Origin of the sequence: Janthinobacterium sp. GW456P (assembly GCF_002127655.1) — a bacterium.
GTDB lineage: Bacteria > Pseudomonadota > Gammaproteobacteria > Burkholderiales > Burkholderiaceae_D > Janthinobacterium.
In genome coordinates this window covers 128,784-186,454 of sequence record NZ_NEHB01000001.1, presented here as the reverse complement: position 1 = coordinate 186,454, position 57,671 = coordinate 128,784, and the positions used below count along the sequence as shown (strand labels likewise).

At 62.7% G+C, this 57,671-nt stretch carries 50 protein-coding genes (1 of these 50 only partly in view); 18 read left to right on the top strand and 32 right to left on the bottom strand.

Annotated features, from left to right (window positions below):
* Both CBW66_RS00740 and CBW66_RS00735 read left to right on the top strand, forming a co-directional pair.
* Positions 1-728: the 3' portion of a cupin domain-containing protein gene (locus CBW66_RS00740; RefSeq protein WP_086136196.1), read on the top strand. The gene continues 394 nt to the left of window position 1, outside the view; 728 of the gene's 1,122 nt are visible here — the last part of the coding sequence; its start codon lies beyond the left edge, outside the window; its stop codon occupies positions 726-728.
* 353 nt (positions 729-1,081) lie between these two features.
* Positions 1,082-1,336 (top strand): hypothetical protein, encoded by a 255-nt coding sequence (locus CBW66_RS00735; protein ID WP_034783358.1) that lies wholly within the window; start codon positions 1,082-1,084, stop codon positions 1,334-1,336.
* A 170-nt stretch (positions 1,337-1,506) separates the two neighbouring features.
* Here the strand turns inward: CBW66_RS00735 and bamC are convergent, their stop codons facing one another.
* The 8 genes from bamC to CBW66_RS00695 all read right to left on the bottom strand — a co-directional run bounded on the left by bamC (position 1,507) and on the right by CBW66_RS00695 (position 8,691).
* Positions 1,507-2,700 (bottom strand): outer membrane protein assembly factor BamC, encoded by a 1,194-nt coding sequence (gene bamC / locus CBW66_RS00730; protein WP_086136195.1) that lies wholly within the window; start codon positions 2,698-2,700, stop codon positions 1,507-1,509.
* Between the two features lie 81 nt (positions 2,701-2,781).
* Positions 2,782-3,660, bottom strand: a complete 879-nt coding sequence (dapA, locus tag CBW66_RS00725) for a 4-hydroxy-tetrahydrodipicolinate synthase (RefSeq protein WP_086136194.1) — start codon at positions 3,658-3,660, stop codon at positions 2,782-2,784.
* Positions 3,661-3,744: 84 nt separating this feature from the next.
* The gene (locus tag CBW66_RS00720) at positions 3,745-4,317 is read right to left on the bottom strand and encodes a bifunctional 2-polyprenyl-6-hydroxyphenol methylase/3-demethylubiquinol 3-O-methyltransferase UbiG (protein WP_086136193.1); all 573 of its coding nucleotides are present in this window, start codon (positions 4,315-4,317) and stop codon (positions 3,745-3,747) included.
* 36 nt (positions 4,318-4,353) lie between these two features.
* Positions 4,354-5,034, bottom strand: coding sequence for a site-2 protease family protein (locus CBW66_RS00715; protein WP_205701145.1), 681 nt, complete (start codon positions 5,032-5,034; stop codon positions 4,354-4,356).
* A gap of 94 nt (positions 5,035-5,128) precedes the next feature.
* Positions 5,129-5,752, bottom strand: a complete 624-nt coding sequence (locus tag CBW66_RS00710; RefSeq protein WP_086136192.1) for an L-threonylcarbamoyladenylate synthase — start codon at positions 5,750-5,752, stop codon at positions 5,129-5,131.
* A gap of 38 nt (positions 5,753-5,790) precedes the next feature.
* On the bottom strand, positions 5,791-6,675 hold the full coding sequence (gene htpX, locus CBW66_RS00705; RefSeq protein ID WP_086136191.1) for a protease HtpX: 885 nt from the start codon (positions 6,673-6,675) through the stop codon (positions 5,791-5,793).
* A gap of 219 nt (positions 6,676-6,894) precedes the next feature.
* On the bottom strand, positions 6,895-7,728 hold the full coding sequence (locus tag CBW66_RS00700) for a 3',5'-nucleoside bisphosphate phosphatase (protein ID WP_086136190.1): 834 nt from the start codon (positions 7,726-7,728) through the stop codon (positions 6,895-6,897).
* 81 nt (positions 7,729-7,809) lie between these two features.
* Positions 7,810-8,691, bottom strand: a complete 882-nt coding sequence (locus CBW66_RS00695) for an alpha/beta fold hydrolase (RefSeq protein WP_086136189.1) — start codon at positions 8,689-8,691, stop codon at positions 7,810-7,812.
* Between the two features lie 207 nt (positions 8,692-8,898).
* Between CBW66_RS00695 and CBW66_RS00690 the strand changes: the two genes are divergently transcribed.
* From CBW66_RS00690 to CBW66_RS00670, 5 genes are all read left to right on the top strand, one after another.
* On the top strand, positions 8,899-9,423 hold the full coding sequence (locus CBW66_RS00690; RefSeq protein ID WP_086136188.1) for a gamma carbonic anhydrase family protein: 525 nt from the start codon (positions 8,899-8,901) through the stop codon (positions 9,421-9,423).
* Positions 9,424-9,427: 4 nt separating this feature from the next.
* A complete protein-coding gene (gene hslO, locus CBW66_RS00685; protein WP_086136187.1) occupies positions 9,428-10,405 on the top strand; it encodes an Hsp33 family molecular chaperone HslO in 978 nt (325 codons plus the stop codon).
* Between the two features lie 153 nt (positions 10,406-10,558).
* Positions 10,559-12,973 (top strand): TonB-dependent receptor, encoded by a 2,415-nt coding sequence (locus CBW66_RS00680; protein WP_230491986.1) that lies wholly within the window; start codon positions 10,559-10,561, stop codon positions 12,971-12,973.
* Positions 12,973-14,115: a glycerophosphodiester phosphodiesterase gene (locus CBW66_RS00675; protein WP_086136186.1), complete on the top strand. Its 1,143-nt coding sequence runs from the start codon at positions 12,973-12,975 to the stop codon at positions 14,113-14,115. The genes CBW66_RS00680 and CBW66_RS00675 overlap by 1 nt, the downstream gene beginning before the upstream one ends.
* Positions 14,116-14,267: 152 nt before the next feature.
* Positions 14,268-14,549, top strand: a complete 282-nt coding sequence (locus tag CBW66_RS00670) for a hypothetical protein (protein WP_086136185.1) — start codon at positions 14,268-14,270, stop codon at positions 14,547-14,549.
* A gap of 611 nt (positions 14,550-15,160) precedes the next feature.
* Here the strand turns inward: CBW66_RS00670 and ftsB are convergent.
* The 3 genes from ftsB to CBW66_RS00655 form a co-directional block, all read right to left on the bottom strand.
* Complete coding sequence (gene ftsB, locus CBW66_RS00665; protein WP_035821182.1) at positions 15,161-15,484, bottom strand: cell division protein FtsB; 324 nt, start codon at positions 15,482-15,484, stop codon at positions 15,161-15,163.
* Positions 15,485-15,545: 61 nt separating this feature from the next.
* A complete protein-coding gene (gene eno / locus CBW66_RS00660) occupies positions 15,546-16,829 on the bottom strand; it encodes a phosphopyruvate hydratase (protein WP_086136184.1) in 1,284 nt (427 codons plus the stop codon).
* A 140-nt stretch (positions 16,830-16,969) separates the two neighbouring features.
* Complete coding sequence (locus CBW66_RS00655; RefSeq protein ID WP_070221438.1) at positions 16,970-18,622, bottom strand: CTP synthase; 1,653 nt, start codon at positions 18,620-18,622, stop codon at positions 16,970-16,972.
* Between the two features lie 247 nt (positions 18,623-18,869).
* Here CBW66_RS00655 and CBW66_RS00650 point away from each other — a divergent pair, with 247 nt between their 5' ends.
* A complete protein-coding gene (locus CBW66_RS00650) occupies positions 18,870-19,271 on the top strand; it encodes a PRC-barrel domain-containing protein (RefSeq protein WP_086136183.1) in 402 nt (133 codons plus the stop codon).
* Between the two features lie 138 nt (positions 19,272-19,409).
* On the opposite strand, the gene CBW66_RS00645 is transcribed toward CBW66_RS00650, so the two are convergent.
* The 5 genes from CBW66_RS00645 to CBW66_RS00625 all read right to left on the bottom strand — a co-directional run bounded on the left by CBW66_RS00645 (position 19,410) and on the right by CBW66_RS00625 (position 24,711).
* Positions 19,410-21,668 (bottom strand): TonB-dependent receptor, encoded by a 2,259-nt coding sequence (locus CBW66_RS00645; protein WP_086136182.1) that lies wholly within the window; start codon positions 21,666-21,668, stop codon positions 19,410-19,412.
* A 31-nt stretch (positions 21,669-21,699) separates the two neighbouring features.
* Positions 21,700-22,479: an energy transducer TonB gene (locus tag CBW66_RS00640; RefSeq protein WP_086136181.1), complete on the bottom strand. Its 780-nt coding sequence runs from the start codon at positions 22,477-22,479 to the stop codon at positions 21,700-21,702.
* The gene (gene exbD / locus CBW66_RS00635; RefSeq protein ID WP_086136180.1) at positions 22,476-22,901 is read right to left on the bottom strand and encodes a TonB system transport protein ExbD; all 426 of its coding nucleotides are present in this window, start codon (positions 22,899-22,901) and stop codon (positions 22,476-22,478) included. The genes CBW66_RS00640 and exbD overlap by 4 nt, the downstream gene beginning before the upstream one ends.
* A 3-nt stretch (positions 22,902-22,904) precedes the next feature.
* On the bottom strand, positions 22,905-23,660 hold the full coding sequence (gene exbB / locus CBW66_RS00630) for a tonB-system energizer ExbB (protein ID WP_086136179.1): 756 nt from the start codon (positions 23,658-23,660) through the stop codon (positions 22,905-22,907).
* Between the two features lie 142 nt (positions 23,661-23,802).
* Positions 23,803-24,711 (bottom strand): ChaN family lipoprotein, encoded by a 909-nt coding sequence (locus CBW66_RS00625; RefSeq protein WP_086136178.1) that lies wholly within the window; start codon positions 24,709-24,711, stop codon positions 23,803-23,805.
* A gap of 273 nt (positions 24,712-24,984) precedes the next feature.
* On the opposite strand from CBW66_RS00625, the gene CBW66_RS00620 reads away from it, so the two are divergent.
* Positions 24,985-26,301, top strand: a complete 1,317-nt coding sequence (locus CBW66_RS00620) for an FAD-binding oxidoreductase (protein ID WP_086136424.1) — start codon at positions 24,985-24,987, stop codon at positions 26,299-26,301.
* An 85-nt stretch (positions 26,302-26,386) separates the two neighbouring features.
* Here CBW66_RS00620 and CBW66_RS00615 read toward each other — a convergent pair whose 3' ends face one another.
* Both CBW66_RS00615 and CBW66_RS00610 read right to left on the bottom strand, forming a co-directional pair.
* Positions 26,387-26,860, bottom strand: a complete 474-nt coding sequence (locus CBW66_RS00615) for a GNAT family N-acetyltransferase (protein ID WP_230491987.1) — start codon at positions 26,858-26,860, stop codon at positions 26,387-26,389.
* A 39-nt stretch (positions 26,861-26,899) separates the two neighbouring features.
* Positions 26,900-30,040, bottom strand: a complete 3,141-nt coding sequence (locus CBW66_RS00610) for an error-prone DNA polymerase (protein ID WP_086136177.1) — start codon at positions 30,038-30,040, stop codon at positions 26,900-26,902.
* Between the two features lie 97 nt (positions 30,041-30,137).
* Here CBW66_RS00610 and CBW66_RS00605 point away from each other — a divergent pair, with 97 nt between their 5' ends.
* On the top strand, positions 30,138-30,923 hold the full coding sequence (locus CBW66_RS00605; protein ID WP_170932905.1) for a PhzF family phenazine biosynthesis protein: 786 nt from the start codon (positions 30,138-30,140) through the stop codon (positions 30,921-30,923).
* Between the two features lie 177 nt (positions 30,924-31,100).
* The gene (locus tag CBW66_RS00600; protein WP_086136175.1) at positions 31,101-33,503 is read left to right on the top strand and encodes a TonB-dependent siderophore receptor; all 2,403 of its coding nucleotides are present in this window, start codon (positions 31,101-31,103) and stop codon (positions 33,501-33,503) included.
* Between the two features lie 61 nt (positions 33,504-33,564).
* Here the strand turns inward: CBW66_RS00600 and CBW66_RS00595 are convergent, their stop codons facing one another.
* On the bottom strand, positions 33,565-33,960 hold the full coding sequence (locus tag CBW66_RS00595) for a VOC family protein (protein WP_086136174.1): 396 nt from the start codon (positions 33,958-33,960) through the stop codon (positions 33,565-33,567).
* Between the two features lie 398 nt (positions 33,961-34,358).
* Positions 34,359-34,892: a histidine phosphatase family protein gene (locus CBW66_RS00585; protein WP_205701146.1), complete on the bottom strand. Its 534-nt coding sequence runs from the start codon at positions 34,890-34,892 to the stop codon at positions 34,359-34,361.
* Positions 34,893-35,087: 195 nt separating this feature from the next.
* On the opposite strand from CBW66_RS00585, the gene CBW66_RS00580 reads away from it, so the two are divergent.
* Positions 35,088-37,286 carry an OsmC domain/YcaO domain-containing protein gene (locus tag CBW66_RS00580; protein WP_086136422.1) on the top strand — a complete coding sequence of 733 codons (2,199 nt, stop codon included), beginning with the start codon at positions 35,088-35,090 and terminating at the stop codon, positions 37,284-37,286.
* A 15-nt stretch (positions 37,287-37,301) separates the two neighbouring features.
* Positions 37,302-37,901 (top strand): 2-hydroxychromene-2-carboxylate isomerase, encoded by a 600-nt coding sequence (locus CBW66_RS00575; RefSeq protein ID WP_086136171.1) that lies wholly within the window; start codon positions 37,302-37,304, stop codon positions 37,899-37,901.
* Positions 37,902-37,903: 2 nt separating this feature from the next.
* Here the strand turns inward: CBW66_RS00575 and coaD are convergent, their stop codons facing one another.
* From coaD to CBW66_RS00550, 5 genes are all read right to left on the bottom strand, one after another.
* Entirely contained in the window at positions 37,904-39,052 is a 1,149-nt protein-coding gene (gene coaD, locus CBW66_RS00570; protein WP_086136170.1) for a pantetheine-phosphate adenylyltransferase, read from the bottom strand.
* 95 nt (positions 39,053-39,147) lie between these two features.
* The gene (locus CBW66_RS00565; RefSeq protein WP_086136169.1) at positions 39,148-40,479 is read right to left on the bottom strand and encodes an ATP-binding protein; all 1,332 of its coding nucleotides are present in this window, start codon (positions 40,477-40,479) and stop codon (positions 39,148-39,150) included.
* Positions 40,480-40,481: 2 nt separating this feature from the next.
* A complete protein-coding gene (locus CBW66_RS00560) occupies positions 40,482-41,141 on the bottom strand; it encodes a response regulator transcription factor (protein ID WP_070221454.1) in 660 nt (219 codons plus the stop codon).
* Positions 41,142-41,174: 33 nt separating this feature from the next.
* The gene (locus CBW66_RS00555) at positions 41,175-42,689 is read right to left on the bottom strand and encodes a Do family serine endopeptidase (RefSeq protein WP_086136421.1); all 1,515 of its coding nucleotides are present in this window, start codon (positions 42,687-42,689) and stop codon (positions 41,175-41,177) included.
* 273 nt (positions 42,690-42,962) lie between these two features.
* Positions 42,963-43,424 carry an Hsp20 family protein gene (locus tag CBW66_RS00550; RefSeq protein ID WP_086136168.1) on the bottom strand — a complete coding sequence of 154 codons (462 nt, stop codon included), beginning with the start codon at positions 43,422-43,424 and terminating at the stop codon, positions 42,963-42,965.
* A gap of 192 nt (positions 43,425-43,616) precedes the next feature.
* Between CBW66_RS00550 and CBW66_RS00545 the strand changes: the two genes are divergently transcribed.
* Both CBW66_RS00545 and CBW66_RS00540 read left to right on the top strand, forming a co-directional pair.
* A complete protein-coding gene (locus CBW66_RS00545; RefSeq protein ID WP_086136167.1) occupies positions 43,617-45,488 on the top strand; it encodes a M61 family metallopeptidase in 1,872 nt (623 codons plus the stop codon).
* Between the two features lie 72 nt (positions 45,489-45,560).
* Positions 45,561-45,911 (top strand): hypothetical protein, encoded by a 351-nt coding sequence (locus CBW66_RS00540; protein ID WP_086136420.1) that lies wholly within the window; start codon positions 45,561-45,563, stop codon positions 45,909-45,911.
* 182 nt (positions 45,912-46,093) lie between these two features.
* Here CBW66_RS00540 and CBW66_RS00535 read toward each other — a convergent pair whose 3' ends face one another.
* The 4 genes from CBW66_RS00535 to imuA all read right to left on the bottom strand — a co-directional run bounded on the left by CBW66_RS00535 (position 46,094) and on the right by imuA (position 49,836).
* Positions 46,094-46,852 (bottom strand): S9 family peptidase, encoded by a 759-nt coding sequence (locus tag CBW66_RS00535; protein WP_086136166.1) that lies wholly within the window; start codon positions 46,850-46,852, stop codon positions 46,094-46,096.
* Positions 46,853-46,922: 70 nt separating this feature from the next.
* The gene (locus tag CBW66_RS00530) at positions 46,923-47,627 is read right to left on the bottom strand and encodes a glutathione S-transferase N-terminal domain-containing protein (protein ID WP_086136165.1); all 705 of its coding nucleotides are present in this window, start codon (positions 47,625-47,627) and stop codon (positions 46,923-46,925) included.
* An 81-nt stretch (positions 47,628-47,708) separates the two neighbouring features.
* A complete protein-coding gene (locus tag CBW66_RS00525; protein ID WP_086136164.1) occupies positions 47,709-49,196 on the bottom strand; it encodes a DNA polymerase Y family protein in 1,488 nt (495 codons plus the stop codon).
* Positions 49,126-49,836, bottom strand: a complete 711-nt coding sequence (gene imuA, locus CBW66_RS00520; RefSeq protein WP_086136419.1) for a translesion DNA synthesis-associated protein ImuA — start codon at positions 49,834-49,836, stop codon at positions 49,126-49,128. The genes CBW66_RS00525 and imuA overlap by 71 nt, the downstream gene beginning before the upstream one ends.
* Positions 49,837-50,042: 206 nt before the next feature.
* Here imuA and CBW66_RS00515 point away from each other — a divergent pair, with 206 nt between their 5' ends.
* Entirely contained in the window at positions 50,043-51,308 is a 1,266-nt protein-coding gene (locus tag CBW66_RS00515) for a putative Na+/H+ antiporter (RefSeq protein ID WP_086136163.1), read from the top strand.
* Between the two features lie 46 nt (positions 51,309-51,354).
* Here CBW66_RS00515 and CBW66_RS00510 read toward each other — a convergent pair whose 3' ends face one another.
* The 3 genes from CBW66_RS00510 to CBW66_RS00500 all read right to left on the bottom strand — a co-directional run bounded on the left by CBW66_RS00510 (position 51,355) and on the right by CBW66_RS00500 (position 56,177).
* The gene (locus tag CBW66_RS00510; RefSeq protein ID WP_086136162.1) at positions 51,355-53,388 is read right to left on the bottom strand and encodes a GNAT family N-acetyltransferase; all 2,034 of its coding nucleotides are present in this window, start codon (positions 53,386-53,388) and stop codon (positions 51,355-51,357) included.
* Between the two features lie 83 nt (positions 53,389-53,471).
* A complete protein-coding gene (locus CBW66_RS00505) occupies positions 53,472-54,686 on the bottom strand; it encodes an MFS transporter (protein WP_086136161.1) in 1,215 nt (404 codons plus the stop codon).
* A 291-nt stretch (positions 54,687-54,977) separates the two neighbouring features.
* Complete coding sequence (locus CBW66_RS00500; RefSeq protein WP_086136160.1) at positions 54,978-56,177, bottom strand: PHB depolymerase family esterase; 1,200 nt, start codon at positions 56,175-56,177, stop codon at positions 54,978-54,980.
* Between the two features lie 239 nt (positions 56,178-56,416).
* On the opposite strand from CBW66_RS00500, the gene CBW66_RS00495 reads away from it, so the two are divergent.
* Together CBW66_RS00495 and CBW66_RS00490 are read left to right on the top strand one after the other, a co-directional pair.
* Entirely contained in the window at positions 56,417-57,004 is a 588-nt protein-coding gene (locus tag CBW66_RS00495) for a PRC-barrel domain-containing protein (RefSeq protein ID WP_086136159.1), read from the top strand.
* A 460-nt stretch (positions 57,005-57,464) separates the two neighbouring features.
* Positions 57,465-57,671: transposase (locus CBW66_RS00490; protein ID WP_139842949.1), on the top strand; the 207-nt coding region annotated here is incomplete at its 3' end.

Below are 57,671 nucleotides of genomic sequence, written 5' to 3'. Positions count from 1 at the left end.
ATGACGTGTTCCTGCTGCAAGGCCAGGGCAAGCGCCATTGGCGCATCGGCGCGCAGAAGGACCTGAGCCTGATCGACGGCTTGCCGCTGAAAATCCTCAGCAACTTCACGCCCGACGAAGAATTCACCTTGGAACCGGGCGACATGCTGTATTTGCCGCCCCACTACGCGCACGACGGCGTGGCCATCGGCGACTGCCAGACGTATTCGATCGGTTTCCGCTCGCCATCGTTCCAGGAACTGGGCGAGGCTTTCCTGCAATTCATGGCCGATTCGATCGACTTGCCGGGCATTTACAGCGATCCCGACCTGAAAGCGTCGGGCAAGCCGGCGGAAATCCCCCGTGAAATGCTCAGCACTATCGCCGAAGAAATGAACAAGGTACGCTTCACGGAAGAAGACGTGACTATTTTCCTGGGCGAGCACCTGTCGGAACCGAAGCACAATGTGTTTTTCACGCCGCTGTCCAAGCCGCTGACGGTAGGCCGCTTCGCGGACGCCGCGCAGAAAAAGGGGATCGTGTTGTCGCGCAAGACCTTGATGCTGTATCGTGGCAAGAATGTCTTCATCAATGGCGAATCGTTTGCCATTGGCAAGGCCGACAAAACGGCCCTGGAAGCCCTGGCCAACGAACGCGCCCTCGATGGCGCCGCCGTGGCCCAGGCGTCCGATGACGTGATGGATGCTTTGTATACCTGGTATCAGGATGGCTGGATCGAACTGGCTTGAATGAGCGTGTCGTAGCAAAGTGGTATTACAGTAGGTAAAATGACAGCTTCTGCGCCAGCGCAATGAAACATATTATTTTTATATCGTTTTGTCGCGCTTTCGCAAATCGCTTACACTTGCTTGCAATTTGCTTCGGCAAATATTGCGATATCACAAAATAGTTGCGAATTTGCCTCTTGCTCCTATTGCGACGCACCAAAAATCGCTATAATATTCGGTTAGGAAGTTTCCGTTGTCTGGCAGGCACCACCTGGTACGAAAAGCCTTCGAAGACGACCTAACGAGCGATAATTACCGGTAATTATTCATCGCAACAATATTGATTTATTTTTTGAAATAATTAAGGAAAACAAATGAAAAAATCCCTGCTGATCGCCTCCCTGATGGTTGTTGCTCTGGCTGCTTGCAGCAAAAAAGAAGAAGCTCCTGCACCAGCACCAGTAGTTGAAACCCCAGCACCAGCACCAGCAGTTGAAGCTGCTCCAGCTGCTGCTGCTGACGCTGCTGCTTCGGCCGCTACCGACGCTGCTGCTGCTGCTTCGGCTGCCGCTTCGGCCGCTACCGACGCTGCTTCGGCTGCTTCGGCTGCTGCATCGGCTGCTAAGTAATTTAGCACCCTGCACTAAAGAAAGCCGGCCTTAGGGCCGGCTTTTTTGCGTCCGGCTTTTTATCCACAGGATATAAGGCACGACGCGGGCGATAAAAAAGGCTGGCCCGGTTTCCCGGGCCAGCCTTTTTCACACGCGGCAGGTATTGAAACCTGCCGCCGCCGCAGCGATTATTTCAACTGATCGTTCAGCAGACCCAGGATCTTCTCGGCCACTGGCGAGGTATCCGGCTGGCCTTCGTTGCTGAGGATGCTGACCCGGCTGGACGAGCCAGCGCCGGCCTTGACCAGGACGCGGTAGCGCTGCGCTTCCTTGTCCTTGTCGGACGACGAGCCCCAGCTGAACAGTTTCGAGAAGAAGCCATCTTTCTTGACCGCGTCCGGATCGACGTAGCGCACGAAATACGTGCCTTGCGTGCGGTCGCGGTCTTCCACGGTGAAGCCAACGCGGTCCAGCGCCAGGCCGACGCGGCGCCAGGCGCGGTCGAACCCTTCATCGACTTCGATGGCGCGTGCCGGCGTGGCGGCGTCGCCCACCAGCTTGGCGTGCTGCGGCTGCACGATGGCGGCATCGACGGCCGTCTTCGCTTGCGCATCGTCGCTGGCCGCGCCCAGGCGCGTCATCAGCTTGGCCAGGAATTGCGCTTCCAGGCCCGGATCGTTCGGGCGAGCGGTCCAGGTGGTGGTTTCCTTGTCGCGGCCCGTGACGACCTCTTCCACGCCGCGGTGGCTGATATAGATCTCGGTCGAGCCATCGGCCAGACGCTCCACGCGGGTACGGAACTTGTCTTTTTCACCGGTCGAGTACAGGGAATCGAAGGCCTTGCCGATGGTGCTGCGAATAAAGTCTTGCGGCACCTTGGCGCGGTTTTCATTCCACTCGGTTTCCATGATGCCAGCCGTCGGCTGGTCGACGGCAATGGTAAAGCCCGAATCTTCCCAGAACTGCTTGAGCTGCGGCCACAGCACCTCGGGCGACTGCTTGACGACCAGCCAGCGCTGGTTGCCCGCGCGCTCGACCTTCACGCCGCCTGCCGTGACCGGCACCACGCCGACCACACCGTCGGCGCCCACGACGACCGGGGTACCGGCCGTGGCATTGCGCTGCGCGTTGTAGCCGGAAGCCGTGGCCACGCCGTTTTTCGCATCGGGCAGGGAGTAGCGGTTGTCCTGCTGCAATTGCGTCAGGTCAGGCGGCACGTCCAGGGTGCCGGCTTTCTTGACCGACTTGTAGTCGACCTTGTCGCCGCCGACTACCGAACTGATCATACCGCAGCCCGCGAGGCTGGCTGCGACGGCGCCGATGACGATGCCGCGGACGGCGATGGTGGCAGGCGCCGATTGGTTTTTCTTGCAATTAGTCATGTCGTAACTGGATAAGAAGCTAAGTAGCAGCTGGAATCAGGGAAGGTCCGGACTGGTCAAGTCCGGGCTTGAAGTTCGGCCTTAAGACAGGACGCCGGCGTCGCGCAAGGCATCGCGCACGGTGGCATGGCAATTTTCAGCCAGCGGCACCAGTGGCAAGCGTATGCCGGCAGGCATCAGGCCCATTTCGGCCATCGCCCATTTGACGGGCACCGGGTTGGGCTCGACAAACAATTTCTGGTGCAGAGGGAAAACTTTGTTATTGATGGCGATCGCCGTGGCACGCTCGCCCGCCATGGCCGCGACGCACAGTTCGTGCATGGCGCGCGGCGCGACGTTGGCCGTCACGGAAATGTTGCCGTGGCCGCCGCAGAACATCAGCGCCATGGCCGTCGGATCGTCGCCCGAGTACACGGCGAAATCGGCCGGCACCAGGCGCAGCAGGTCGATGCCGCGGCCGATATTGCCGGTCGCATCTTTCACGCCAACGATATTCGGGATGGCGGACAGGCGCACGATGGTCTCGTTGCTCATGTCGGCAACCGTGCGGCCCGGCACGTTGTACAGGATGACGGGGATATCGACGGCTTCGGCGATGGCCTTGAAGTGCTGGTACATGCCTTCCTGGGTAGGACGGTTGTAGTACGGCACCACTTGCAAGACAGCATCGGCACCCGCTTCTTTCGCGTAACGCGTCAGTTTGATGGCCTCGGCCGTGGAGTTGCCACCGGCGCCGGCGATGATAGGAATGCGTCCCTTGGCATGTTCGACGGTCAACTGGATCAGTTCGCAGTGTTCCTCCACGCTGACTGTTGCCGATTCGCCCGTTGTGCCAACGATGACGATGCCGTCCGTACCCTCGGCGATATGCCAGTCGATCAGCTTGCGCAGACCTGGAAAGTCCAGACTGCCGTCTGCGTGCATCGGGGTGACGATTGCTACAATGCTGCCCTTGATCATAGTAAGTTTATAGCGCCGATAAATAAAACAACGATTGTAGCGGATAGCCCGCGCCTGTGGTGCATTCTGACATAGTATGGCCGCTCAAAACGTCGGCAGCAAGGCTGCCAACCGTGGAAAATCCGGCCGGACGGCACAAATTCGTTGCACCAGAGCAGCTTTTGGCTGTTCCACGCGCCCATCTTCATACGCTACCACACGCAAGCCCTGCTGCACGGCCCAGGTCAGCATTTCACCTTCCTTGAGCAGGAATTTCGGATTCGATGGCTTGCCGAACTGCTCATTACCCTCGGCAAACGTTTCATACAGCAGCAGGCCATCGGGCGCCAGGCTGGCAATCATCGCTTCCAGCAACGGCCGGTGCAGATAATTGGTGACGACGATGCCGGCAAAGCGGCCGGGAGCGAATGGCCAGGCCGCGCCCGGCGCCTCCAGGTCCACCAGCGAAGTGGTGATACCCGTACCGGCCGCCTTTTCCAGCATTTCCGGATCATGGTCGAGCGCGAGCACCGGGTGGCCCAGGCTCACCAGGTGGCGCGCATGGCGGCCTGCGCCGCAGGCCAGGTCCAGCACTTCGCCGCCCGGGATCAGGGGCGCCCAGCGGCGCAGCCAGCCCGAAATCGCTTCGGTTTCTATTGTTGGTTCAGTTACTTGCATCGGTACTTCCATCAGTTAATTGCTCTTTAGGACGCATCAACCCAGCAGCATACGTAGCGGCAAGGTCATCGCGTACAGGAGCTCCACCGCCTTCTGGAGCACGCCGCTCAACGCCAGGCCCAGGTAGCCCTTATAGCTCAGAAAAATCAGCAGAGCGAAAATGAACGGCGTATAGCGGTCAATGCTGGCGTACTTCCTCGACAGGCTGTCGGGCAGCATGCCGGCGACGATGCGCCCGCCGTCGAGGGGTGGCACGGGTATCAGGTTAAAACAGAACATGACCACGTTGACCGCCACGCCAGCCAGGCTCACCTTATCAAGGTAGTCGCGCATGGCAAAACCGTGCGATACCGTGTCCAGCAAGACATGCGCAATCATCCAGCCAAACGCCATGGCCAGGTTGGCCATCGGCCCTGCCAGCGCCACCCAGGCCATCTGCTTCTTCGGATTGCGCAGGCGGCTGAAATCGACAGGCACCGGCTTGGCATAGCCGAACGGCACGCCGATCGCCCAATACAGGGTCAAGGGCAGCAGGATCGTGCCGAAAAGATCGATGTGCCGGATGGGATTGAGGCTCAGCCGACCCTCGTTCGAAGCCGTCGGATCGCCAAAATACCTGGCCGTGTAGCCGTGCGCAGCTTCATGCAGGGAGATCGCAAACAGCACGGGCACCAGATACACCGCGACCGTCTGTACCGTCACATTGATATCATTCATGACGCCGATTTTAACAGAGGCGCCCACCGTCCTTGCTTATGTTGTCATTAAGAATAGGTGAAGAGCGGCGCCGCAACCGCCGCGCCATGCCCCTCTACAAACCCAGCACGGCCGGGTCGCCGCGTCCCACGCGCACCACTTCCGGCTCCGGCCCCGTCAGGTCGATCACGGTGCTGGGGCCGTGCGCGCAAACGCCGCCGTCGATGATCAGGTCGACCAGCTTTTCCAGGCGCTCGCGGATGGTGTCGGCATCCGTCAGGCTCTCCTCGTCGCCAGGCAAGGTCAAGGTCGCGCCCAGCAGCGGCTGGCCCAGCTCTTCCAGCAGGCATTGCACGATGCGGTGCTGCGGCACGCGCAGGCCGATGGTCTTGCGCGAAGGATGGCTGAGGCGGCGCGGCACTTCCTTGGTCGCTTCCAGGATGAAGGTGTAGGCGCCCGGCGTAGCCGCCTTGAGCAGGCGGAACTGGCGGTTGTCGACTCTGGCATACACGCCCAGCTCGCTCAAGTCGCGGCACAGCAAGGTCAGATGGTGCTTTTCATCCACGCCGCGGATGCGGCGCAGGCGCTCGACGGCGCCCTTGTCGTCGAGCTGGCACACCAGCGCGTAGCAGGAATCCGTGGGCAAGGCCACGACGCCGCCGGACTGGATGATCTGCGCCGCCTGCTTGATCAGGCGCAATTGCGGATTCTCAGGGTGAATATGAAAAAATTGACTCATGTGTAAGCGTTCTGGCGAACCAGCTTGTTAAGTTAGCATTATTGTACGCTGCGCAGCGCGGCGATACGTTGTTCGATGGGCGGATGCGTGGCGAACAGCGCGCCCCAGCCACCATTGCCGCCGCTGATGCCCAGCGCCTGCATCGATTGCGGCAGCTCGCCCGGCTGCACGCCGCCCAGGCGCGCCAGCGCATGCATCATCGGCGTCGGACTGCCCAGCAGCTTGGCCGAACCGGCGTCGGCGCGGAATTCGCGCTGGCGCGAGAACCAGGCGACGATGATGGAAGCGAGCAAGCCGAAGAGCACTTCGCACACCATCACGGTCACAAAGTAACCGATGCCACGTCCGCCGCCTTCGCGGTTGTTATTTTTCAGCAACACATTATCGACAAAGAAGCCCACCACGCGGGCCATGAAGACGACAAAGGTATTCACCACGCCCTGGATCAGGGTGAGCGTTACCATGTCGCCATTGGCGACGTGGGCGATCTCGTGGCCCAGAACGGCTTCGACTTCATCGCGGTTCATGCTTTGCAGCAAGCCCGTGGAGACGGCCACCAGCGCCGAATTCTTGAAGGCGCCCGTGGCGAAGGCATTCGCGTCGCCTTCATAGACGGCCACTTCCGGCATGCCGATGCCGGCCCGCTCGGACAGTGCGCGCACGGTATTGACCAGCCACAATTCCGTCGACGAGGTCGGGTTGTCGATCACGCGCGCGCCCGTGCTCCACTTGGCCATGGGCTTGCTGATCAACAGCGAAAAGATCGAGCCTGTAAAACCCACCACCAGCGAGAACACCATCAGGCTGCCCAGGTTCAGGGTACTGCCGCGCGCCGGATTGCCCACGCCCAGCAAGCTGAGCACGAGCGACAGCACCAGCATCACGGCCAGGTTGGTTGCGATAAAAAGGACGATACGTTTCATGGGCGTTGGCTCCGGATGTCGATGCATGACAAGAATAACAAAAAGATATAGACGCGAACTCAGATTTCAAGCGACTCTGGCGGCGCGGCGGCGCATCGGCAGCCAGGAAAATCGTCGCGAGCGGCAGTGATTTGTGGCCGAGAAGCGCAGCTGTACCAAGGTACAGCGAGCATCGCCGGCCGCAAAGCGCGCCGCGCAGCAGATTTGCCCGGCTGTCAGCTAAAACCAGTCGTGCCAGATCGGGGTCACGTTGGCCGGCAGCGGCGGCAACTTGGCAAAATCCACGCGCGACTCGCCCGGCGCATGGAAGTCCGTGCCGCGCGAGGCAAGGAAGCCGTAGGCATTGGCCAGCTGCGCGTATTCCGGATACTGGTCCGGGCTGTGGCTGCCCGTGACGACTTCGATGGCCGCGCCGCCGAGTTGCTTGAATTCATCGAACAGCACGCCTTGCGCCATGTCGCTGAAGCGGTAGCGGCCAGGATGGGCGATGACGGCCACGCCGCCCGCGCCGCGTATCCAGCCCACGGCTTCGGCCAGTGTGGCCCAGCGGTGCTCGACGTAACCGGGCTTGCCTTCCGACAGATATTTCTTGAACACGTCGGGAATGTTCGCGCATTTGCCCGTTTCCACGATGTAGCGGGCGAAGTGCGTGCGCGACATCAGATCCGGGTTGCCGACGAATTTCAAGGCCCCTTCGTAGGCGTCGGGGATGCCGGCCAGGTCCAGCTGGCGGGCGATTTCGCGGCCGCGCGCGTCGCGCCCCGAACGCGTCTGGTGCAAGCCCTGCACGAGGCCCGGATTGTTTTCATCGACTTGCAAGCCCACGATGTGCACGGTTTCGCCGGCCCAGGTAATGGAAATTTCCACGCCGGCCACGAAGCGCATGCCCAGGTCCAGCGCGGCCGCGCGCGCGGCGGCGACGCCGGACACCTCATCGTGGTCCGTCAGCGCCCATACGTCCACGCCGGCGCGGCAAGCGTACGCAGCCACGGCGGCAGGCGCAAGCACGCCGTCGGAGATATTCGAATGACAATGCAGGTCGACTTTAAGCATGTGAAAACAATACCCTGCACGGGCTCAGCATGGAAGAAGTTTTCATTGTACGCTGCTTGGCAAAAGCGCAGAGCGCCCGCGTCACGATCCGGCGAGGAATTCCTCCACCAGGCGCGCCAGCTCCGCCGGTTGATCATGGTGCAGCATGTGACCGGCATCCGCCATCATCTCGCAGCGCACATCCTTGATACAGGCCAAACGCCGGTCGATTTCGATGCGCGCCTGCTCCTTTGGCCCCATCCATTGCCACATATTCGTGTCATCGGCTTCCACCCACAGCACGGGAGCCGTGATGCGGCGCCAGCACGCCATCACCTCTTCCACCTGATACAGGATAGGATTGACCCGCTTGTGCTGGGGGTCGCCGAGGATGTCCCACTCGCCCGCCTCATTCTGCGCCGACCAGTGTTCGGCCAGGAAGGCCGCGCGCGCGTCCGGCAAGCGCGGATTGGTCTTTTGCAGGCGCTCGGCCACGGCGCGCTGCGAAGGATAGCTGCGCATGGCGGGCGGCTCGCGCAATTCGTCCAGCCACTTGGCGTAGCGGCCCGGCGCCTGCTCCGGCTTCGTTGCCATCATGCCGAAGCCTTCCAGATTGATGAAGCGGCTGATGCGTTCCGGACGCACGCCCGCGTACAGGCCGGCCACGTTGGCGCCCATGCTGTGACCGAGCAGATTGACGGGTGCGTCCGGCGAATAGTGCAGCAGCATGGCGTCGAGGTCGGCCAGGTAGTCCGGGAACCAGTAGGTGTCGGACTGCGTGTAGTCGCTCAGGCCAAAGCCGCGCCAGTCGGGCGCGATCACGTGCCAGTCGCCCGCCAGCTCGTCGACGACGAACTGGAACGAGGCGGCCACGTCCATCCAGCCGTGCACCATGAACAGGATGGGCGCGCCGTCGCGGCCCCAGTGGCGCACATGCGTGCGGGCGCCGCGGATGCTGATGAATTCGGAACGGGAAAGTTTCATGGGTTTCATCTGATTGCCTGCCTTGAAAGTGGCGCAGATGGCGCCACATGCTGTACCTGTAGATAGGATGGACATAAAAGTACGACCGTTCGATAATTATACCGGATTAACGGTCGGCGCTCGGACTTGCCATGCAACAGCGTAAAATAGCGCAAAACTTTCGCGTCCGGCCGCGCCCGGCGCTTCCACCACCGCCACAGGCTAACGATGACACTCTACCAATTGGGCGACCATGCGCCGCAGATTGATGCTTCCGCTTTTGTTGCCGATACGGCCAACGTGATCGGCAAGGTGACGCTGGAAGCGAATACCTCCGTCTGGTTCGGCGCCACGATTCGCGGCGACAACGAGCGCATCACCGTGGGCGCCAACAGCAATGTGCAGGAAGGCGCCGTGCTGCACACGGACCCGGGCTACCCGCTGGACATCGGCCGGAACGTGACCATCGGCCACCAGGCGATGCTGCATGGCTGCACCATCGGCGACGGCGCCCTGGTCGGCATCCAGGCCGTGATCCTGAACGGCGCGAAGATCGGCAAAAACTGCCTGGTCGGCGCGGGCGCCCTGGTCACGGAAGGCAAGGAATTTCCCGACAATATGCTGATCCTCGGCTCACCGGCGAAAGCCGTGCGGACCCTGACGGCGGACAATATCACCAGGCTACAAGGCAACGCCGTGAACTATGTGCAGCGCGGCCAGCTATTTAATACGCAACTCAAGAAGATTGGATAAAAGAATGACGACTGAAATCACGGGTGCCGTCAGCGCCGCCACCGGCCAGGATACCCTGCAAAAATTTATTTTCGACAATGCCGCCGTGCGCGGCCAGTTCATCGACGTCTCGACCACCTGGCAGGAAGTGGTGTCGCGCCACGCCTACCCGACGGCCGTGAAAAAAGTGCTGGGCGAAATGGTGGCCGCCGCCGCCCTGCTGTCGGCCAACCTGAAATTCAACGGCTCCATCATCATGCAAATCCATGGTGACGGTCCCGTGCGCCTGATGGTGGTCGAATGCGATTCCGAACTGCGCCTGCGCGCCACGGCCAAGCTGGACCCGGACGCCGCCATTGCCGACGGCGCCACCGTGCCGCAACTGCTCAACGCCACGGGCAAGGGCCGCTTCATCATCACCCTGGACCCGGCCGACAAGGTGCCGGGCCAGCAGCCGTACCAGGGCATCGTGCCGCTGGACGGCGACGACATGGCGACCGTGATCGAAAACTACATGCTGCGTTCGGAACAGCTGGACACGCGTTTGTGGCTGGCCACCGATGACACCGTCTCGCGCGGCCTGCTGCTGCAAAAGCTGCCCCACCATGGCGGCAAGGCCGAAGCGACGCCCGTCTCCGAAGAAGACGCGCTCGACACGTGGAACCGCGCCGTGATGCTGGCATCGACCCTGAAAGAGGCGGAAATCCTGTCCACCGACATCGACACCCTGATGCAGCGCTTGTTCTGGGAAGAAACGATCCGCGTCTTCGACCCGCTGCACCCGAGCTTCCACTGCACTTGCACGCGTGAAAAAGTGGGCAATATGCTCAAGATGCTGGGCGAGGAAGAAGTCAACAGCACCCTGGAAGAAATCGGCCATGTTGGCGTGAATTGCGATTTCTGCGGCCAGCACTACGACTTCGACAAGGTCGATTGCGCGCAGCTGTTCATCACGGATGCGCCGGCGGAAGTCCTGATTCCGCCCGCAGCCAGCATCAACTAACTATTACAGTTTCGTCACGCACCCACCGCGCCGCCCTTGAGGCGGCGCAATTGTCTCTGCTGTCATCGTTCCGTCATCAGTTCGTCATCAGCCCGTCACGCAGCGCCGTTACGCTGCGCAGCTTGTATTCCATCCAATACTTTCCACAGGCTGATGATGAACTCCCACTTGACGCTGGCCCTGCGCCGCCATTCCTTCCATGTTTTGCTGGGCGCCTGCGCCGCAGGCTTGAGTTTGCCTGCCCTGGCGCAAACGGCCGTGGCCGCCGCCGTGGCATCCGCCACTACCGACATGGCCGCCGCTACGGCCCCGGCTGCCGACGACAACGCACCGATGGCCACCGTGGAGATTTCCTCGCGCAAGACGCGCTCCTCGGTTGCCCTGAGCAAGAATGAAATTCAGAAAATCCTGCCCGGCACGAATCCCCTGAAAGCCCTGCAAACCTTACCTGGCGTCAGCTTCCAGACGGCCGATCCTTGGGGCAACAACGAGCAGAACCTGTCGCTGTTCGTGCACGGTTTTTCCGGCCAGCAACTCGGCTACACCATGGATGGCGTGCCGCTGGGCGACCAGCAGTATGGCAACTACAACGGCCTGTCGCCGCAGCGCGCCGTCATCAGCGAAAACGTGCGCAGCGTCGTGCTGTCCTCGGGCGCGGGCGACCTGGCGACGGCCTCGACCAGCAACCTGGGCGGCACCATCGAAACCTATTCCAGCGATCCGCTGGCCACGCAAGGCGCCAGCCTGCAGCAGACGGTGGGCAGCCACCGCACCTCGCGCACCTTTGCCCGCTATGACACGGGTGCCTTCGGCGATGGCAGCAGCGCCTATTTCTCCATCCTGCACCATGAGGCGCGCGCCTGGGATTTCGATGCGCGCCAGGGCGGCGACCAGTTCAATGCCAAATACGTCAACCGCGGCGAGGCGGGCAAGCTGACCCTGTTCTTCAATTACTCGGACAAGATCGAGCCGAACGAAGACAGCACCGTGCACGTGGCGGGCGAAACGAGCGCACCGTACACGCGCCCCTTCCTGTATCCGGACTTCAAGGCGGCCCTCAATTACCTGTCGCCCACGGGCGCCACGCCTGCCGCCGACGGCAACAATTACCGCAATTACTACAGCGATGCGCAGCGCACCGATTACCTGGCCTACGCCAAGTTCGACGCCAACTTGTCCGAAGGCATGACCTGGTCCAACCAGGTGTATTACCACAAGGATGACGGCGCGGGCGTGGTGGCCGGCCCCATCGGCGTGGCCGGCTTGCCGGGCCTGTTCAGCGTGTACTACCCGAAGCAGAACCTGAAACAGGTGTTCGGCAACTCCGGCTACGCCGTGCGCACGACGGAATACGACATCAAGCGCGGCGGCTTCATTTCCACCGTGCGCAAGGAGCTCGGCGCGCACCAGGTGGAAGCGGGCCTGTGGCTGGAACAGAACCGCTCGTCCGCCTACCGCCGCTGGTATGCGCTCGACGTCAACAAGCCGACGTCGCCCTATGACCGCCCCAGCAATCCTCTGATCACGCAGTACGGCAGCGAGATCGACAACAAGGTGGTGCAGCTGCACTTGCAGGATGAATGGCGCATCCGTCCCGATATCGCGCTGCAGGCCGGCTTCAAATCCAGCCTGCAATTTGCCGATGGCCAATTCCCCGTGCAGCCGGCCCTGGGCGCCATCGCGGGCGGCTCGACGGCCTTGCCGGTCGGCACCATCAATACGAAAAAATGGTTCTTGCCGCAAGTGGGCGCGCGCTGGGATGTCACGCCGCAAGACCAGCTGTACTTCAATATCCAGAAAAACATGCGCCAGTTCGTCACCTACGGCGGCGGCGGCGCCTCGCCATGGAGCTTGTCAAGCCAGGCCGCTTTTGATTTGTTCAAGCGCGACGCCAAGCCGGAAACGGCGCTCACCTATGAAGTGGGCGTGCGCGGCAGCCATCCGCTGAACCTGGGCGCCATCACGGCCATCGATGGCCAGGTCAACGTCTATCACGTCGATTTCAGCAACCGCTTGCTGCAGATCAGCCCGACACCCGTGATTTCCTCCATCATCGGCGGCAACCCCGTGCTGGCCAACGTGGGCAGCGTGCGCACGGACGGCATCGATATCGCCGGCACTGTACACTTCGGCAACAATTTTTCGTTCTACAATGCCCTGTCGTACAACCGCTCGCAGTACGCGGACAATTACAACAATGGCGCCGCGCTGGTCTTGACCGCTGGCAAGAACGTGCCCGGTTCGCCGGAATGGCTGAACAAGTTCGTCGCTTCCGCCACGTTTGGCGATATCGAAGTGCAACTGATCGGAGACTATGTGGGCAAGCGCTACGCGACGTACACCAACGATTTGTCGGTCCCCAGCTATTTCCTGATGGGCCTGGGCGTGTCGGGCAAGCTGCCGGCCATGGCGAGCTGGCTGAAAAATCCGCGCTGGAGACTCAACGTCAGCAACCTGGCCAACCGCGAAGGTGCGCTGAACGTAGTCGTGGGCGCGGCCGACAAGACCTACAACACCTTCCCCATCGCCCCGCGCCAGGGCTTCCTGACCTTGACGGCGGACTTCTGATGCGCGCGCCGCATATCGCCCCTGTGCTGCCGCAACGGCACTTTTCGCGCCGCCACTTCGTCCAGGCGGCCGTGGGCGGCCTGGCCCTGGCCGCCGCGCCCGGCTTTGCCGCCGGCCTGCTGGCCACGCCCCCGGCCCGTCCGCTCGTGTTCGCCCACCGGGGCGCCAGCGCCCTGCGCCCCGAACATACCTTGGCGTCGTACGCCAAGGCCATTGCCGATGGTGCCGATTACGTCGAGCCGGACCTGGTCGCCACGCGCGACGGCATCCTCGTGGCGCGCCACGAAAGCAATTTGATCGATACCACCGATGTGGCGCGCCGGCCCGAGTTTGCCAGCCGGCGCGGCAAGAAGATGGTTGACGGCGAATGGCACGAAGGCTGGTTCGTCGACGACTTCACCCTGGCGGAACTGAAAACCCTGCGCGCCATCGAACGGCTGCCGAAAGTCCGCACCGGCAACACTTTGTACGATGGCCAATTCCAGATCCCCACGTGGGAAGAAATCATCGATTTTGTTGCAGCGCAATCAGCTGCCAGCGGACGCGTCATCGGCCTCGTGCCCGAGCTGAAAAGCTCGACCTATTTCCGCGATGCGGGCCTGGCGCTGGAAGACCGTTTCTTGTCGACCATGCTGGCGCACGAATACACGCGCCGCGCGCCGATCGAAATCCAGTCCTTCGAAGTGGCGAATTTGAAGTACTTGCGCGAGAAGCTGGGACGGCGCGCCAACGTGCGCCTGATGCAGCTGGTGGTGGGCGGCGACGTGCGCCCGATGGATGTCGTCAAGGCCGGCGGCAAGCTGACGTTCGGGCAGATGACGACGCCGGCCGGCCTGCGCGACATCGCTGCCTACGCGGACGTGGTGGCGCCGCCAACGCGAGGAATCATCGGGCTGGGCGCCGACCAGCGCCTGGCCAAGCCCACTTCCATCGTCGATGATGCGCACCAGGCCGGCTTGCTGTTGCACACGTGGACCTTCCGCCCGGAAAACCGTTTCCTGGCGGCCGACTTCCGCGATGGCAATGGCGAAAATGCGCGCAACGAAGCCGGTTCCGTGGCGGAAATGCGGCGTTACATCGAGACGGGACTGGACGGCTTTTTCAGCGACGATCCGGGTCTGGGACGCATCGCCGCCGGATAAACATTTGGTAACAAATTCTTTTTCAGGGCGTGGCCAGCGGCTACGCCCTTATTATTCGTTTCTTGAATTTCTGAAATTGGAATTTGAAATTAGACATATATCGCCAACTCCATTATTGTGCAATGCAACAACAGACCATTCATGGAGGGCATATGTCCACTTTTACCAACACCTACAGCAACGACAACGACAACTACTTCAGCAACCTGGGCCGCGCCACGCGCGCCTTCCTGGGCGCCCTGCTCGCTTCCAAGCCGTACAGCCAGCTGGCCCAGAAAGAAGTCATCGCCACCGCAACGACCAGCGCCGACGACGAGCGCTATGTGCGCCCAAGCAAGCGCGACATCGCCCTGCTGAACTCGGAAGCGACCCGTTACGAGCACCTGATGCCGAACTTGGCAGCCGAACTGCGCTTCCTCGCTTCGCGCGGCTAAAAAAACGCCCAGGGCGGCGTTGCCTGCGCCTCGCCGTACGTTCGTACTGTCTTCGGCTTGGCGCCTGGCCCTGGACGTTTTTTTATGCTGACTAAACGCCTGTCCAAAAGTGCGTTGCCTGCGCCTTGCCGTACGTTCGTACTGTCTTCGGCTTGGCGCCTGGCMCTGGACGTTTTTTTATGCTGACTAAACGCCTGTCCAAAAGTGCGTTGCCTGCGCCTTGCCGTACGTTCGTACTGTCTTCGGCTTGGCGCCTGGCACTGGACGTTTTTTTATGCTGACTAAACGCCTGTCCAAAAGTGCGTTGCCTGCGCCTTGCCGTACGTTCGTACTGTCTTCGGCTTGGCGCCTGGCACTGGACGTTTTTTAAGCTAACTATTTACTCACAAGGATTTTTATGATGTTCCTCGAAACCGCACTGATCGCCGTCGCCGTCGTCGTTACCGGCATCCATTTCTACCTGATCTCGACCGGCAAGGCCCGTTTCTGATCAGCAAGCAGCAAGGCAGTCGTGTATAGCAGGAGAAAGTAAGAAGTATCAGGTAGTAATAAAGCTGTGATATGTCAGCCTGGCAATCGGCCCAGGCTGGCAAGCGGGAAGTCCTACTATCTTAATGTGGCGCCGCGGCGTCCACCGGCGTTTCCAGCAGTGGCGGGGTTTGTCCCTTGCGCACGATCTGCACGAAAATCTCATTCTGTTTGACCATGCCCAGCTCATAGCGGGCACGCTCCTCGACGGCGCCCGTCCCATCTTTCAGGTCGCGCACTTCGGATTCGAGCTTGGCATTTCGCGCCTTCAATTCCATATTCTTTTTATTGGCCACCGCCACCTGCGCTTCCATGTCGGCAACGCGCAGCCAGCCGCCTTTACCCAGCCAGAGGGGAAATTGGATCAGCAGCAGCAGGGCTGCCAGGGCGAGCGTAATCAGGCGCATGGGGTAGTCGGTTAACAAACCGGCCGGATTTCTCCGGCCGGCCAGTGGGTTTTACATCAGCTTACTTCAGATTATAGAACGCATCGCGGCCGGGGTAGCTGGCGATGTCGCCCAGGTCTTCCTCGATACGCAGCAGCTGGTTGTACTTGGCCATGCGGTCCGAACGCGACATCGAGCCGGTCTTGATCTGCAGGGCGTTCGTGGCAACGGCGATATCGGCGATGGTCGAATCTTCCGTTTCGCCCGAGCGGTGCGAAATGACGGCCGTGTAGCCGGCGCGCTTGGCCATTTCGATGGCGGCGAAGGTTTCCGTCAGGGTGCCGATCTGGTTGATCTTGATCAGGATCGAGTTGGCGATGCCTTTCGCGATGCCTTCTTTCAGGATCTTGGTGTTGGTGACATACAGGTCGTCGCCGACCAGTTGCACTTTCTTGCCCAGTTCCTTGGTGAGGATCGCCCAGCCGTCCCAGTCGCCTTCGTGCATCGCGTCTTCGATCGAGATGATCGGGTACTTGTCGCACCAGGTCGCCAGCAGGTTGGTGAACTCGGTGGCCGTCAGGCTCAGGCCTTCGCCTTCCATTTCGTACTTGCCGTTCTTGTAGAACTCGGACGCGGCGCAATCGAGACCGATGGCGATCTGCGTGCCTGGCTCGTAGCCCGCTTCTTCGATGGCCTGGATGATCAGCTTGATGGCTTCTTCATGGTTGGCCAGGGATGGCGCGAAACCGCCTTCGTCGCCCACGTTGGTGTTCAGACCCTTCTTGTGCAGGATCTTTTTCAGCGTGTGGAACACTTCCGCGCCGTAGCGGACGGCTTCCTTGAACGACGGAGCGCCCACGGGAATGATCATGAATTCCTGGATGTCCAGGTTGTTGTCGGCGTGCGCGCCGCCGTTGATGACGTTCATCATCGGCACTGGCATCTGCATGGCGCCCGAACCGCCGAAATAGCGGTACAGCGGCAAGCCCGCTTCTTCGGCGGCAGCCTTGGCAACGGCCATCGAGACGGCCAGGATGGCATTGGCGCCCAGGCGCGATTTGTTTTCCGTGCCGTCCAGGTCGATCAGGGTACGGTCCAGGAAAGCCTGTTCATTGGCGTCCAGACCCATGATGGCTTCGGAGATTTCGGTATTGATGTTTTCGCATGCTTGCAGCACGCCCTTGCCGAAGTAGCGCTTGGCGTCGCCATCGCGCAATTCCACGGCTTCGCGCGAACCGGTCGAGGCACCCGACGGCACGGCCGCACGGCCCATCACGCCCGATTCCAGCAACACATCGCATTCGACGGTCGGGTTACCGCGCGAGTCCAGGATTTCGCGACCGATAATATCAACAATAGCACTCATGTCATTCTCCAAAGTTAAGCGTAACAGGGGCTGCACACTGCGTTCTGATGCGCAATTGCACAAAGGGGGCAAAGAAACTCCCGGCGGGAACCATCTGGCCGGGAGCTGTCTTACGGGTAATACTGTCGCAATCGACCGCGTTATTGCGCAGCGGCGTTGGCTTCTTTGTGCGCCAGCGCTGCCTTGATGAACGAGGTAAACAACGGATGGCCGGTGCGTGGCGTCGACTTGAACTCGGGATGGTATTGCACGCCCATATACCATGGATGGGCATTCTCACCCGTGCGTGGCAATTCCATGATTTCGCACAAATCTTCGCTCGGCGTGCGGGCCGAAACGATCAGGCCAGCCGCTTCGACACGGGCCAGGTAGTGATTATTGGCTTCGTAGCGATGGCGGTGACGCTCGGTCACCACGCTGCCGTAGATCTCGGCGGCGAGGGTGCCCGGATTGACGGCGCAGGTCTGCGCGCCCAGGCGCATGGTACCGCCCAGGTCCGAGTTTTCATCGCGCAACTCGACTTTACCATCGTGGTTTTGCCACTCATTGATCAGTGCAACGACAGGTTGATCCGTATCAAGGTCGAACTCGGTCGAATTCGCGTTCGGCATGCCAGCCTTGTTGCGCGCGTATTCGATCAGGGCCACTTGCATGCCCAGGCAGATGCCCAGGTAAGGGATCTTGTGCTCACGAGCAAACTGGGCCGCCTTGATCTTGCCTTCCACGCCGCGCTTGCCGAAGCCGCCCGGTACCAGGATGGCATCGTACTTGGCCAGGTTCTCGCAACCGGTCGTTTCGATTTCTTCCGAATCGATGTACTCGATGTTGACGCGGCTTTCCGTGTGGATGCCGGCGTGGCGCAGCGCTTCGATCAGCGACTTGTACGACTCGGTCAGCTCGACATACTTGCCGACCATGCCGACGGTCACTTCCGCCTTCGGGTGCTCCATCGTGTAGATCAGCTTGCTCCAGATCGACAGGTCGGCCGGTGCGGGATCGAGGTCCAGCGCATCGCAGATGATCTTGTCGAGGCCCTGGTCGTGCAGCATCTGCGGCACTTTGTAGATGGTGTCGACGTCCCACACGGAAATGACGGCGTCTTCCTCGATGTTCGAGAACAGCGAGATTTTCGCGCGCTCGTCTTCCGGGATGGCGCGGTCGGCGCGGCACAGCAGCGCATTCGGCAAGATGCCGATTTCGCGCAGCTTTTGCACCGAGTGCTGGGTCGGTTTGGTCTTCAGCTCACCGGCCGAGGCGATGTAAGGCACCAGAGTCAGGTGGACGAAAGCCGTGTTCTTGCGGCCGGCGCGCAGGCTCAGCTGACGCGCCGCTTCCAGGAATGGCAAGGATTCGATATCGCCGACGGTGCCGCCGATTTCGCACAGGGCCACGTCGTAGCCTTCGGCGCCACGGCGGATGTAATCCTGGATTTCATTGGTGATATGCGGAATCACCTGCACGGTCTTGCCCAGATACTCGCCCCGGCGTTCCTTGCGGATCACCGATTCATAGATCTGGCCGGTGGTGAAGTTATTCACCTTTTTCATGCGGGTGGAGATGAAGCGCTCGTAGTGACCGAGGTCGAGGTCGGTTTCGGCCCCGTCATCGGTGACGAAAACTTCACCGTGTTGCATAGGGCTCATCGTGCCAGGATCGACGTTGATGTACGGGTCGAGCTTGAGCATGGTGACTTTAAGGCCGCGCGATTCGAGGATCGCGGCGAGGGAGGCGGCGGCAATCCCTTTTCCAAGGGAAGACACAACGCCACCAGTGACGAAGACAAATTTGGTCATTGCAGATGGTGCCGAACGGCACGTGCGGGAAATTGAAATTATACACTAAAGCCCGCCTGCGTCGCCCCCCGCGCGCGGAAATTTGCGCCAAATACCGACTATCCGTCCCCCTCCTGCTGTCTACGCACAACAAAATTACCCGATAGCAAGAATTGAAATATTTCCAATTCCATACTTTGTGTGGGCGAGCGAACAGACCCTGCCGCGCCCTGGCGCCAGACTGGAATTTTTCAACAGGAGGTCTATCATGAGCTACGAAGAACGCGACGCCTACGGCATGTATGTCAACCGCGGCCACAAAGGCCCCGGCCCTGAGCTGATGGGTGCCGACACCCTGATCGGCGACCATGTACACAACGCCAAGGATGAACACCTGGGCGAAATCAAGGAAATCATGATTGACATGCGCAGCGGCAAAATCGCCTATGCCGTCATGTCGCACGGCGGTGTCTTCACCATCGGCGAAAAGCTGTTCGCCGTGCCCTGGGAAGCGCTGCTGCTCGACACCGTCAACAAGCGCTTCACCTTGAACGTCGACAAGGAACGCATCGAAAACGCGCCCGGCTTCGATACGGATAACTGGCCGAACATGGCGGACCAGGCATGGGCGACGTCGATCCATAGCTACTACGGCACCACGCCGCGTTGATAACACCTGACAAAACTTACTGCGCGGTGCGCTTTGCGGCCGGCGATGCTCACTGTGCTATAGCACAGCTGCGCTTCTCGGCCACAAATCACCTCCGCTCGCTACAGTTTTGTCAGGCGTCGCAGCTTTGCTCAAAAACTAGAACCGGTACTCCAGCCCTGCCACATAGGTCCTGCCCCGCGCCGTGCTCAGCGGCGTGTTGTCCTGCGACTGCGACGGCATCGAGTTCAGGCGGTTCAGCGCTTCCGAAAAATCCTTGTTCATGGCGTTCTGCACGGACAGGCGCAAGAACAGGTTTTTCGACACCTGCCAGCTCGCATACAAGTCGACCACGGCCGGGATCTTCGGATTGTCCACCTTCAGCACTTCGCCCGTCGCTTCATCGGCTTCATTGTCCGGCGACAGCCGGCGGTTCGATCCCGTGTGCTTGAGGATGGCGCCGATCTCCATTTTATTGTCCAGCAAACGCGTGCCCACGTCGAGGTTGTAATAGGTGCTGGGCAGCTCGCTGATGTCGGCCGCGCCAAACCACGCGCTGGCGATCGAGGTGGGCTGGCTGGTCTTGTCACGCGTGTACGACAGGCGCGCATACGCCGGCCCCAGCTGGTACTGCGCTTCCAGTTCCCAGCCGCGCGTGCGCACGGGCGTGGACGAGTTGATGTAGATATACATGTTGGTCACGTACTCATCGACCGTCTCCCAGTCCGTGGCAAGCACTTCCGCGATATTGCATTTGCGCCCCTTGTCGCACACGAGGAAAGACTGGCTGGTGATATAGCCATCAATCTTGCTCTTGAAATACAGCGCCTTGAAGTTGAGCGCATCGTTGGCACTCAGCAAACCGTGCAGGCTGGAATTGAAGCCCAGCTGATAGGTCGTCGCTTTCTCGCCCTTCAGAAACGGGTTCATCGAGGCCCCGCCGTCATTCGAGAAAAACACTTCCTGCGGATTCGGCCCGCGCATCGTGCGCTCGGCGCTGGCAAACGGCTGGAACCACGGCGCAACCTGGGCCGACAGCAATAGGGATGGATTGATGCCGTGTTCCTTCAGCGCGATATTGCTCTCCCCTTGCGGGAAACATTTCACGCGCTCATCGCAGGCCGGCTTGTGGCCCGTCAATTCGAAACGCGTGTAATTCAGGCCCGCATTGAGCTGATAGATGCCGCGGTTGTACTGTAAGCCCGCATACAGGCTGTCGATCTTTTGCTTGCCGGCGGGACCAAACGTATTGTTTTCAATCGATTGCCGGTTCGCATCCAGGTTGTCCGGGTCGTCGACGAGGCTTTCCACGTGTTTGCTGTATTGATTGCGCATGAGCTTGCCGCCCACCGTCACCAGCGCGTCGCCGCCGGCCAGCCTGAAGCTGCTCGTGTTGTTGATGTCAATGGCATCGGCGCGGTTGGCCGCATTCGTGTTGATGAAATTGGTCAACGCCTCGGGCATGTATTTCTGCTTGCCGCGGCTGCTGCTGGCCACCACATTGAGATCGATCAATTCCGAAAACGGCGTGTAGTGATATTTCACATAGTAATCATCGCTCTGGATATCGCGGCGCGTGAACGTATTGCGGTAATCGCGCGCCGACAGTTCCAGCGCATGGAAGTCGCTCAGTTTGAGATCCAGCTTGAGCAGTTGCGACTTGGGTTTTTGCTTGTAATAACGGTTGTAGCCGAAACCGAACTCCTCGCTGTTGACGCCCTTCGCATTCGTGTAGTTGTTGCCGATCACGCTCGCGCTGGTGGCGGCCATGAAGCCCACGCTGCCGCCATCGAAGGCGTTTTTTTTCATGCCCACGGCCAGCATGGCGCTGCGTCCCACGCCGTTATTCCCTGTCGACATCTTCGTGCGCGCGCCCACCTTTTCGCCGGCGAAGACCACGTCATCGACGCCGATGGTGCGGAAGTTGGCGCTGCCGGCCAGCGCATTGACGCCATCGCCGCCGACGACATTGCCGCGTGACACATCCACGCCGATGATGAAGTTTGGATCGATCAAGGCACCGAACTGGCTGCTGGGTACGCCGCCGTGCGACACGGACGAGGGTGCGCTGCCATAGTAATTCTGGCTCACGCCATCGACCATCATGTTGACGCGCCCCAGGCCCGACAGGCCGCGGATGTTGACGCTGACGGCACCCTGCGCCGGATCGATCTGGGTAAACGTGCCCGGCATGCTGCGCACGATCTGGTCCACGCTCTGCAAGCGCGTGTCCGCGCCGCGCGCGCTGACGGCGCCCGGTTTTTCCAGCGCCTGCTGTTCCGCCGGAACCGTTTCACCCGATACGTTCAGCGGCGAAAACGCGACCTTGCCACTCTCTTGTGCCTGTTGTGCCCATCCCTGCTGCGCCAGCAAGGCCATGCAGATGCCCACGGCCTGCGTCATTGTCTTGATATGCATACACCCTCGATTTCTTATGTGATTGAAAAATTCAGCTGGTGCCGTGGCCGCTCTTGGCGTCGAGCTTGAACGACACCGGCAAGGTGACGGTCACCGTGCCCTGGTGCAGGACGCTGTCGGGCGGCGGCGGCAGCGGTTGCGCGCGCTCGATCACTTGCAGCGCTTCGCGGTCGAGCAGCACCGTGCCCGACGAGGTGAGCAGTTCGCTGGCCAGCAGCTTGCCGTCGCGGTCGACCTGGAAGCGCACCCAGGCGGCGCCGGCCCGTTTGCGCTGGCGCGCGTCGCCCGGATAGCGCTTGAAATGCGCCAGGTGGCTGAGCACCCTGCTTTGCCAGCTGGCCGGCGCCGCGCTGGCGGGCGGCGTGTCGCTGTCGAACGGTGCCGCCTGCGGACCGCGCACGGCGGCGGGCGCCGGCATGGTGCTGCTGCTGGCCTGCGCGGGCACGGCAGCTTCCCTGGCGGCATCCTTGCCGGGATCAGGCGACGGACTGGCTTCTGCCTTCGCTTCTTTTTCCGCCGCGACGATGTGCGGCGCGGCGGCACGCGCCAGTACGGGCAGCGCTTCTTGTCTGTTCGTACTCTTTTTCGGTTGGGCTGCGCTGGACGCGGCCGACTGGCGCGCCCCTGCCGCAGCAGCCTGTTGTGCCTCCGGCGACATCGCTTGCGCGGCAAATACGACCATCACGCTGGCGGGCGGCTGCGCGGGCGCGACGGCGACGGGTTGCCAGGCCGCCCACAGCAGCAGCGACAGCGCGGTAGCCGACACCAGCGACGTGGCGATGCCCCAGTTGAATATCGGACGCGGATTCACCCGCCCTCCCGGCCCACCAGGGCCACTTTCAGGTAGCCGGCCTGGCGTAAGGCGTCCATCACGCCCAGCACGTCTTCATACGCGGCTTGCCTGTCGGCCTGGAAAAACAGGGTGCGCTGGCGGTCGCCGCCCGTCTGTGCGTCAAGCGAACTGCCCAGCTTCCCGCGCGCCACGGGCGACTCGCCCAGGTACAGGCTGCGGTCCGCTTTCAGCGAGATAAACAGCGGTTTGTCGGGACGCGGCTCGGGCTGGGCCGTGGCGGCCGGCAAGTCGATCTTCAGATCGACGGTGGCCAGCGGCGAGACCACCATGAAGATGATCAGCAGCACCAGCATCACGTCGATGAAGGGCGTGACATTGATCTCGCTCAATTCCGGCATGTCGGCCGTGTCGTCGTCCTGCGAAGGGAAAAGGCTGGCCATGGCTCAGGCCTGCTTGCGCACGTCGAGGTCGCGGCTCAGCATCAGCAGCACTTGCGCCGAGGCGGCGCGCAGCTGCGCCTTGTATTGATTGATGCCACGACTCAAGACATTGTAGATGACGACGGCGGGTATCGCCGCCACCAGGCCCAAGGCGGTGGCCAGCAAGGCTTCCGCGATACCGGGCGCGACGGTGGCCAGATTCGTGCTCTGGCTGACGGCGATGCCGATAAAACTGTTCATGATGCCCCACACGGTGCCGAACAGGCCGACGAAGGGCGCCACGGCGCCTATGCTGGCCAGCAAGCCAATGCCTTGCGTCATGGCGCGTACCTGCTGCGCAATGAACTGTTCCTGGCGGAAGCCGGCCCGCTCCTTCAGGGCCGCCGCCGGCGCGCTGGCATGCGACAGACTCAGTTCCTGCTGCACCTCGGCCAGCAGCTGCTGCGCCAGCGAATTGCTGCCTGCGCCCTCCACTTTGACGGCCGCGTCCGGCAAGGACGTGGCCGTCTTCAGCATGGCGACGGCTTGCGCCGCCGCGCGCCGCGCTTGCAACAAGCCGGCGCCCTTCACCAGCAAGACCACCCAGGTGGCCAGCGCGGCGAGCAGCAAGCCGATGAGCACACTTTTGACGATCTGGTCGGCGGCGAAGAACATGCCCAACGGCGACATATCGTGCGCTAAGGCGGACGCTTGCGCGCCGACATGAACGATGGAAAGAAACACGCCGCCGCCGGCGGCTTTGATACAGAGGATACGCATGGGAGCTTCAACAGGTAACAGGCATGGCTGCGCCAACGGCGCGCATGCGCATGCAAAAAAAATCGGAAAAACTACCTGGCTGCTGCGAAGACGCTTGCTGGGGCGGAGTGCCGGGCTGAACGCCCGGCGGAGTGACAACGGATTACTTGGCGCTGGCGACGGCGGGTGCCGCCACCGGCGTGTACCACACAAAATCCGCCTGCGGCGCCGGCACCGTGGCACCCTGCTGCGCCAGCACCAGCACCAGCGGCGCGGGGCCGCCCCTCAAGTCCTGCACGTGCAGCGGCACGCCCAGGTCCTTGTGCGCATGGTAGGCACCGGCGATCAGCACGGCGGGCGCGGGCGCGGCCAGCAGGCGCTCGGCCATGCGGCGGTCGCGCTGCTGCTGCACCGACAGCATGGCGGCCAGGCGCGGTTCGTCGATCTGGTTGTCATGCATGACGCGGATGATGTCTTTCAGCTTCGCATGCACCTTGCCATCGTTGGCCAGGTTCGAGTGCTTGCCCTGCACGGCCGGCTTGTCGGCAAACAGTTGCTTGATCTCGCTGCGGTCCAGGTTGGCCGACCAGACGGGATACGGCGCGCGCATCACGGTCATCACCAGGTCGCCATATTGCGCCCACTTCCAGCCCGGCTGCCAGGCCAGCAGCTCGGCCACGTGCTCGGGGCGCACGACGGGGTCCGTCTGCAGCCAGGGCTTGACCTTGTCCACCCTGGCTTGCTGATCCGGGTTCAGCATTTCCAGCAGCACGCTGCCTTGCGGGCGCTGGGCCTGCAATTGCTGCAGCAGCCATTGCTCGATCCGATGATGGCTGAGCTGGTCATGCTGCTCGCCCACGATGACCCTCGGCGCGGCGGCCAGTTGGGCCAGCAATTGCTCGGCAGTCAAGCGCTGGCCGCTGCGCAGGTCGACGATCTCGCCCAGCTGGCGCACGTCCTGCACAGTAGCGGATGCGGCAGTCGTGGTACTCAGCGGAGCGACGCTGCCGCAGGCGCTCAGGGCCAGCACGCAGACGGGCAGGACGGCGGCGAGGGACAGGGGGAATCTCATGGGCATGGCCTTTCGGATTAAGCACGCATTGCAAAATAACTACTGGCGGGCATTCTAATGGAAATGATTCTCATTTACAACCTATGCACAAGCACCCTGCGGATTTTTACAACTGGCAAAAATAGTGCTTCGGTGAAATCCGCGGGACGCGGAGTAGAATAAAAAAAACGGAGGACTTGCGTGAATCAAACTGACCAGTTGGCGGTACTGAAAAAACCGCTGCCCGTATCTCTTGCTGCCGTAATTTCCCTGATCTTTGCCGACCGCTTTTCCATGACGCAAGCCATGCGCGAACACCATGGCCGCGACGAGTCCAGCTATCCCCCCATGCTGCCCGATGCCGTCATCTTCGCCCATTCCACCGAGGAAGTGGCGGCCGCCGTCAAGCTGTGCAGTGCGCACGACGTGCCCGTCATCGCCTATGGCAGCGGCACTTCGCTCGAAGGCCACGTGCTGGCCCTGCATGGCGGCGTGACGATTGATCTGTCGCAAATGAATCACATGGTCGCCGTGCATGCTGAAGACTTGACGGCCACCGTGCAGGCGGGGGTGACGCGCAAGCAGCTCAATGAAGAAATCCGCGACACGGGCCTGTTCTTCCCCATCGACCCGGGCGCCAATGCGTCCTTGGGCGGCATGGCGGCCACGCGCGCCTCGGGCACGAACGCCGTGCGCTACGGTACCATGCGCGAAAACGTGCTGGCCCTGACGGTGGTGACGGCCGACGGGCGCATCATCAAGACGGGGACCAGGGCGAAAAAATCGTCGGCCGGCTACGACCTGACGCGTTTATTTGTCGGCAGCGAAGGCACCCTGGGCATCATCACGGAAGTGACCGTCAAACTGTATCCGCTGCCGGAAGCGATCTCGGCGGCCGTGTGTTCGTTTCCCGGCACGGGCGAAGCCGTCAGCGCCGTGATCCAGACCATCCAGATGGGTATTCCTGTGGCGCGGGTCGAGTTTCTCGATGAAAATGGCGTCAAAGCCATCAATGCCTACGACAAGATGGCGCTGCCGGAAAAGCCGCTGCTGCTGTTTGAATTCCACGGTACGCCGGGCGGCGTGGCCGAGCAGGCGCAATTGGTGCAAGCCATCACGGCGGAACACGGCGCCAGCGATTTCGAATGGGCCAGCCGCCCCGAAGAGCGTTCGCGCCTGTGGGCCGCGCGCCACAACGCGTATTTCGCGCTGCTGCAGATGCGCCCCGGCAGCCGCGCCATTTCCACCGACTGCTGCGTGCCGATTTCGCGCCTGGCCGAATGCATCCTCGCCACCAAGGCCGATTGCGAGGCGCAGGGCCTGGTCTATGCCATCATCGGCCACGTGGGCGACGGCAATTTCCACGTGCAGATGCTGGTCGACCCCGCCGACCCGGCCGACATCGCGCGTGCCGAAAAGGTCAACAGCGACATGGTCACGCGCGCCATCGGCATGGACGGCACCTGCACAGGAGAACACGGCGTGGGCATGCACAAGATGGCTTTCCTCGTGGAAGAACATGGCGAGGGCGCCATCGACACCATGCGCGCCGTGAAACACGCGCTGGATCCGAAGAACCTCATGAATCCGGGGAAGATTGTCAGATGGTAGGTCGCTCCCTTCGGGATCGGCATTTTTCCCACTGGGAAAAACACCCCCGCCGGATCTGACCCCGGCCCTTGCCGTTGGGTTATTTTTATAAATCCATGCGCATCGGCACGAAAGCAATCCCGCCCGTCTCCACCTTCGGTCCCGTGGCGACAAAGCCCAGGCTTTCGTACAGGGGCAAGGCGTAGGCCGAGGAATTGACGGTAAAGGCCGTCACATCGCCCCTGGCCAGCGACGCGTCGCGGGCCGCCTGCCACAAACGGCGCGCCATGCCGCGCCGGTGCAGGGCGCGCGGCACGAACATGTGGAACAGGTGCGTGTTGTCGCGCATGGCCACCACGCCGGCCAGCTCGCCGTCGATATGCGCGAGCTGGTAGGCGTAATTGGGCTGCGACAGATAGCCTTCGATGGCGGGCTGGCGGCAGTTCTCGATGAACTTTTCCGCCCCCGCGCCGTCCGGGTGCAGGGTCAAAAAGGGCATCAGGTCGTCGATCAGGGCGACGATGGCGGGCGCGTCGGCGACCAGGGCGGGACGCAGTGTCGGTTCGGGTAATGTTGTCATATTCAAATAATGCCACGCCTGCCTCCCCGCCGGCAACTCTCAACAGAAATCGCGGCTGCTGGTCCTCAAGCGCCCCAGCAAGTGCGACATATCGACCAGGTGCTTGGCCACCAGGTTGCGCACGATGCCCTCCCTTTGCCACACGCCGTACACGCCCAGCAATGGCGCGCTCAGCACTTCTCGCCGCTGGCTTTCCACCAGGTCGGGCCAGACGATGACGTTGACCGTGCCCGTCTCGTCTTCCAGTGTCATGAAGATCACGCCCTTGGCCGTGCCTGGACGCTGGCGCACGGTGACGATGCCGCAGGCGCGCGCCACTTGCCCGCTCGTGTACGCCATCAGCGTGGACGCCGGCATGAAACGCTGTTCCAGCAATTGCCTGCGCAGCAGCGCCAGCGGGTGGCGGCCCAGGGTCAGGCCTTGCGCGCGGTAGTCGCTGACGATGCTCTCGCCTTCCGTCGGCGCGGCCAGCATGGGCAAGTCTTCCTCTTGTGTGGTGGAACGCAATAAATCCCTGTCCGGCACGGCGCCGGCCGCCTGCCACAGGGCTTCGCGCCGGTGCCCGGCCAGTGCATGCAGCGCGTTGCCGGCAGCGAGCACCTGCAAGTCATGGCGGTCCAGGCCGCCACGCCGGGCCAGGTCGGCCACATCGACAAAGGCGGCGATGGCGCGCGCATCCTCGATGCGTTGAGCGGCCTCCGCGCGCATGCCAAACAGGCTGTTCAAGCCCAGGCGCACGGCGGGTCCATCACCGTTCCCTTCGTCCAATTCCGCTTCCCAGCCGCTGACGGCCACGTCGACGGGCAGCACCTGCACGCCATGGCGGCGGCCATCCTGCACCAGTTGCGAGGGGCTGTAAAAGCCCATGGGCTGGCTGTTGAGCAAGGCGCACAGGAAGGCGGCCGGTTCATGGCATTTCAGCCAGGAACTGGCGTAGGTCAGCAGGGCGAAACTGGCCGCGTGCGACTCGGGAAAGCCGTATTCGCCGAAGCCCTCGATCTGGCTGAAAATGGCATTGGCAAACTCGCGGCCATACTGATTTTTGACCATCGTTTCGACGATGCGTTCCTTGTAATTGTTCATGCCGCCCTTGCGTTTCCAGGCCGCCATGGCGCGCCGCAACTGGTCCGCTTCGCCGGGCGTGAAATCGGCGGCGATGATGGCCACCTGCATCACCTGCTCCTGGAAGATCGGGATGCCGAGGGTGCGCCCCAGCGCCTTTTCCAGGCCCTTGGGATACTCAACCTCCTCCTTTTTCTGGCGCCGCTGCAAATAGGGATGCACCATGCCCCCCTGGATGGGGCCGGGGCGCACGAGCGCCACCTCGATGACGAGGTCGTAGAATTCTCGGGGACGCAAGCGGGGCAGCATGCTCATCTGCGCGCGCGACTCGATCTGGAATACGCCGATGGTGTCCGCCTGGCACATCATGTCGTAGGTGGCGGGGTCTTCGCGGGGAATATCCTGCAAACGAAATTCCTCGCCGCGCCGCGCACCGACCAGTTCCAGCGCGCGGCGCAAAGCCGACAGCATGCCCAGCGCCAGCACGTCGACCTTCATCAAGCCCAGCTCTTCCAGATCATTCTTGTCCCACTCGATGACGCTGCGTTCGGCCATGGTCGCGTTTTCGATCGGCACCAGGCGCGACAATTTTCCCTGCGCGATGACAAAGCCGCCCGGATGCTGCGACAGATGGCGGGGAAAGCCCAGCAGCTGCTGCGCCAGGCCCGCCCACTGCTGCGACAATGCCGCTTCCGGGTCGAGTCCGCATTCGGCCAGGCGCTCCAGCAGATCGCGCTTGCCGTCGAACCAGCGATGCGCCTTGGCCACTTTTTCCACGATGGCCAGGTCGATTCCCAGCGCCCGGCCGCTGTCGCGCAAGGCGCTCTTCGGCCGGTAGCTGATCACCACGGCGGCCAGCGCGGCCCGTTCGCGCCCATATTTGCCGTAGATATATTGGATGACCTCTTCACGCCGCTGGTGCTCGAAATCGACGTCGATGTCGGGCGGCTCGTTGCGCTCGCGCGACATGAAACGTCCGACCAGGCAATTGCCGCGCGCGGGGTCCACTTCCGTGATGTGCAGGCAATAGCAGACGGCCGAATTGGCGGCCGATCCCCGGCCCTGGCACAGGATGTTTTGCGAGCGCGCAAAGCGCACGATGTCGTAGACGGTCAAAAAATACGCTTCGTAGGAAAGATCCCGGATCAGCTCCAGCTCCTGCTCGATCTGTTCCTGCACGTTGGCCGGAATACCGAGCGGAAAGCGCATGCGCGCGCCCGCATACGTTTCTTCGCGCAGATACGTCGCCGTCGTGTGGCCGTGCGGCACCAGCTCGACGGGATAGTCATAGCGCAGGCTGTCGAGGGAAAATGTGCACAGCTTGGCGATGCGCACGGTTTCCGCCAGCGCTTGCGGTGGATACACATTGGCCAGGCGCAAGCGCGCGCGCAGATGCTGCTCCGCGTTTTGCGCCAGCGCATAGCCGCACTCGCCCACGGGCTTACCCACGCGTATCGCGCACAGGGTGTCGAGCAGGGGCTTGCGCGACCGCACGTGCATGCACACATGGCCGACGGCCGCCACGGACAAGCCCAGCGCCTGCGCCGCCTCCTGCACGGCGCCGCGGTGGGCGTCATCCTGCGCCCGCTGCAGCAGGTTCAGGCCGATCCAGCTGCGCTCGCGGCCAAAGGTAGACGCCATCCACGCGCCCTGCGCGCGCACCGTTTCCGCCTGGGCCGGATAGCCGGGCAGCAAGATCATCAGACAGCCCGGCAAGCCCTGTAAATGGGCAAACTCCGCCGCAGGCGCGGCGAAATCATCGGGTGTCAGCAGATAGCGCCCCTTGGCCGCCCGCGTGCGCGCCATGGTGATCAATTCCGACAAGTTGCCGTAACCGTCAATATCGCGCACCAGCGCCAGCAGGGACAGCGCCGGGCTGCCGTCGGCCTGCGTCAAATGAAAATGCGCGCCGATAATCAGGGGAAAACCGGCCCGCTTGGCCACCGCATGGGCGCGCACGACACCGGCCAGCGAACACTCGTCCGTGATGGCCAGCGCCTTGTAACCGAGCTGCACGGAGCGCGCGACCAGCTCTTCCGCATGCGAAGCCCCATGCAGGAAGCTGAAATTGCTCAGGCAGTACAACTCAGCATACTCGGGTAAGACGGCGCCCCACATGATCCACCTCAATACTGTATATAAACACAGTATATTATACTCATCTGGAGTACGGCTTCTCGGTTATGCTGATGTTTTACCTTGCTCCTTGCCCGCCATGATCGTCCACTTATTAAAATGTTTCGGCACCGCCCCCGGTGGCGGCAATGCGGCGCTGGTTGTGGAAAACGACGGCAGCAGCGAAACGGCGCGCCAGACCTTCGCGCGCGAACGCCAGGTCGGCGCCTGCGTCTTCCTCGACCGGCAGGCGGACGGCGGCATCGTGCTCGACTATTTTTATCCGCACACGCGCAGTCCCCTGTGCCTGCACGCCACCCTGGCGGCCGCGCATGTACTGCTGACGGCGCCCGGCGCCCCGGTGGCGCTGACGGTGAGTACGGCCATGCGCGGGCAAGCCTTGCAGCTGAAGCGCCGCGCGGAAGGATTCTTCATCGGCCTGGCGCCGCAGCCGGCACCGGTCGTCGTGCTGGAAAAATATGTGCCGTCGGAACTGATGGGCCAGCACATGCACTTGCTGTCGCCGCCCGTGGTCGCCTCGGTCGGCAGCCCGAAGCTGCTGCTGGAAGTGGCTGACCGCACCACCTTGCGCGCGCTGCGGCCGAACCTGGAACTGATCGCCGACTGGAGCGCCTTGCATCAGGTCAACGGCTGCTATGCGTATTGCCGCACGGGCGAGCATGAATATGAAGGGCGCAACTTCAATCACCTCGACCCGGCGCGCGAAGACAGCGCCACGGGCGTGGCGGCCGGCGCGCTGTCAGCGCATAGGCAACAGTCGCTGCGTCTGCATCAGGGCCACGTGATGCAGCAGCCGTGTCTGATTGAGGTGCAATACAGCGCGCAGGCGATCTGGGTGGGCGGCATGGTGCAACGCAGCACCTGAACGGGGCGTCGCGCACCAGTACAAGGCAAGCCGGGCGGCGGCGAAAAGAGAATCAACCAGGAAACAACAGTTACAGCAAATTTGTAATAACAAAACAAAGTATCGCTGGTGAATGCTGAAATGATGGCACTAGAATCAAGTCACGAATCTTGCTCATCAGCCACTTGGAGATACTGCGTGCCGACCCTCACCACCTTGCGTAAAGCAGTCCTCATCAGCCTGTACGGCAGCGCCGCCCTGGCCGCCTTCAGTCCCGCCGCCATGGCCCAGTCCACGGAAGCGGCCGCCACGGAAGGCCCCGTGCAAACGGTCAGCGTGGTCGGCTCGCGCCGGGTCGCCAGTTCCGCCACCGATACGATGGTGCCGGTCGATATCATTCCGATTTCCAGGGTGGCGGAGCAAGGCGGCCAGTTCGACCTGGCGCAATCGCTGCAATACATCTCGCCCTCGTTCAATTCCACGCGCCAGACGGGCGCCGACGGGGCCGACCTGATCGATTCGGCCGCCCTGCGCGGCCTCGGCTCCGACCAGACCCTGGTGCTGGTAAATGGCAAGCGGCGCCACACGACGGCCCTGGTCAACCTGTTCGGCGCCCGCAACCGCGGCAACACGGGCACGGACATGAATGCGATTCCTTTGCTGGCGATCAAGAACGTGCAAGTGCTGCGCGACGGCGCCGCCGCCCAGTACGGCTCGGACGCCATTGCCGGCGTGATCGACATCGAACTGAAGAAAAGCCTGGGCTGCGAAGCGGTCGCCGGCTACAGCCAGTATTCCGCAGGCGACGGCAAGAATTACATGACCTCCGCCTACTGCGGCATCGCGCTGGGCGACAAGGGCACCCTGGCCATCACGGGCGAATACCTGGACCGGGGCCGCTCGAACCGGGCCGACGCGGACAGCATGCGCATCATCGGCGACACCAAGTCCAAGAACAAGACCGTGTACATCAATGGCGACTACGCCACCAGCGGCACGGGCAAGCTGTACTTCACGGCCGGCGCGCAGACGCGCGACGCGTCCAGCGCCGCGTTCGGCCGCGGCGGCATCGGCAGCGACGATATCCCTGCGCGCAATTCGGCCGCCATGTATCCGGACGGTTTCGTCCCCTTCATCAACGGCAAGATCGACGACCAGTACGCCACCATCGGCCACCGCAGCCAGATCGGCGAATGGCATGCGGACTTTTCGCAAACCTATGGCTATAACAAGATGCGCTACGACATCAGCCATACCCTGAACGCCTCGATCGCCAACCTCGACCTGATGAACGGCGGCAAGGGCGTCAGCGCCAGCAGCTTTGACGCGGGCGGCTTCTCGTTCCAGCAGCTGACCAGCAACGCCGATTTCAGCCGCTACTACGACACGGTGATGCGCGGCATGAACGTGGCCTTCGGCGCCGAATACCGCAGCGAGGAATACAAGATCATGGCCGGCGAACCGGGCTCCTACATCGACGCCGACGGCGTCGGCGTGGGCGGCAATGGCCGCAGCCAGGGCTTTCCCGGCTTCCAGCCCAGCGACGTCACCAAGGCCAGGCGCCACAGCATCGCCGCGTATGGCGACGTGGAACTGGACTGGACGGAACGTCTGAAAACCCAGGCCGCCCTGCGCTATGAAAAATTCAGCGATTTCGGCTCCACCGTGACGGGCAAGCTGGCCGCCAGCTATAAAGTGGCGCCCGACGTGCTGCTGCGCGGCTCGGCCAGCACGGGCTTCCGCGCGCCGTCGCTGCAGCAGGTATATTTCTCATCCACCTTCACCGACTTCGTCAGCGGCGTCGCCACCGACGTGGTGCTGGCACCGAACGGCGGCGCCGTCGCCAACGCGGCCGGCATCCCCAAGCTGAAGGAAGAAAAATCCACCAGTTTTACGCTGGGCACCACCTGGACGCCGACGCAAGCCATTTCCGTGACGGCCGACCTGTACAACATCAAGATCAAGGACCGCATCGTGCTGTCGGGCCGCTTCAATGCCGGCAACTACCCGGACCTGGCGGCACGCCTGGCCCTGCTGGGCGTGACGGAAGCGCAATTTTTCGTCAATTCCGTCGACACGCGCACGCGCGGGCTGGACCTGACGGCGTCGCACAAGGGCGAGCTGGCCGGCAACCGCTTGAACACCTTCCTGGCCTTGAATTTGAGCAAAACGGAAGTGACGAAGGTCAAGACGCCCGCCTCGCTGACGGGCTTCGAAGATGTTTTGCTGTCCGAGCGCGAACGCCTGTTCATCGAACAGGGTGGCCCCCGTTCGAAAGCCACCCTGGGCTTCGACTACATCACGGGCAAGCTGGAGTCGGATCTGCGCATCATCTACTTTGGCCCGCAAACCCTGGGCACCTTCAGCGGCACGGCCAACGGCGTGCCGAACGCCCACTACGCGGCCAAGACCTCGGCCGACCTGAGCTTCACCTACAGCATCAACAAAAACACCAAGCTGACCTTTGGCGGCAACAACATCTTCAACGTCAAACCCACGACGCAAAACGCGGACGAGACGGACAACGGCTTCAAATACGACAGCGTGCAATTCGGCCTGAACGGCGCCTCGTATTTCGGCCGGCTGTGGGTGAAGTTCTGATCGCCGTGTCCGCCTGAAGAAACAGCGGCTGCGCCGGCATGGGCAGCCGCTGTTTTTTTAGTTAGGCCGAACAGTTCAGCATCCACTGCACCCCGAACTGGTCCGTCAATTTACCGTAATAATCGCCCCATACCTGGATGGCGAGCGGTGTCGTCACCACGCCTTGATACGCCAGCTTGTCAAATAGCTGTTTCGTTAACTGCCTGTCATGCATTTGCAAAATATGTGCGGACCCTCGCATAGGCTCGGCATCGTCATTGTCAGAAGCAAAAAACAACACGCCTGGTCCTTCAAATCGGGCATGCATGATTTTTCCGCGCATGGCTTCATGATGGACCGGCATGCCATCCACGCCAAAGCGCAAGACATCGCTTATCTTGCCCAGCCCGCATTGCGTGTAGAACGCCAAGGCTTGTTCGCAAGTGGTAGTAAAGAAAAGATAATTGGATAATTGCATCAGCTCATCCTTGCATCAAGTTAGGCAAAGCGAAAGTGACGGAGCGGTCACTGGCAGGAGATTCAGATGCCGTCAACCGTCCAGCAGTGGCTGCAGGCAGCCCCCATGAAAGATAGCCAATTATCAATCCGGAAAACTCATGCATTGTCACGAAAACACCGGTAACCGCCGATGGACGCTGCCCCCACACACACGGATATCGCGTCAACGCACCTGCTGCTCCAGTTTTCGCACAAAGTCACTTTTCCGGCCATCCCACAAGCATTTCCGGCATCTGCCTGCCTCGAACACGTGCTCGCACCGTGGCAAGCCATAGATGACCGAGGCGCATTCGGGACACAGGCTGACCATGCCTTCGGCGTCGTCACGGTATCGGCTGCCGCATTCGTCACAGGTTTTCACAGCTCATACACTCCCATGCTCCAGTACCGGCTGCCTTGCCTGTTGCGGGCAAGCCAACCCAAGGCCTGCAACTCCTTGCCGATCAATCGATTCATGATGCCATGCCCGACCAGCAGCACGGGCCCCCTGGCGGCAAGCGCAACCAGCCGCTCGGCGGCGGCCCTGGCGCGCCGCCGGGTTGTCTGCAACGAGTCCGATCCGCGCGCATAACCGAACAACCAGAGCAGGCGAAAAATCGCTGCCCAGGCTTCAGCCGGCAGCCAAGGGGCCTTCCAGAGTGCAAAGGGCAACCCTGCTTCAGAGAAAATCGCCTCTTGCATGAATGGCAAGTCACCCAATGCCCTAGCCGATGAGCATGCCCTGGGTGCCGTGCTGGCCACGATGGTCGACGCGGAAAGCGCTGCCGCAGCGCACTGCGCAGGGATGCCACCTTCTTTGATGATCGATTGATTGTAGAGATTAATCCACTGTCCCATTTGCAGCGGCGCTATCCAGCGCCCTTTGGCGAGTCGGGGCTCGCCGTGTCTCATTAATGTTATTCGCATGTCCAGTCAGATCGCCTCGCACATTTATCCGTCCGCTTCATGGGAGAGCTTGCCCCTTGCCTGCCCTGCCGGCCTGGTCTTGCGGCTCCCCGCCAGCACGGCCGCGGTGAACAATCTTTGCCCTGCGGCGGAAAGCACGGATAATAGCGGCAACTCATAAGCACAGTATTGGATTACCTCATGGAAATTAAAGTCAACTTTCTCGACAAGCTGCGTCTCGAAGCCAAGTTCGACGATTTTACGGTCATCGCCGACCAGCCCATCCGCTACAAGGGCGATGGCTCGGCGCCAGGTCCGTTCGATTACTTTTTGGCATCATCGGCACTGTGCGCGGCCTACTTCGTCAAGTTGTATTGCGATACGCGCAATATTTCCACGGAAAATATCCGTCTGTCGCAAAACAATATCGTCGATCCGGAAAACCGCTACCAGCAGATATTCAAGATCCAGGTCGAGTTGCCGGCCGATATCTCGGCCAAGGACCGCCAAGGCATTCTGCGCTCGATCGACCGTTGCACGGTGAAAAAAGTGGTGCAAACGGGTCCCGAGTTCGTCATTGAAGAAGTCGAGAACCTGGACGCCGATGCCCAGGCCTTGCTGGCCCTGAATCCCGCCCCGGGCGCGAGCACCTATATCGTCGGCAAGGATTTGCCGCTGGAACAGACCATCGCCAATATGTCGGGCCTGCTGGCGGGCCTGGGCATCAAGATTGAAATCGCCTCGTGGCGCAACATCATTCCGAACGTGTGGTCGCTGCATATCCGCGACGCGCACTCGCCCATGTGCTTTACCAACGGCAAGGGCGCGACCAAGGAAAGCGCGCTGGCGTCGGCCCTGGGCGAGTATATCGAGCGCCTCAGCAACAACCATTTCTACGCCGGGTCGTTCTGGGGCGAGGACATCGCCAACGCGCCATTCGTGCATTATCCGAACGAGCGCTGGTTCAAGCCGGGCCGCAAGGATGCGCTGCCGAAGGAGATTCTCGACGCCTACTGCCTCGACATCTACAATCCCGATGGCGAGCTGCGCGGCTCGCACCTGATCGACACCAACTCCGGCAATGCCGAGCGCGGCATCTGCTCGCTGCCGTATGTGCGCCATTCCGACGGCGAGGTCGTGTATTTCCCGTCGAACCTGATCGAAAACCTCTACGTCAGCAATGGCATGAGCGCCGGTAATACGTTGGTCGAAGCACAGGTGCAATGTCTGTCGGAAATTTTCGAGCGGGCCGTCAAGCGCGAAATCATCGAAGGCGAGATCGCCCTGCCCGACGTGCCGCAGGACGTGCTGGCGAAATACCCGGGCATCCTGGCCGGCATACAGGGGCTGGAAGAACAGGGTTTCCCCGTGCTGGTGAAAGATGCGTCGCTGGGCGGCGTGTACCCGGTGATGTGCGTCACCCTGATGAACCCGCGCACGGGCGGCGTGTTTGCCTCGTTTGGCGCGCACCCGAGCCTGGAAGTGGCGCTCGAGCGCAGCCTGACGGAATTGCTGCAGGGCCGCAGCTTCGAAGGCTTGAACGACTTGCCGCAGCCGACGTTTGCCAGCGAAGCCGTCACCGAGCCGAACAACTTCGTCGAACACTTCATCGATTCGAGCGGCATCGTCTCGTGGCGCTTCTTCAGCGCCAAGGCCGATTACGATTTTGTCGAGTGGGATTTTTCCGGCCACGGCGAAAACTCGAATGCCGAGGAAGCGGCGACCCTGTTCGGCATCCTCGCCGGCATGGGCAAGGAAGTGTACACGGCCGTCTATGACCAGCTGGGCGCCACCGCCTGCCGCATCCTCGTGCCCGGTTATTCCGAGGTGTATCCGGTCGAGGATTTAATCTGGGACAACACCAACAAGGCGCTGCTGTTCCGCGCCGACATCCTGAACTTGCATAAGCTGGACGATGCCAGCCTGGAAGACCTACTCGACCGCCTGGAAAACAGCGAGCTCGACGAGTACGGCGACATCGCCACCCTGATCGGCATCGAGTTTGACGAAAACACGGTGTGGGGCCAGCTGACGACCCTGGAATTGAAGCTGCTGATTCATCTCGCCTTGCAGCAATTCGAAGAGGCGAAAGAGCTGGTGGAAACCTTTTTGCAGTACAACGACAACACGCTCGAGCGCAAACTGTTTTACCAGGCCATGAACGTGGTGCTGGAAGTGGAACTCGATGAGGAGCTGGAACTGGACGACTACGTCGTCAATTTCCGCCGCATGTTTGGCAACGAACGCATGGACGCGGTGCTCGGTTCGGTGGACGGCAGCGTGCGTTTCTTCGGCCTGACGCCAACCAGCATGCAGCTGGAAGGCCTCGACCGGCACCAGCGCCTGATCGACAGCTTCAGGAAACTGCACGCGGCGCGCGGCAAAGCGGCTGCCGTCTGACCCGGGAGCGATACCATGGCGGCACTGGAATTCTGGTTCGATTTCGGCAGCAACTACAGCTACCTGAGCGCCATGCGCATCGAAGCGCTGGCGCGCGAAAAGCAGGTCGATGTGATCTGGAAACCCTTCCTGCTGGGCATCGTCTTCAAGGCGCTGGGCTGGGAGACGTCGCCCTTCATCCTGCAAAAACTCAAGGGCGATTACATGTGGCGCGACATGGCGCGCCAGTGCGAAAAGTACGGCTTGCCATGGCGGCAACCGGGCGCCTTTCCCCGCACGGCCCTGCTGCCCATGCGCGTGGCGCTGATCGGCGCGGACCAGGGCTGGATTGCGCCCTTTGCGCGCCGCATGATGACGATGAATTTCGTGCAGGACCGCGAGATTGACAACACCGAGGCCGTCAGCGAGGCTTTGCAGGAACTGGGCCTCGATGCACGCGCCATCCTGGCGCTGGCTTTGACACAGGACAACAAGCTGCGCCTGCGCCGCCAGACTGAGCAGGCACAAGCGCTCAAGCTGTTCGGCGCCCCCAGCTTCATCAGTGACGGTGAATTATTCTGGGGCAATGACCGGCTCGAGGATGCGCTGCTGCATGCGGCGGCCAGCCGCCGTTAAATTCAGGCGCCCGCCAGCGCCGCCATCTCCTTCTGCATGTTGGCTATCGCCCGCTCGTTGTACTGGTCGGCGAAATACGCATCGCCAAACAACTGGCCCGCCTGCGCCTTGGCGCACAGGTGCTGCAGGGCCAGGCCCCGCTGCTCGTTGAAACGCGCGGGGTCCACGTGCGCGTATTCTCTTCCGATGGCTTGCGTGTAGGCCTGATACACCTCGTCGTCCTGCCCGAGGATGGCCAGGTCGGCGCTGAGCATGGCGTCCTTCAGCGCGTGACTGATGCCGGGCCCCTGGAAGTGGTCGGTGGCGCGTATCAATTGCGCCACATCAAGATTGTCGCCCGCATCGAGGCCGCTGGCCAGCCACAGCTGGGCGCTCGCCTCTTCGCTCGAATACAGTGCGTCGTCGTCGTGGCTGTAGACGGCGTCGTGGAACCAGAATGCCTTCTTGACCAATGCGCTGTCGCGCTTGGGCGCATAGGTATTGTCGGCCCACACGCGGATCTCGGCCAGGCCGTGCACCAGGTGGTCGAGGTTGTGATAATGACGGTCCGCGCCGCCATACGCCTGCGGCCCCGTCAGGTGGGCGAACCAGTGGTCCGCCAGTGCGATGTCGGCTTGCGCGGCGGTCGTATAGTTCCACAGCGCTTCCCACTCCTTGCGCAGGCAGTCGAGTATCCACGCCTGGTAGGCCGGGCCGGGAACGAATTTTTTCATGGTCCAGTTCCAGCCGACGGGCCCTTCCAGCGCCTTGACGAAGCTGGAGCTGACGGACCCGAGGTCGCGCGGCGGCATGACGAAGATCGTCTTGGCCCCCTGCAGCACGTCCACATTGGTTTGCTGGATCAGGTTTTCATAGTCGAAATCGGCCGTCGTGCGGATGCCACGGATCAGGTAGTCGCAGCCGTGCTTTTTCGCCGCGCGCGCCGTGTAGTCGCCCTTGACGATGACCACCTGCACATTGTCCCAGCCGCACTCGCGCGCGCTCTGTTCGATGATGCGCTTGCGGTCTTCGGCGGGAAATTGCGGCTTCTTGGCGGGGTTTTGCGACAGGAACACGATCACCTCGTCGGCGAGCGAACGCGCTTCGCCGATCACCCACATATGGCCGTTGGTGATGGGGTCGAGGGTGCCTGAAAAGCCGATCTTCTGCATGCTGCGCTCCGTTTGCTTGATTGCTTATTGCGCAGACAATATATGCCAGCGGCGCGCGCGTCAATGCAACATGCCAAAGATCATGCTCAAAACGTTCATTTCACGGCTTGCGGAAATTCCACGCGCACGCACAGGCCGCCCAGGCGCTCGGACTTGTCCAGCACCAGGCGCGCGCCATGGCGTTCGGCGATGGCCTTGATGATGGCCAGCCCCAGACCGCTGCCGTTGGCATCCGTACCGGGCACGCGGTAGAAACGGCTGAAGACGCGCTCGCGCTCCTCGGGCGGGATGCCGGGACCGCTGTCTTCCACCGATAACGTCACGCCGACGGGGCTGGCGCGCAGGTCGATGTCGACCGTGCCGCCCTGCGGCGTGTACTTGATGGCGTTGTCGACCAGGTTGCGCAGCATGATGTTGAGCGCATCGGCCTGGCCGGCGACGCTGGCCGCATCCATGTGGTGCAGGCCCAGGTCGATCTTGCGCGCCTGCGCGATGCCGGCCATGTCGCCCAGCGCGCGCTTGACGACGTCGTTCAAGTCCACGGCCTGCAGCTGGTCGCCGCTGGCAGCGCTCGCTTCCTGGCGCGCCAGCACCAGCAGCTGCTCGACCAGGCGCGTGGCCCGCTCGATGCCGGCGCTCACGCGACTGATCGCCAGGCTGCGCTTTTCCTGCGATTCGGCCCGCTCCAGGCTCAACACCTGCAGTTTCAGGGCCGCCAGCGGCGTGCGCAATTCATGCGCGGCGTCGGCGACGAAATGCTGCTGCGCGTCGAACGCCGTTTTCACGCGCCCGAACAAGAGATTGAGCTCATGCACCAGGGGCCGCACTTCGTCGGGCAAGCCCGCTTCCGAGACGGGCGACAGGTCGTCCGCCTGGCGCGCCGCCACCTGCTTGCGCACGCGCGAGACGGGCGCCAGCGAACCGCTGACGACCCACCACACGACCAGCATCAAGATCGGCGCCATCAGCGCGATGGGGCCCACCGTGCGCAGCGCCAGGCTGCCGGCCATGCGCTTGCGCACGGCCATGTCCTGGGCGATCTGCACGGTCTGGGAACTGGTTTGCACGGAAAAGATGCGGTAGGTGGTGCCGTTCGCCTTCACGTTCGAAAAGCCCAGCACGGCGCGCTGCGGCAGTTCCGCGCGCGTGATCGAGCGGAATACCTGCACGCCGTCGGGCGTCCACACCTGCACCACCATGTCGTTGTTGACGGGGTCGGCAGGCAAGGCTTGCGCGTGGTTGGCCAACGGCGCGCCGGAGCGCAGCGACAGGGCCATCTGCTGCATGTGGTAATCAAAAATCTGGTCGGCGTCGTACAGGGCGCTGCGGTAGGCGATCGACGCCTGCGCCAGGGCCGCCATGATGATAGCCGCCAGCAAGAACCACAGCAGGCGGCCGCGCAGCGAGTGCGTCACCGTGACCTTCATCCTCATGCCTTGGGCACCATGTAGCCGAGGCCGCGCACGTTCTGGATCAAGTCGCTGCCCAGCTTCTTGCGCAGGCCGTGGATGTACACTTCCACGGCATTGCTGTTGACTTCATCCTTCCAGCTGTACAGCTTTTCTTCCAGCTGCGCGCGCGACAGCACGATGCCGGGGCGCGCGATCAGCGCTTCGAGCACGGCCCATTCGCGCGCCGACAAATTGACGGGGTGGCCTTCGGCGATCACTTCGCGCGTCAGCGGATTGATGGACACGCCCTGGTGCTCGAAGACCGGTTCCGGCCGCCCCGAAGCGCGCCGCAGCAAGGCGCGGATGCGCGCCAGCAGTTCGTCGAGGTCATACGGTTTCAATACGTAATCGTCGGCGCCCGCGTCCAGGCCGGCGATGCGCTGCTCGACGGCGTCGCGCGCCGTGGCGACGAGGACCGGTGTGTCGAGCTTGCGCAAGCGCATCGAGCGCAGCACGTCGAGGCCATCCTTGCGCGGCAAGCCCAGGTCCAGCAGCACCAGGTCGTAGGTCTGCGTCTGCAGGGCCGTGTCGGCCATGTCGCCATCCTTGACCCAGTCCACCGCGTAATGCTCGGCGCGCAGCAAGTCGAGCACCACCTCGCCGATCATCGTATCGTCTTCTACCAGCAATAAGCGCATGGCTTGCCTCTCTCTATCTCGTTACTCTCGTGTTCAACCCAAACGCACGGGGATGAAGATCTTGTCCGGTCCCCGCTGTATCAGCAAGGCCACCGACTTGGCGGATTTTTCCACCACGTCGCGCACCTGCTCGACCGTGTTGACGGGGCGGCCATTGACCGACAATAACACGTCGCCCGGCTGCACCCCGGCATTCGCGGCGGCGCCGCCCGCGTCTTCCACCAGCAGGCCGGCGCTGATGCCCGCCTCGCGTTTTTCATCCGATTGTAACGGACGCAGGGCCAGCCCCAGTTTTACCTTGCCGGCGGCGCTGTCGCTCTTGGCCACTTCGGCCACCTTGTCGGCCGCATTGCCCAGGGTTGCCGTCAGGCTGACGATCTTGCCGTCACGCCAGACATCCATGCTGATCTTATCGCCTGGCAAGGACGTCCCCACCAGCGCCGGCAAGTCGGCCGAGCCGATGATGCGCTGGCCATTCACCTTGCGCACCACGTCGCCCGATTTCAGGCCCGCCTTGTCGGCCGGGCTGCCCCGTTCGACGTTGGCCACCAGCGCGCCTTCCGGCGTGGCCAGCTTGAACGAGTCCGCAAAGCCCTGGTTGACCTCCTGCACCGTCACGCCCAGCTTGGCGTGGCTGGCCTTGCCCGTGGCCACGATCTGGTCCTTGATGCGGCCGGCCAGGTCGATCGGGATGGCGAACGACAGGCCCTGGAAGCCGCCCGTCTGGCTGTAGATCTGCGAATTGATGCCGACCACTTCGCCGCGCGTGTTGAACAGGGGGCCGCCCGAATTGCCTGGGTTGACCGCCACGTCCGTCTGGATGAACGGCACATTGCTGTCGTCGGGCAGGGAGCGGCCCTTGGCGCTGACGACGCCGGCCGTCACCGTGCTGTCGAAACCATAAGGAGAACCGATGGCCAGCACCCACTCGCCCACTTTCAGGTCGCTCGAATGGCCGAGCGGCACGACGGGCAGGTTGTTGGCGTCGATCTTCAGCACGGCGATATCGGTCTTCGGATCGGTGCCGAGCACCTTGGCGCGGAATTCGCGGCGGTCGTTGAGCTTGACGGTCACTTCGCGCGCATCGCGCACCACGTGGGCGTTGGTCATGATGACGCCGTCCGGGCTGACGATGAAGCCGGAACCGAGGCCATGCGTGGGCACGTCGCGCCCGCCCCGCTGCCCGCCTTGCGGACCCTGGAAGCGGCGGAAAAATTCGAAGAAGGGGTCGTTGCCGAAGTCGTCATTGCCGGCCTGGGCCGAGGGGTCGTAAGCCACCTTGGTGCTGCCAGTGACGCTGATATTGACGACGGCCGGGCTGTTGCGCGCGGCGATCTGGCTAAAGTCGGGCAAGGCCACCAGCGGCGCGGCGGCGGCAGGCGCGGCGGCGGCCACGGGGGCGGCGGGTGCGCCGGCAGCGGCGGCATTCGCGCCGGCATTGTTCTGATGCACCACCATGGCGCCGCCGGCGCCCAGCACACCGATCGCGGCCAGCGCGGCTACGGTGCGTTTGATTTTCAGGGATGCGGTATTCGTTTGCTGTTCCATGAATTGCTCCTCATTCAATGAGATTTTGATGTATGCAATAGTGGGCCACGAGTCTTAGGCGGTGCTTAACATTTTTCCATTTGGAAACAGGCATTTGCGCCTTTAAGCGGGGTTTAATTGTGCGTGCCGCGTGGCGATCAATGGAAGCCCGCAATGGAGGCCGAATGGGCTCCGGACGTGACACTGGCCGGATCAACCGGCCAGTATTTTACTGCATGGAAAGAAGATATATCCTCCTGCCAGCCCGGCGCATGGCGCCGGGATCAGTTCAGCTTACGCTGCCTGGCGCTGTTCCAGTGCGCTGACAGTGGCGCCGGGGCTGCCGCCGATCTCGATCTTGCGCGGCTTCAGCGCTTCCGGCACTTCACGCACCAGGTCGATGGTCAGCATGCCGTTTTCAAACGTGGCGCCCGTGACCTTCACGTGGTTGGCCAGCTGGAAACGCTGTTCGAAGTCGCGGGCAGCGATGCCGCGGTGCAAGAAAGTACGCTCGACGCCATCTTTCTGCTTGCGGCCCGTGACGTGCAGCGAGTCGCGTTCGGTGATGATGTCGATTTCTTCGCGCGAGAAGCCGGCCAGTGCCATCACGATCCGGTATTTATCTTCCGACACCAGTTCGATGTTATAAGGTGGATAGCTGGGTTGCGCATCGGCGCGCTGTTCGTTGAGCAGCTGTGCCAGACGGTCGAAGCCAATGGCGGAACGATACAGAGGAGCAAGGTCAAAAGTACGCATGATAAATATCCTTTTCAAATGAAGCGATAAGAGGAGCGGACCTCACCGTGAGCATCCGCTTGCTACCGATATACGGCCTGCCAACGCTCTTTCAAGGCCTTGAAATTGGCGAAAAACGCCCCAGACGGCCACAAATTTGTAAGAAATTTTTACAGAATGCTAGACTCGGCCTTTGCCCTCCCGCCGCCACCCATGTCCCGTATCCGCCTGTCGCTTGCCCTGTTCCTTTCCGCTACGGCCCAGGCCGCCACGCTCCCTCCCCCGCCTATCGAGCTGCACGTCGATGCCAGCAATGTGGCGCAGCAACTGTTCAGCATCCGCGCACGCATTCCCGCCGCGCCCGGCAAGCTGACCTTGCTGTATCCGCAATGGGTGCCGGGCAACCACGGCCCCAGCGGCCCGCTGAACCAGCTGGCCGGCCTGCGCCTATCCGCCAACGGCCAGCCCCTGGAATGGCGGCGCGACCCCGTCAACATGTTCGCCTTTCACCTCGACGTGCCGGCCGGCGCCACGGCCGTGGAAGCGCAATACCAGTTCCTCTCGCCCGTCGACGCGAGCCAGGGCCGCATCACCATGACAAGCGCCATGCTGGGCGTGCAATGGCATGCGATGACACTGTATCCGGCCGGGCGCGCCGCGCGCGACATCCTCGTGCAGCCATCGTTGACCCTGCCGGCCGGCTGGGAATTTGCCAGCGCCCTGGAAGTGCGCGCGCGGGCGGCCACGCCGGCCAGCCAGCAAGTCGATTTCGAGCCGCTGGACCTCGACACCCTGGTCGACTCGCCCGTCTTTGCCGGCCGCCATGTCGAGCGCATCGACCTCGACCCTGGCGCCAAGGTGCCCGTGCTGCTGAACGTGATGGCCGACAGCGCCGACAGCCTGGAAGCGACGCCGCAGCAAGTCGAACAACACCGGGCCATGCTGCAGCAAGCCTACAAATTATTCGGCGCGCGCCACTACCGCCACTATGATTTCCTGCTGGCCTTGAGCGACGAGTTCGGCGGCATCGGCCGCGAACACATGCAATCGAGCGAAAACGGCGTCAAGCCCGGCTATTTCAGCGAGTGGGACAAGAACGAGGCGCAGCGCGTGCTGCTGCCGCACGAACTGGTGCACTCGTGGAACGGCAAGTTCCGCCGCCCCGCCGGCCAGGACACGCCGGATTTCAACACGCCGCTGCAAAACAGCCTGCTGTGGGTCTACGAAGGCCAGACGCAGTACTGGGGCAATGTGCTGGCGGCCCGTTCCGGCCTGGTGGCGCCGGCCAATATGCGCGAGCTGTTCGCCGCGACGGCGGCCCATTACGACGTCATGCCCGGGCGCAGCTGGCGCGCCATGCAGGATACGACGAACGACCCCATCATCAATGGCCGGCGCCCCATAGCCTGGAGCAGCTGGCAGCGCGACGAGGATTACTACATGGAAGGCGCGCTGCTCTGGCTCGACGTCGACACCACCATCCGGCAACTGTCCGGCGAGCGCCGCTCGCTGGACGACTTCGCGCGCAGTTTCTTTGGCATGCAGGATGGCGGCACCACGCCCCTGCCCTACACCTTCGAGGATGTGGTCGCCGCCCTGAACGCCGTGCAGCCGCACGACTGGGCCGCCTTTTTGCGCACGCGCCTGGAGAGCCACGGCCCCGGCGCACCGCTCGATGGCCTGGCGCGCGCCGGCTGGAAGCTGGTCTACCGCGACACGCCCACGCCCTTCCTGAAAGCCAATGAAGAGCGCAGCGAGAGCACGGACCTGAGCTATTCGCTGGGCTTGACGATCGACAAGGACGGCAAGCTGGGCAAGCTGCTATGGGACGGCCCCGCCTTCCAGGCGGGCTTGTCGGGCAACACGACCTTGCTCGCCGTGAATGGCACGGCTTACACGCCCAAGCTGCTGAAGGCGGCCATCCAGGCGGCCAAGGCCAGCCCGCAGCCGATCAACCTGCTGGTCAAAAAGGGCAAACAATTCCAGACGGTGGCGCTCGACTACCACGGCGGCTTGCGCTACCCGCAGCTCGAGCGCATCGCCGGCACGCGCGACCGCCTGTCGGCCATCCTGCAGGCGCGCTGAGGCGGGGATAACACGGGGGGATTTTGCGCCGCGCGCTCCATGCGGGGCCGGCTTTTGGTGTATGCTGGCGGCATGAACAATGACACCGACATCCAGCTCAGCGGCCCCTTCAAGGCCACCGACGGCTCCGGCCGTGCCCACGACATCAAGGCCATCCGCATCTTCGACGAAGGCTACGGCATCATCGACGTCTATGTCGATTTCGCCGCCCCGCTCGAAGCGGGCGCCTACAAGGACAAGACCCTGGTCGGCCACATCCTGGCCCGCCTGCGCAGCCTCGGCTACGTGGGCCCCGACTTCGGCCACGGCGACCTGGGCTTGCAAGACAAGAAACTGATCGTCCTGGAAGCGCCCGAGGAATTTTCGGCCTTTGCTGCCAGCAAGGGATGGAAGGATCTCTCGGCCGAGTTCGACGAGGACTGAACGCCTGCAAAAAGCCCATGGCGTTGTTGCCATGCCTCGTCGTACATTCGTACTGCCTTCGGCAAGGCGCCTAGCCCTGGGCATTTTTCAGGCATTCAGTTTATTCGACCAGATCGACACCATCTGCGCCGCGCCAGCCTTTGCTGCCGCGGCGTTTTTCATGGGCAACCGCTTAGTCCAGCTTAGTTGATATAGCGCGCGCTCCAGGCGGCGATGACGTTGGCCACATAGGCCGCGTCATCGCGTCCCGTCAACAAGTGGTCGGCATCGTCGAGCGAAACGAAACTTTTCGGGTGCTTGGCGGCCGTGAAAATATCCATCGCGTTCGACAGGCTCACCGTCGTGTCGTTCGGCGCGTGCATCACCAGCAGGGCGCGGCGCAGGCCGGCGATGTGCTCCTTTAAACTGTGGCTGCCCGCATCGTCGACGAATTGCTGGCGGATGCGGAACGGCCGCCCTTCCAGCTGCACCAGCGCCTCGCCCTCGGCGGCGATGGTCTCCAGGTGGTCGCTGAACATGCGCGTCACGTAGGCGGGCGTGCTCGGTGCGGCCAGAGTTACCACGGCCTTCGCTTCCGGCACTTGCGCGGCGGCCGCCAGCACGGCGGCGCCGCCCAGGCTGTGGCCGATCAGCAATTGTGGCGCAGCATGTTTTGCCCGCAGAAAATCGGCGGCGGCGATCAAATCGTCCACGTTCGACGAGAAATTCGTGGCGGCGAACTCGCCCTCGCTGGCGCCCAGTCCCGTGAAGTCGAAGCGCAGCACGGCGATGCCGTGCTGCGTCAAGCCTTGCGCGATGCGCCGCGCGGCCAGCACGTCCTTGCCGCAAGTAAAACAGTGGGCGAACAGCGCGTAGGCGCGGATGGCTCCGTCGGGCGCGTCGAGGCGCGCCGCCAGCACATGGCCGTGGGCGCCGGGAAAATCTTGCCGGGTGGATTTCATTGTCTCAGATCAAAGCTGCCGCGCAGGGCGGCCGATGGCGCATTGTAGCGCCGCCCGGCCACTGCCTGTTTTAAGCACGCTTGGGAATATCCACGCCCCTGGCAACGGCTGGCCTGGCCAGGAACGCGTCCAGCGCGCGCTGCACGTTCGGGAAATGATTAAACCCGACGAGCTCGCCCGCGCCATAGAAGCCCACGAGGCAGCGCACCCACGGGAAGATGGCGATGTCGGCAATCGTGTACTGGCTGCCCATGATCCAGTCGCGGCCCTGCAGGCGCTGCTCGAGCACGCCCAGCAAACGCTTCGCTTCGCCCAGATAGCGCTCCAGCGGACGCTTGTCTTCGTATTCCTTGCCGGCGAATTTGTGGAAGAAGCCCACCTGGCCGAACATGGGGCCGATACCGCCCATCTGGAACATCAGCCATTGAATGGTTTCGTAGCGCAGGCCCGCGTCCTGCGGCAGGAACTTGCCCGTCTTTTCGGCCAGGTACAGCAGGATGGCGCCCGACTCGAACAGGGCCAGCGGCTTGCCGTCGGGACCGTTCGGGTCGAGGATGGCGGGAATCTTGTTGTTGGGATTGAGGGACAGGAAGGCGGGCGACGTCTGGTCGTTCTGCTCGAAGCTGACCAGGTGCGGCTCGTACGCCAGGCCCAGCTCTTCCAGCAGGATCGAGACCTTGATGCCGTTCGGCGTCGGCAGCGAATACAGCTGCAAACGTTCAGGATGCCGGGCAGGCCATTTTTGGGTGATGGGGAAGTCGGAAAGCTGTGTCATGGATATCCTTCATTTCAATTAAAGACGCGGCGCAAGAAAGCAAGTATAGCCAAGCATGGCAGTTTCAGCAGGACAGCGCCTTCAGCCAAACAGACCATGCAAAAACCAGCGCGGCGCGGCATCTTCTCCGCTGCCGGCGATGCGTTCGCGGTAGACCCAGTAATGAGCGTGGTCGCGGCCTTCGGCAATAAAATAATCGCGCGCCTGCGACTGGCCCCACCAGCCTGCTTCGATGCGCTCGGCGACGGACACCATTTTCAAGGGCGAGCCATAGAAGGGCCGGTGCTCGCGCATCAACAGGGCGATGGGCTGGGCCAGCAGCCAGCCGGGACGGGGCATGCCGGACAAGCCGGGCGGCAAGTCCGGTGGCGCGCTTTTTCCGCTGGCCCTGGCCGGCAGCGGCAGCCACTGGTTGGCCGCCTCGGGGCGGTAATCGGCGCGCGGCGCCGCCTGCAAGACATTCTCGCTCCCCAGGCGCGCCACCAGCAATTCCAGCAGGCGCTGGCGCTCCTGCGGCGTGCCGCCCGGCTCGGGGAACAGACTCTCGCTGGGCGGCGCCATCGGCTGCACCTGCAGCGCTTCCAGGGTCAGGCCGATCACGGGCGCCTCCAGCGCCAGCTGCGCCAGGCGTTCCTTGAGCAGGCGCACCAGGTGTTCGTCGCGCCAGACGGCCTCGCCCAGCGCCAGGTCGATGACGGTGGGCGGGCGCGCCACCCTGCCCCGCTCGTGCGCCAGCAGTAATTGGATGCGCTCGACGGCGAATTGCCGCGCGCACAGCCAGCCCGTCATTTGCTGCAGCAGGCGGCGCGCGCCGAACAGCAGCGCGTCGGCGTGCTCGACGCGGTCGAACAGTTCCAGGCTGGCGCGAAACGTGGGCGGCGCCTCGATCCATACGAACAGTTCCGTGCTGTGGCCATGCGCGTCGTCGAGCATGTCCAGCAAGGCCCCGCCGCAACGGCGCTGCAAGCCGGGGCGGGGCAAGTGGCGCAGTTGCCCCAGGGTGCGGCAGCCGATGCCATCAAGCCAGTCGAGCCAGGGGCGCGCGGGCGGCAGCAGGGCGCACGGCAAGCCATCGAGCCGGCGTACCAGGCTGGCCATGCTCAGTGTCCGGCACCGGCGCGTCGCGGCGCGCGCCAGCAGCCAGGCGCCGCGCGCCGTGGGGGCGCACGACAGCTGGGCCGTGTAGCCCAGTGCGCGCAAGCTGGCCGCTATGTGCCGGCACAGGGCGCGCACGCCGCCGAACAGGCGCAGGCTGGCGCCCGCGTCGACCAGCAGGGTCGCTTCCTCGCCCTGCGCCACCAGCGGCGAATATTGCAGCAGCGCCAGCGCCACCGCCTGCAGGGCCTGCGCTTCCAGTTCGGGCGAACGCTCGTGCAGGCGGGCCTGCGGCGCCAGCATCAGCGCGCCCGCGCGGCGCATGCCGGGCTTGACGCCGGCGGCCCGCGCCAGCGGCGACACGGCCATCACTTGCTCCTGCTCCAGCACCACGCCGAGGCTGTCAGCCGACCAGCGCGGGCAAAACACTTCGAGCGGAAGCCGGGGCAGGCACAGGCCGATCCAGAGTCGCATGGCGTAGCAATAATGAAGGAGGTTGCAGGGGCAGGAACAGGGGTGCGTCGCGCTGCGGTCCCCGGCGCTTGATGAAGCCGATCTCGATGCCGCCGGCGGCCGGACGCACGGACAGGCGCAGCGGCGCGGGCGACGCATCCTGCGCGCCGTGCAAGGGGCGCAGCATGCAGAACAGGGTGTTGCCCGACTGCGCCGCCAGGTGCAGCCGGCGCAGGCTGTCGGCGCGCACGTGCGATTGCCAGAACAGCAGGGCGCCGCATGTGCCGCTGCGCAAGATGTTCTCCGCCGCCCACAAGGCATCCTTGCTGCCGGCGCTTCTGAGCCACAGCAGCTGCGACGGCGCCAGGCCCTGCGCGGCCAGGGCCAGCGCCTGCGGCGGATGGGGCGGCTGCAGCAGCACGATGGGCAAGCCCGGCAGCTGCGCCAGCGCGGGCGCCAGCAGCCGCAATTCGCCGCTGCCCGGCTGCTGCACCAGCAGATCGATGAGGCTGCCGCTGGGCCAGCCACCGCCGGGCAACTGCGCGGACAAGGCGGCAAAGCCCGTGTCCAGGCAACGCGTGGCGCCCTGGCCCAGCTGCGATGCGCGCCATAAAGACGGGTGCAAGGCTTCCGGCGACGCCATCAATTGGGAATGTTGCATCATGGGCTAGAAAGATAAATACTGTATACATATACAGTACTATCCAGCCCAGCTTTTGGCAAGGCTTATCTGCGCAGCGCCTGCCCGCAGGCCGCTCCGCCATGTCCGAAAAACCCCGTTTCTGGCATCGATTGCTGTACCATAAGCACTCTCCTTACCGCTCGGCAATGCACCGGGCGGCTTCCTCCGTCCATAAGGAAACGCATTTGACCACCATCCAACTCATCAGCGCCGTCGTCTTCGGCCTTGCGCTCATCCACACTTTCGCCGCCAAGTCGTTTGAAACATTATCGCGGCGCCACCCCCGCCATGCGGGCCTGCTGCACTTGCTGGGCGAAGTGGAAGTCGTGTTCGGCTTCTGGGCCTTCATCCTGATCATCATCATGGCCTTCGTCTCGGGCAGCGATGCGGCCATCGAGTATGCCGAGTCGCGCCATTACACGGAACCGCTGTTCGTCTTCGTCGTCATGGTGGTGGCCGCCTCGCGCCCCGTGCTCGACGCCGTGCAGCGCCTGTTGAAAGGCGTGGCGCGCGTGATGCCGCTGCGCACGGAACTGGCCCTCGTCTGGCTGGGCCTGGCGCTCGTGCCTCTGACCGGTTCCCTGATCACGGAACCGGCCGCCATGACCCTGGCCGCGCTGATGCTGGCGCCGCAAATCTTCCGCCCGGGTATCCCTGAATGGCTGAAATACGGCGCCTTGGGCGTGCTGTTCGTCAACGTTTCCATCGGCGGCACCCTCACCTCGTATGCGGCGCCGCCCGTGCTGATGGTGGCCACCACGTGGAACTGGGATAGCGCCTACATGGCCAGCCATTTCGGCTGGAAGGCCACCATCGCCGTGCTGGTCAATGCCACGGGCGTGAGCATATTGCTGCGCAAATATCTGCACAGCAATACCTCCGACATCAAGCCGAAAGCCGGTGAAACCGAAGCGCCGAAAGTACCGCTGGCCGTCAGCCTGGTGCACATGATCGTGCTGGCCGGCGTCGTCACCCTGGCACACCATCCGGTGCTGTTCATCGGCCTGTTCCTGTTCTTCCTCGGCTTCGTGCAGGCGTATGAGCGTTATCAAAGCCCGCTGATCCTGAAGGAAGGTTTATTGGTCGGCTTCTTCCTCGGCGGCCTGGTGGTACTGGGCGGCATGCAGCAATGGTGGCTGCAGCCCATCGTTTCGAGCCTGAAACCGCTGGCTCTGTTCTTCGGCGCCCTGGGCTTGACGGCGATCACGGACAATGCGGCCCTGACTTACCTCGGTTCGCTGATCGTCGGCATGACGGACGAAGCGAAATACATGCTGATGGCGGGCGCCGTGGCCGGCGGCGGCCTGACCGTCATCGCCAATGCGCCGAACCCGGCCGGCGTGGCCCTGCTGCGCCGCGGCTTCAAGGATGAATCGATCGGCGCCGTCGGCCTGCTGGCCGGCGCCCTGCTGCCGACGGCCGTGGCGGGCCTGGCCTTCCTGGCTTTGTAAGCTTCCTCGCGGGGCGGCTGCCGGCCGCCCCGCTCCCCTGCCTTCCTCAGTTGCCGTCATACACGAGGAAATGCAGCCGGTCATAGAACAGGCTGTAGGCATAGTCGAAGGTGCCCACGCTGCGAAAACCCTTGTGCAGATACACTTGCAGCGCTTCGCTCTTTTCCCACACCGTCAGGGTGATGCGCGCACAGCCCTTGCGGCTGGCCAGGTCGCGGATTTCATGGAACATTTGCCGGAACAGGCCCTGGCCCCGGTATTTCTCGTCGATGGCCAGGCTGCTGACGAAACAGTCGTCGGCGCGCGCATGCGCAAGCACGAAGGCGTCATACGCATCGTCGAGCGCCTTCATATCGTCGCGGTAATATGACACGGCGCCGCAAGCCTGGAACTCGTCCATCGTCGCGGCCGTGAAAAAGCCGATGAAGCGCTCGTCCTCGTCATGCAGGCCGTGGATGTGCGCCAGATACGGGTCGATGTTTTGCCGCCGCTGCAATTCGACGAATTGCAGATTGAGTTTATTGCCGAACGAGCAGTATTCGAGGTAGCTGGTGGCAAACAGCAATTTGGCCATGCGGTTCTTCGCCTCGTCGCCCAGCAGTTCGCCCGCCACCAGCTTGAGCGGCGCATGCGACAGCAAGCCCGCCTGCGCCTCGTCGCCTGGCGGCGCGGCCTCGCTGACGGCCGGCATGCGGCTGCCGTGGCGGCCGACGGTGGGGCGCCAGAAATTGCCGGCGGCAATATGCTGCGAACGGTGGGCCAGCAGGTAGCGGCAAAAGACGTCATTTACGCGGTCGAGCTGCGGATCGCTTGAGAGCACCGAGTAATAGTGGAAGTGATCAATGTCCGCCCGCAGCTGGGCCGCATACGCCATGCGCGGCACTTCCTCGATGTCGAACACGTCGACGATGTCGGGCAGGCGCAAAGGATCGTCGAGCCGCCAGCCGATCTCGTCGAGCCGCGCCACGCAGCGCGCATACGCGCGCCGCTCCTCGTCGCTCAGGGGAATGTGCATGCCGGTAATGATATCGTCCAGCAAACGCATGCCGCGGATGCCGCCCGCCACCGCTTCGCGCACGCCGTCATACAGCACGCAATAACGCTGGTAGAACTCGGCATGGCTGAGCAGGGTCACGCCCAGGTTTTTCTTCCATTCCGCATAGAACTGGCCGAACAGCCGCGCCTCGAATTGCGGGCAGGAACGGGGAATCTGCGCATCGATGCCCGCATACGCGAGGTTCACATTGCGCTGGATCACGCGCAGCGCGGCGTCGTTCTTCTTGGCGATCAGCATGCCCGTTTCATCGAGAAACAGATTCATCCAGCTGACATGCCGGCGCTCTTCGCTGTCATCGCCCCCGCGCTGGAAATAGTCGGGCACTTCCGGCTTCATCAGAAAAATCGTCGCCGGATTATGCGGTATCGTATCGACATCCATGTACATGCCGCCGTATTCGCACATGATGAGGATGCGGAAATAATCGGACAGGGTGGCGAAATAGCGCTGCGCATGCAGGGTATCGAGAACGTCGAAGCGGGCCGGCGCAAAATCGAGCGCCAGCGCGCGCAGCGAGTTGATGTGCAGGGTCGTGCCGCCGATCGCGTATCGGCCTATCGTGTAGCGCCCGGCGCCGCCCGTGGGGCTGAAGCGCTCGTCATTGCGCAGCTGCTGCGCATCCCACACCCACAGGATGGAGACATACGGCGCGCCGCCGTGGTGCCGCACGTCGTCGAGCGCCGCGCCCCACTGCCCGATCGCCTCGGAAGCGATGGCCGGCAGCGGTCCGCCCATCCAGATGCGGTGCAGGTAGCGCTCGTCGTCGCCGAGCGCGCGCGTGGGGATGCAGCTGAGCGAGGAACAGTTTGCCGCATTGAAATGGTTGAAGTTCAGGGCGACGAAGCTGCGCAGGTCGGCAATGCCCGCCAGATGTTGCGCGGCCAGTTGTTCCAGATCGATGCCGGGGGGCCGCACATCGGCCAGGGTGATGTAATCGAGTTTCAGACGGTTGATGCGGAACTCGTATTCCAGGTTGAAAATCTTTGCTTGATCGTGTTTTGAGGCCAGGTCATCTATTTTCATGGGCGCACCATTTTCCGCAGGAGAGTGTCAATAAACGTCGCAGGAGGTAAAACAAGGTCGAGAACATGCGCAGCGTTGCGCCATCAGTGCCGGGCCAGCCGCACCCCGCTTTCCCGGCGCCCCGCCATGCCCCGCGTAAACAGCAGCAGGCAGGCCGTGATGAGCACGATGACGGGGATATTCAGCAGCGCATACGTTTCCAGCGCATAGCCGAAGCGCTGGCACAGCACGTTGTACAGTTGCAGCCAGGCGGACAGATAGATGCAGTACAGCAAGCTCATGGCGGCCGTCGTCAAGGTCATCGACTCCTTGCTGGCCGTGATCGCGCTGCGGATCAGGGCGCCGTTGAACAGGCCGAAGCCGATGGAATAGACAAACATGCAGGCCGCAAACACATCGACGTGATGGCGGCCCGCGCCGGCGCCCAGCATGCCGGCCGCCGCGATCAGCCCGCCCAGGCGCAGCAGCGCTACGAACGGGAAATCCTGGCGCAAACGCTGGATGGCGATGCTGCTGAGGACGAAGCCCGACAAAATCACGCATTGCAGCGCGATATACGTGGCGTAGGACGCGCCCATGTCCTGCAGCACGAAGATGGGCGAAAAACCGATCCAGGCAGTCAGGGGCACGGTGGCCAGCCCGGCCGTGAACATGCCGAACATGAAGCGTCCGTTGCTGAAAATGGCGGCATAGCTGCGCACGACTGCGGCAAGGTCCAGGCGCGTGACCGTGGGCGCCGTGCGCGGCATGGTCTTGAACAGGCCCAGCAGGGACAGCAGCGCCAGCAGGCCCGAGAGGAAAAACACGTAGCGCCAGTCCAGCCGGCTGATGATGGCGCTGCCGAGGATGGGCCCGGCCAGGGGCGCGAGGATGGTGGTGCTCGACAAAATACTGCTGAGCTTGACGGCGGCCATGTCGTCGAACAGTTCATGGATCATGGCATAACCGACAAAGATGAAGCAGCAACCCATGCCCTGGATGAAGCGCACGGCAAGAAATTGCTCGATCGAGGCGGTCAATGGCACGGCCAAGGTGGCCAGCAGAAACAGGGCATTGCCGGTCAATACCAGCTTGCGCTTGCCGATGCAGTCGGCCAGCGGGCCCAGGAAAATCTGCAGCGAACTGCCGCCCAGCAGATACAGGCTCAGGGACAGCGGAACGAACTTTTTCTCCGCCTGGAACTCGTCGACGATGCCCAGCATCGCCGGCATGATCATGTCGTTCGACAGATAGATATTCAGCTCAAAGACGAGAAAAAACGCAAAAAACCACAGCAACTGCTTGGACTTGATGGACATGGCGCGTTCCGTAACGTGGGTGGCTGCCGTCAGTGCATGCCGGCCGTCGGGGCATGGGACGGGCAGACACTCTCACACTGAAAACGTGTACCAATTGTATACCAGTTCGTATTTTTAACGCCGATTTTTGTGTTTTTTAAATACCGCAACAATACCACTTACAGTATATCCATGGCATTGCGGCAATGGCAGCTGCCCTGAAAAGGGCTCGGCCAGCATGCGGGCGCGCTGGCGCGGGCATACCGAGGGGGGGATGAACGATGCGTACCAGTCGGCGCGCGGCGCGGCCGCTTACCGGCGGCGGTGGCTGGCGAAGAAATCGAGCAGCATCTTGCTGGCGTCGGGCCTGGCCTTGTCGTTGAACGGCAGGCTGGCGTCGCCGCCGCTCCACGCGTGCTCGAGGTGCTCGATCTGCGCCACGCGCAGCAGTACATCCTTGCCCACCTGGTAATCGTGCAAGGCATAGGCATGGGCCGGATTGCGCCCGCCCGCCGCGCCGCCCGGCAGGCGCCGCGCCGTCACCACGGTATCGGCGGGCATGCGGTTGACGCGCACGCTCTGGCGCACCAGCTGCGTCTGGTTAATGGGCCGCACCACCTTGTCGGCCAGCCCTTGCAGCAACATGGTGGGCAGGCGGGGAAACGCGGGCTGGCGCGCCAGCACGTCATCGATGGCGGCGTCGGCACGGGCGGCAGCGCCATGCTGCATCACGCCCAGCGCGCCGATCAGGTTATGGCCGGCGCCAAACACGGGCCCCGAATGCAGCCCCAGCGCGGCGAACAGATGCGGGTGGTTCAGGGCCACGATATGCGCCATGCCGGCGCCGGCGGAAATGCCGCAGATATAGATGCGCGCGCGATCGATCGCATAGCGGGCCGCCACCTGCTCGATGGCGCCGACGATCAAGCGCACGTCGCCGCCGCCCTCCTGCGTCAGCTTGTCGTACCACTTCCAGCAGCGGCGCGCATGCGCGCGCAGCGATTGCTGCGGATACAGCACGGCATAGCCCTTGCGCTCGGCCAGGCGGTTCATGCGCGTGCCGTCGGCAAACTGCGTGGCGCTCTGCTCGCAGCCGTGCAGCATCACCAGCAGCGGCCGGCCCCGGCTGCGCATGGCGGCGCTCGGCGCCTTCTCGGGCAGGTAGAGGAAATACGGCAGGCGCCGGCCCGGCAACTGTCCCAGTTCCGGCAACGGCGCATAGTGGGCGGCCAGCCACTTGCCCGGCGGCGGCGCCGTTCGCTTGCGTACGCGCGGGGGCGACAGGGGCGTGGCAAACGGCGCCAGCGAGGGCAGCGCATCGCTGGCGGGCCTGGCGCGCGGCGTCGCCCTGGTCTTGGCCGCGGTCTTGGCCACGGGCTTGCTGCGGGGTTTGGCCAGGGGCTTGGCCGGCACGGGGCCAAACAGCACCTTCGCCAGTTTGGTCGCCGTGCGCTGCTGCGCCTTACCGGCGCGCAATAGCCCACGCAGCCACTTGGCGGCGGGCTTTACCATGGCGCGCGGCGCGCATGTCGTGGTGGAGCGTACCGCAACTTCATCCCTCTGCATCGTTGCATCGTCAGCATGCGCGGCCTCCTCCGTAGAATGCATAGAGTACCGCAATTGGGCCACGGCACCGTACGTTTGCGCACGAATAAAAGTGCCCCAGGCACCATTGAGGCAGATCAAACGCAAACAAGTGCGTATGCTTAATCTGGATGTTCGATCAGCATTTCACCAGAGGAGAGAACACCATGAGCTACCTGGACCGCGACATCCTGGGCATGTACCGCAACCACGACGGCCCCGGGCCAGCCCTGATGGGGGCCGACACCCTGATCGGGGACGAAGTTTACAATCACGACGACGAGGAATTGGGCGACATCAAGGAAATCATGCTCGACATGCGCACCGGCCAGATCGCCTATGCCGTGCTGTCCTTCGGCGGCATCCTGGGCATGGGCGACAAATTGTTTGCCGTGCCCTGGGAGCGCCTGACCCTGGACACCGTCAACAAGCGCTTCCTGCTGAACGTCGACAAAGAGCTGCTGAAAAACGCTCCCGGCTTCGACAAGAACAACTGGCCCGACATGGGCAGCGATGCCTGGAACCAGCAGATGGAAGCGTTCTATGGCAGCGGCACGCGCTACAGCAGCGGCGCCATGGCCGGCAGCCGCATGCCATCGGGCAGCGACCTGCGCGGCGGCGCCAGCCTGCAATCAGGCAGCGAAGGCAGCCTGTCCGGCAGCTCCATGAGCGGCAGCCGCGCCGGCACCAGCAGCCAAAGCGGCTCGCGCTCATCGCTCAGCGACGATGATGGGCGTGACAACGACCGAACGTAGGTCGCGTAGGTCACGTAGGTCGGATTAGCGGCGCAGCCGCGTAATCCGACATCACCAGCGACACCGTTGACACCGTTGACACCGCGCTATCGGCCACGCCAACGATGTTGTCGGATTACGCGTGGCGTCGCCGCGCTAATCCGACCTTGTATTATTCCCCTCATGCCGTTCGTGGTATTGCGAACGGTATCGACCGCTGTCAAAATCTTGATAGGCATATCAAGACCGGGTAACTGGATGCCGTATCCGCCCTTAGGCCCCGAGCCAGCTCCGTAGATCTCAATCTTGATAGGCATATCAAGACCGGGTAACTGGATGCCGTATCCGCCCTTAGGCCCCGAGCCAGCTCCGTAGATCTCGCACCAGTTACCCATCCTCCATGTCAAGATCGGACAGTATCTTTGGCACCGGCCTGCCGGTTAGCCCGTATTTGCAAGGTAGATCGCAAGAGGAGCACAGCATGTTTCATTTAGGAATCGACGTTGCCAAGGCCAAGCTCGACTGCGCGCTGCGCCTGCCCAACGGCAAGCATCGTAACAAGGTTGTCGAGAACAATTACCAAGGATTCGCCGCACTCAACGCATGGCTGCTGAAGCAYGAAGCCGGCAGCCCCAGAGTGTGCATGGAAGCGACGGGCACGTATTGGGAGGGAGTTGCCGAATATCTG

Bases quoted from the DNA above. Each gene is read 5' to 3' on its own strand.
- CBW66_RS00735 (WP_034783358.1), top strand. From the start codon at position 1,082: ATGAAAAAATCCCTGCTGATCGCCTCCCTGATGGTTGTTGCTCTGGCT.
- bamC (WP_086136195.1), bottom strand. From the start codon at position 2,700: ATGACTAATTGCAAGAAAAACCAATCGGCGCCTGCCACCATCGCCGTC.
- dapA (WP_086136194.1), bottom strand. From the start codon at position 3,660: ATGATCAAGGGCAGCATTGTAGCAATCGTCACCCCGATGCACGCAGAC.
- CBW66_RS00720 (WP_086136193.1), bottom strand. From the start codon at position 4,317: ATGCAAGTAACTGAACCAACAATAGAAACCGAAGCGATTTCGGGCTGG.
- CBW66_RS00715 (WP_205701145.1), bottom strand. From the start codon at position 5,034: ATGAATGATATCAATGTGACGGTACAGACGGTCGCGGTGTATCTGGTG.
- CBW66_RS00710 (WP_086136192.1), bottom strand. From the start codon at position 5,752: ATGAGTCAATTTTTTCATATTCACCCTGAGAATCCGCAATTGCGCCTG.
- htpX (WP_086136191.1), bottom strand. From the start codon at position 6,675: ATGAAACGTATCGTCCTTTTTATCGCAACCAACCTGGCCGTGATGCTG.
- CBW66_RS00700 (WP_086136190.1), bottom strand. From the start codon at position 7,728: ATGCTTAAAGTCGACCTGCATTGTCATTCGAATATCTCCGACGGCGTG.
- CBW66_RS00695 (WP_086136189.1), bottom strand. From the start codon at position 8,691: ATGAAACTTTCCCGTTCCGAATTCATCAGCATCCGCGGCGCCCGCACG.
- CBW66_RS00690 (WP_086136188.1), top strand. From the start codon at position 8,899: ATGACACTCTACCAATTGGGCGACCATGCGCCGCAGATTGATGCTTCC.
- hslO (WP_086136187.1), top strand. From the start codon at position 9,428: ATGACGACTGAAATCACGGGTGCCGTCAGCGCCGCCACCGGCCAGGAT.
- CBW66_RS00680 (WP_230491986.1), top strand. From the start codon at position 10,559: ATGATGAACTCCCACTTGACGCTGGCCCTGCGCCGCCATTCCTTCCAT.
- CBW66_RS00675 (WP_086136186.1), top strand. From the start codon at position 12,973: ATGCGCGCGCCGCATATCGCCCCTGTGCTGCCGCAACGGCACTTTTCG.
- CBW66_RS00670 (WP_086136185.1), top strand. From the start codon at position 14,268: ATGTCCACTTTTACCAACACCTACAGCAACGACAACGACAACTACTTC.
- ftsB (WP_035821182.1), bottom strand. From the start codon at position 15,484: ATGCGCCTGATTACGCTCGCCCTGGCAGCCCTGCTGCTGCTGATCCAA.
- eno (WP_086136184.1), bottom strand. From the start codon at position 16,829: ATGAGTGCTATTGTTGATATTATCGGTCGCGAAATCCTGGACTCGCGC.
- CBW66_RS00655 (WP_070221438.1), bottom strand. From the start codon at position 18,622: ATGACCAAATTTGTCTTCGTCACTGGTGGCGTTGTGTCTTCCCTTGGA.
- CBW66_RS00650 (WP_086136183.1), top strand. From the start codon at position 18,870: ATGAGCTACGAAGAACGCGACGCCTACGGCATGTATGTCAACCGCGGC.
- CBW66_RS00645 (WP_086136182.1), bottom strand. From the start codon at position 21,668: ATGCATATCAAGACAATGACGCAGGCCGTGGGCATCTGCATGGCCTTG.
- exbD (WP_086136180.1), bottom strand. From the start codon at position 22,901: ATGGCCAGCCTTTTCCCTTCGCAGGACGACGACACGGCCGACATGCCG.
- exbB (WP_086136179.1), bottom strand. From the start codon at position 23,660: ATGCGTATCCTCTGTATCAAAGCCGCCGGCGGCGGCGTGTTTCTTTCC.
- CBW66_RS00625 (WP_086136178.1), bottom strand. From the start codon at position 24,711: ATGAGATTCCCCCTGTCCCTCGCCGCCGTCCTGCCCGTCTGCGTGCTG.
- CBW66_RS00620 (WP_086136424.1), top strand. From the start codon at position 24,985: ATGACGCAAGCCATGCGCGAACACCATGGCCGCGACGAGTCCAGCTAT.
- CBW66_RS00615 (WP_230491987.1), bottom strand. From the start codon at position 26,860: ATGACAACATTACCCGAACCGACACTGCGTCCCGCCCTGGTCGCCGAC.
- CBW66_RS00610 (WP_086136177.1), bottom strand. From the start codon at position 30,040: ATGTGGGGCGCCGTCTTACCCGAGTATGCTGAGTTGTACTGCCTGAGC.
- CBW66_RS00605 (WP_170932905.1), top strand. From the start codon at position 30,138: ATGATCGTCCACTTATTAAAATGTTTCGGCACCGCCCCCGGTGGCGGC.
- CBW66_RS00595 (WP_086136174.1), bottom strand. From the start codon at position 33,960: ATGCAATTATCCAATTATCTTTTCTTTACTACCACTTGCGAACAAGCC.
- CBW66_RS00585 (WP_205701146.1), bottom strand. From the start codon at position 34,892: ATGAGACACGGCGAGCCCCGACTCGCCAAAGGGCGCTGGATAGCGCCG.
- CBW66_RS00580 (WP_086136422.1), top strand. From the start codon at position 35,088: ATGGAAATTAAAGTCAACTTTCTCGACAAGCTGCGTCTCGAAGCCAAG.
- CBW66_RS00575 (WP_086136171.1), top strand. From the start codon at position 37,302: ATGGCGGCACTGGAATTCTGGTTCGATTTCGGCAGCAACTACAGCTAC.
- coaD (WP_086136170.1), bottom strand. From the start codon at position 39,052: ATGCAGAAGATCGGCTTTTCAGGCACCCTCGACCCCATCACCAACGGC.
- CBW66_RS00565 (WP_086136169.1), bottom strand. From the start codon at position 40,479: ATGAAGGTCACGGTGACGCACTCGCTGCGCGGCCGCCTGCTGTGGTTC.
- CBW66_RS00560 (WP_070221454.1), bottom strand. From the start codon at position 41,141: ATGCGCTTATTGCTGGTAGAAGACGATACGATGATCGGCGAGGTGGTG.
- CBW66_RS00555 (WP_086136421.1), bottom strand. From the start codon at position 42,689: ATGGAACAGCAAACGAATACCGCATCCCTGAAAATCAAACGCACCGTA.
- CBW66_RS00550 (WP_086136168.1), bottom strand. From the start codon at position 43,424: ATGCGTACTTTTGACCTTGCTCCTCTGTATCGTTCCGCCATTGGCTTC.
- CBW66_RS00545 (WP_086136167.1), top strand. From the start codon at position 43,617: ATGTCCCGTATCCGCCTGTCGCTTGCCCTGTTCCTTTCCGCTACGGCC.
- CBW66_RS00540 (WP_086136420.1), top strand. From the start codon at position 45,561: ATGAACAATGACACCGACATCCAGCTCAGCGGCCCCTTCAAGGCCACC.
- CBW66_RS00535 (WP_086136166.1), bottom strand. From the start codon at position 46,852: ATGAAATCCACCCGGCAAGATTTTCCCGGCGCCCACGGCCATGTGCTG.
- CBW66_RS00530 (WP_086136165.1), bottom strand. From the start codon at position 47,627: ATGACACAGCTTTCCGACTTCCCCATCACCCAAAAATGGCCTGCCCGG.
- CBW66_RS00525 (WP_086136164.1), bottom strand. From the start codon at position 49,196: ATGCGACTCTGGATCGGCCTGTGCCTGCCCCGGCTTCCGCTCGAAGTG.
- imuA (WP_086136419.1), bottom strand. From the start codon at position 49,836: ATGCAACATTCCCAATTGATGGCGTCGCCGGAAGCCTTGCACCCGTCT.
- CBW66_RS00510 (WP_086136162.1), bottom strand. From the start codon at position 53,388: ATGAAAATAGATGACCTGGCCTCAAAACACGATCAAGCAAAGATTTTC.
- CBW66_RS00505 (WP_086136161.1), bottom strand. From the start codon at position 54,686: ATGTCCATCAAGTCCAAGCAGTTGCTGTGGTTTTTTGCGTTTTTTCTC.
- CBW66_RS00500 (WP_086136160.1), bottom strand. From the start codon at position 56,177: ATGGTAAAGCCCGCCGCCAAGTGGCTGCGTGGGCTATTGCGCGCCGGT.
- CBW66_RS00495 (WP_086136159.1), top strand. From the start codon at position 56,417: ATGAGCTACCTGGACCGCGACATCCTGGGCATGTACCGCAACCACGAC.